Here is a 56,531-nt window from a genome sequence, read left to right as displayed (position 1 = left end):
CCGGTTTCCGGTCTGCCGGTGTGGGTTTCGGGATCGGCACATAGGGTTTCCACCGCCGGTGGATCCAGAACCATTGCCCCATATGTTGCCGCACCAGTTCCTCCAGCCGTTTGCAGACGGTGGTGGTCATGGTGACAGGATCCGATGGGGCGATTTCTTCCTGCACGATGATCTCGAAATCCAGCCCGTTGGGCTGGCGAATGGCGTAGACCGGGATCATCGCAGCCTTGTATTTCAGCGCCAGTTCGGCTGGCACGATGGAGGTCACGGCGGGTTCGCCGAAGAAGTCGATATTGACCCCGCCATGGGCGTGCAGATCCGCCACGATGGCAATGATGCCGCCCTGTTTCAGGTGGCGGACCATCTCCATCATGCCGCGTTTTCCCTGTTCGAACATGGGCTTACCGGTCTTTTCAATGGCGCGCACATAGTGGTCGTTGAAATAGGGATTGGCCATCCGACGATAGAGCGCCCCCATGGCAAAGCCGCGCTTGATCAGATTGGCGCGCGCGGCGTCGTAATTGCCGAAATGGCCGGTGACCAGAATGACCGGACGCCCTTCGGCGCGGGCGCGTTCCAGCGCCGCCAGACCGGGGCCGGAGACCGGCGCCGCCCAGGCGCGCTCCAGAAAGGGTTGCCCGGCGTAGAGTTCCGCCACCACGCGCCCGACATTGTCGCTGACCTCATCGCAGAGACGCGCCACCTCCGCCTCCGGCAATTCGGGGCAGGTCAGCGCGAGATTGTCGCGCACCCGTTTGTGAAACCCCGCCAGCGGTGCAGCCTTGCGCATCACCCAGCCCATCGCCGGAATGCGTTTGTCATAGGGGATCAGACCCAGCGCGCCGATGATCGCGCGCAGCGCCAGATTGCTGGCGTAGTAGCTGGCGCGGCGGCCTGGGGACAGAGTGGAGGGATCAACGGGCATGTCCGGTCGGCCTGCAATTGAGGAAAGCAAAATCAGCTGCGACCATAAACGGCGGCGCCAACAGGCACAAGCAACCGACCCCGTGATCGGCAACGCAGCTCTTGGCCATACGTCCGCTCAGATCCGGTGGACGCGGCCCTGGGCCGCGCCGCCGTTGCGGGCGCTGAGATCAGTCCTCTTCGTCCTCGTCAGTGGTGCGCAGCTCGATCTCGCCGGAATTCACCAGCTCTCGCAATGCGTTGACGATCGTGCCCATGGCACCTTCTCCAACGCTGCGCTTGACCTTGCCCCGTTCGGCCACTTCCTCGCGGATGTTGTTGGCCATCCGGCTGGACATATTGGCCAGCATGAATTCGCTGGATTCCACATCGTCCTCGTCGGTGGCAAAGGCGATGGCGGTGACCAGATCCTGCTGCGCCAGAACGCGCGCGATCTTGGGCACATCGACTGGGCTGACGCGCTGTGAGATCAGCGCATAGGTGAAGATCGATTTGCGGACGTCACCGGCGAATTCCTCGTCTTCCTCATCCAGCGCGGTCAGCACCTCGTCACGTTTGCCCGCTGCCGCCTGGGTCAGGATGGCCCCCATGCGCTGGCCCGGCGTCTCTTCAAAGGCGACCTCGGGCCGCGCCTCGATCTGCGCGGCAAGCGACAGGCCGATCCGGTCGACCGTATCCGGGGTCACGGCGGCGGTCTGACTGACAGCATAGGTGATGCGGCGGGCCACGGGACCGGGCAGGTGGATCAGCATCTGCGCCGCCTTGGTGGTGTCGAGTTTGGACAGAAGGACAGCGGCGACCTCGGTGCTTTCGGCCTGAGCCAGCTCAGCCAGCTCCTCTGGCGGCAGGGCGCGCAGACGCTCCCACGGGTCGCCAAACTGGCGCACGCCGGCCTCCTTGCGCAGGCGGCTGGCCGTCTGGCGGCTGATCTTGCCCTCCATCGCGGAGAGCGCACCAGCCAGACCATTGGGAAAGGAAAGGCCGACGTTGTCGAGCATTTCGGCAAATTCCCCGGCCACCTCATGCAGGGTGGTACGGTCGATCAGCCCCATGCGGCCCATCTGCTGGGTCAATTCGATCTGCAAATCGTCCGGCAGCGATTCCAGCGGGATATCGGCCCCTTCGTTCAGCAGCAGGCGGACCACAATGGCGGCTTTGGCCTTGCCGCTCAGTTTGGATTTGGCGGCGGGCATACCACCGCCCATTGCGGGCATATCCAGCGCACCGCCACCCATGCCGCCCATCCCCATATCGCCGCCGCCGAAATCGCCGCCGAAATCCATCCCGCCAAGCGGAGCCGGGGCGGAGAAATCGCCAAAGTCATCTGAGGAGGCCGCCATGGGAAGCGCCAAAGCATTTTCATTCTGCATTTATGAGCCCTAGCCAAAAAGATTCTCTTTCTGTTGTCTCCAATCTAGGGCGCAAGCCGTAAAGAAATGCTGAAAATCAATAGCTTTGCGTCTGTCCCGACAAAAGCGCCTCGCGCAGCGAGACCTCGGCCCAACTGCCACTGCCGCCATCGGCGCGGATCAGTTTCCACTGCTCCAGCGCAAGACCGTATTTTCCTTCAGCTACAAACCCTTGCCCCATGTAAGACCGCGCCAGATGGTTCTGTGGATCCAGCGCAATGGCACGAGTGTAATAGGACATGGCCTGGTCCCGATAGCCCTGCTTACGATAGGTAAAGCCCCAATAGGTCAGCACCCGGCTATCCATCTGGTCAGGCATCGCCGCCAGCACCGCCTGCGCGTCGCCATAGCGCCCGGCATAGGCGAGTTCGCGCACGGCGTCATACATTTCATCCGGGTCGAGCGAGGAGTGTTTGGGCGCGACGCAGCGCTGTTTCTGATCGTCCCAGATCTTGGCGCCCTTGCAGGTCTTGGTGGTATTGGTGGGCTTTGGCGCAGCGCTGTCATCGCTCCCCGCCGCCAATGACTGGCCTGCAAAGCCGGTGGCAAAAGCAGCCGAGAGCGCCAGCGCAGGCAGCGCGGCACAGCTGGCCCGCAGCACCGATGCGGGCAGAGAGCGGGCGAGGAGGGCGGTTCGTGTCGGGATGGCAGGCATGGGATTGTCCTTTTGTCGCGCGCGCCGCGGATCTGCGGCCTGAGGTGTCTTCACCTTAGAGGGTGGACCACAGGGGCGGGATAACAAGACAGTGAGCGCAGCGGCACGAAAAAGGCCGCCCTGCGTGTGGCAGAGCGGCCTGTGCAATCACAGAGATCACAGGTTGGCTTAGTCGCCAAACACCCGGGCAAAAATCGTGTCGACGTGTTTGGTGTGATAGCCCATGTCGAATTTCTCGTTGATCGCCTCTTCGCCAAGGGCGGCAACCACATCAGCATCCGCCAGCAGCAGCTCGCGGAAATCAACACGATCTTCCCAGACCTTCAGGGCGTTGCGCTGCACCATGGAATAGGCGTCCTCGCGGCTGACACCCGCCTGCGTCAGCGCCAGCAGCACCCGCTGCGACATAACGAGGCCGGGGAATTTGTTCATGTTGTCCAGCATGTTCTCAGGGAAGACCAGCATCTTGTCGATGACGCCGGCCAGACGGTTGAGCGCAAAATCCAGGGTCACGGTCGCATCCGGGCCGATGCCGCGCTCCACCGAGGAGTGCGAGATATCGCGCTCATGCCACAGCGCCACGTTTTCCATCGCCGGGATCACCGCCATCCGCACCAGGCGCGCAAGGCCGGTGAGGTTTTCGGTCAGAACCGGGTTCTTCTTGTGCGGCATTGCCGAGGAGCCTTTCTGGCCCATCGAGAAGAATTCGGCGCCTTCCAGCACCTCGGTGCGCTGCATGTGGCGGATTTCCACTGCGATATTCTCGATCGACGACGCGATGACGCCCAGCGTGGCAAAGAACATTGCGTGACGGTCGCGCGGGATCACCTGGGTCGAAATCGGTTCAGGGCTGAGGCCGAGCTGTTCGCAGACATGTTCTTCAACACGGGGGTCGATATTGGCAAAGGTGCCAACCGCGCCGGAAATTGCACCGGTGGCAACTTCGGCGCGGGCATTTTGCAGACGCTGCTTGTTGCGGTCCATTTCGGCATAGAAACGGGCAAAAGTCAGACCCATGGTGGTCGGCTCGGCGTGGATGCCATGGGAGCGGCCGACGCGCACGGTGTCCTTGTGCTCCAGCGCGCGTTTCTTCAGCGCGGCGAGCACCTTGTCGACGCCCTCGAGCAGGATGTCGGCGGCACGCACCAGCTGCACATTGAGGCAGGTGTCCAGCACGTCCGACGATGTCATGCCCTGATGCACAAAGCGCGCTTCCTCGGAGCCGACATGTTCGGCCAGATGGGTCAGAAAGGCGATGACGTCATGTTTGGTCACGGCCTCGATCTCGTCGATGCGGGCGACGTCGAATTCCACGTCCTTGGCTTTCCATACCGCGTCGGCGTTCTCGCGCGGGATCACGCCGAGGTTCGCCATGGCTTCGCAGGCATGTGCCTCGATTTCGTACCAGATCTTGAATTTGGTTTCCGGCGACCAGATGGCAACCATTTCAGGACGGGAATAGCGGGGGATCATGGGCAGCAGCACCTTATTGTAGCAGGGCAGAAGGGAAGCGGATGATGCCGCGCGTCTTAGAGCAGCGCGCCTCACAGGGCAAGGGCGCGGAGCCAGCCCGCGACAGAAAGCGCCCGATTTCAGCTGTCTTATGTCCCGCATCCGGCGCATCGGTGCGTTTTGCGCCACTGATAGGGAGGCAGACGGCATCCGTTACGGGGCCGGCAGCCAGCGGCGACATCCGCCCGCCCAACAAATGCCGCCGTCAGCGCAGGGTCAGAACGGCAGATGTGCCGGATCCACCTCAATCTCCGCCTCATCCAGCCGCGTTGTCACCTTGGCGCCATGTTCCAGCGTGCGATGCACCGGACAGCGGTCGGCGATATCCATCAGCTTGGCGCGTTGATCTGCGCTTAGGGGGCCGGTCAGATAGATCACGCGGGTAAACTGGTCGATTTGCGCCGGACCCGAGGGCAGGGCATCCTGCGCATGGACCTTGTCATGGCAGACATCGACGCTGACGCCTTCCAGCGGCCAGCCCTTGCGCCGGGCATACATGCGGATGGTCATGGAGGTACAGGCGCCGAGACCGGCGGCGATAAACCCATAGGGTGTCATGCCACGATTGCTGCCGCCATAGGCCAACGGTTCATCGGCGTAAGTGTGATGACGGGGGCCGGACTGGATATCCTGCAAAAAGCCGTTCGGATCCGCTTCGGTGACGCGCAGCACGCCTTCGGGGGCACCGGGGGGCGGAGCAGGCGGTGACAGGTCGATATAGCGCCCGGCCCAGGCGGCGATGAGGTCAGCGGCATATTCGGCATCACGGGGACGCGAAATCAGGTGGTCGGCATCGTCCAGCGTGACAAAGCTCTTGGGGTGTCTGGCCGCCATGAACAGCTCTGCTGCATTGTCGATGCTGACGGTGGCATCCAGCGGCCCATGCATCACCAGAAGCGCGGCATCCAGATCGGCAACGGCGCTGGTCAGCGCCTCGCTGCGGATGTCGTCGACGAATTGCTTGCGGATCAGGAACGGGCGGTCGGCCAGACAGACCTCGGCCGCACCTTCGGTCTCGATCTGCTCCAGCGCTTCGCCAAACTGATGCGCCACATGGGCCGGATCGGAGGGCGCGCCAAGCGTCACCACGCCGCGCACCGACGGCAGGCCTGCACGGGCGCGCAGCACCGCAGCGCCGCCCAGCGAATGACCGATCAGCAGCGCAGGCGCCAGCCCGCGCCCCGCCAGATATTGTCCCGCCGCCACCAGATCGGCGACATTTGAGCTGAAGTTGGTATTGGAAAACTCGCCATCGGAATGACCCAGACCGGTGAAATCAAACCGCAGGACGGCAATTCCCATCGCCGCCAGACGGGCCGAGATGCGCCGCGCCGCCGGGATGTCCTTGGAACAGGTGAAACAATGCGCAAACAGCGCCGTTGACAGGATCGGCCCTTCGGGTAGATCCAGTCGCGCAGCCAGCTGGTCACCGGAGTGACCGGAAAAGGAAATGCGTTCGGTGGGCATAGGAATGGCCTTTATCTGGGGGTCGCCCTAAGGTGCGGCGACAGCCGGGCAGGTACAAGCCATCAGGCCCCGACGTCACGGGAAGGTGAGGGATATTGACAACAAATACGACCCTGGATCACTGCGCGGGGATCGGCGCATTCACCCCGCTGGATGCGCGTGACCGGCAGATGTGGCAGCGCCTGACCACGTTTTGCGCGCGCGAGCCAAGGGCGTTTGAACGGGATCCGGCAATCGGCCATGTGACCGGATCCGCCTTTGTGCTGTCGCAGGATCTCTCTGCGGTGCTGCTCACCCATCATGCCAAACTGGACCGGTGGTTACAGTTGGGCGGACATTGCGACGGCATCGCCGATGCAGGGTTCACCGCCTGGAAAGAGGCCTATGAGGAAAGCGGGCTCAGCCGGATCAGCCGTATCGGAGAGCAGGTGTTCGACATCGACATTCACGAGATCCCGGCCAATGGCCGCGAGGCGGCGCATCTGCACTACGATGTGCGCTACCTGTTTCGCGCCGAGGCAGGCGAAATCCGGGCCACTGCGGAATCAAAGGCGCTGGCCTGGGTGCCGCTGGCAGAGCTGTCGCAATATAGTTCCGCGCCCAGTGTGCTGATCCTGAGGGATAAACTCGCCCGGTGGCAAAGCGGAGGCACCTGACGGCGCCACAGGTTCAGCGGTCTCTCCCCCAGCGGGGAAGCGCCCGCCAGTGGGCGCTCCGCCCAGGCTGTTTGCGCGACGCCCTGCGGGTCACTTCCCGCCCGCCGTGCCCATCAACGCCGGATCGAATGGGTAGGTGGTGAGGTTCTCATAGCCAGTTTCGGTAATCAGCACCTGATCCTCCAGCTTGATCGAGAAATCGCCGCCTTCGGGGCTGACCAGTGCCTCGACACAGAGCACCATGCCCGGCTCCAGCTCATAGTCGAAAGCGCCCTCGACCATTTGATCGGGATAGGCGACCAGCGGCCATTCATCACAGAGCCCGACACCGTGCATCATGCAGCCGTATTTCTGTTTCTGGAACTGAGCATCCAGCAGATGGCAGCTGCGCGACAGCTCCTGCAGATTCACGCCCGGTTTCAGCATCTCCATATTGCTGCGGATGTGCTCAACCCCGTGCTGCATCGCATAGATCATATCGGCAGGCGGCGCGCGGTCGCCGATCCACCAGCTGCGCGAGATGTCGATACAGATCCCGTAGGAGCCGACCAGATCGGTGTCAAAGCTGATGATTTCGTTGTTCTGGATGACGCGTCCGCCGCATTCCTGAAACCACGGGTTGGTGCGCGGGCCAGAGGTCAGCAACCGGGTTTCGATCCATTCGCCACCCCGGCGGATGTTTTCGGCGTGCAGCACTGCCCAGACGTCATCTTCGCTGATCTGACCGCCGGGGATGGCGCTGCGGGCATAGCGCTCCATCGCGGCGACAGCTGTTTCACAGGCGTGATTGGCGCAGCGCATGGCGCGGATTTCATCGGGGCCTTTCACTGCGCGGCATTTCTCGGTCAGCTCCTCGCCGGGGAAGACCTCCAGCCCCTGTGCTTCGAGCGCGCGCAGCCCGTGCAGCATGATCTTGTCCACCGCGATCCGCCTGTTGCCGCCGCTGTGGGCGCGCAACAGCTCACGCACCTCATTGGCAAAGACATCCGCCGCCACATCCACCTTGTCGCCGCGATCAAAGTAGAACAGATCCGCCCCGGCGCGCTGTTCGCGCACCAGCGGGTTGAATTCGCTGAGGAAAGGCGCCTGTTTGTAGTCCCACATCACCATGTAGCCGTCAGCGCAGATCAAGAGTGCGCGAAACGGGTTATGGGTGTTCCACAGCTGCATATTGGTGGAGTCGGTGGCGTAGCGGATGTTCATCGGGTCAAACACCAGGAGGCAGCCGTAGTCGCGATCGTTGATGAACCGGGTCAGCCGCTCCCAGCGGTAGCGGCGCATCGCCTGAAGATCAGGCAGCTGCAACCCTGCGGCGGCCCATTCGCGATAGGCCAGTTGGGTGGGGCCGATCTCGACCCGGTCCTGATCGTTGGGCGTATTGTCGCCAAGGGTGGCGCCGCGCGTGGGATCAATCTTGCGGGTGTCGCGGTAGTGCTCGTTCATCTCCGGCTCCATCTCTGGACAGATCTGTCCAAAGTGGCGCGGGGCTTGCGCCGGTGTCGCTGCCAAATACGACCGTTCGGACGGTCGTTTTCAGGCTGACGCGCAAGCTTGCGGATGAAATGACAGGCTTTGCTTGCTACAAGGTGGCATGGATGAGATTCTGCAAACCCGCCTGCCGTATAATCCCCTGGAAGAGCGCAAGCTGCCCGGCATTCAGCCGCTGGCGCCAGAAGACTGGCTCTATTTCGATGCCGCCTTCGCCTCGCAGATGACGGAGCGGGAGCGGCTGCTGACAACTCAGCGGGCGGAGGTTCTGCAATGCGGGCCGGGGGCGATGCCCGCTGCCTGCGAGTTGCTGGAGGCGGTTCTGGCGCAGCTCTACCCGGAGGCTGCGCCGTCTCGGCCAGGCCATGTGCTCCGGCCTGACGGGGTGCAGGTGCAGCTGGACTGGGAGGATCCCCTCGGCACGCTGGGGCGGATCGCGCAGCAGGATTTCTGCATTCTGGAAAAACCGCAGGGGGCGGATGAGCATGTGCTGACCGGGGCGGTGCTGTGCTTCCCGGCGAACTGGACCCTGGCGGAGAAATACCTGCGTCCGCTGATCGCCATCCATGCGCCTGTCGACAGCTATGATGCGGGCATTGCGGCGCGGGTGCAGCGGCTTTTTGACGGGGTCCAGCAGGGCCGCCCGATGTGGCGGTTCAATGCGCTGTGGTACGCCGATCCCACATTGCATCAGCCGCGCCGGGTCAGCGGGGATCGTCCACGTCCGGCGGCGGATGACGCCGGGTATCTGCGCAGCGAACGGCAGACGATTCTGCGGCTGCCGCGCAGTCGCGCGGTTGTTTTCAGCATCCACACGAGCGTGCTGGCCCGTGCGGATGTCTTGGCCCAATGGGGGGCACCGGCTGCATCGGCCTAGAGCGGGTGCGGCTCTAGAAGGCGATGGCAGCCGAGCTTTGCAGGGCCAGCAGCGCAGTTGCGCCACAGATGATATGCAGATGGCCGCGCAGCTGCGGGCTGTGCAGAATATGGGCCACCGCCGAGAGCATACGCGGCGGCACAGCCGCCAGCAGACCACCGATCCGGGCCATGTCGTAATGGGCAGCCCGCGGATGTTGCAGGATGGCCTTGGTGCGTGCCCGCGCCCTGTTACGCGCCTCGATGGCGTGGCGACCGGTGGCGCGGAGTTCCGAGGAGTCGAGCATGGCCGCGCAATGTTCGGCAAGCTGTGCAGCGGTGACATCGACCGGCTCGAAACAGGCCCGGCCGCGCAGCCGTCCCTGGGATCGTTGTTTGGGATCGGCTGCGGATTGCGACGCGTCCGGCGCAGCGATCTGCGGCGCAATAACGGCAGAGGTGTCAGCCGCAGCGTCTGTCGGCGCGGTCACTGGTGATACGGTCAGCAACACCTCCGGCGGTACGGTTGCAGTCCCGTCTGCTGACCCGTCTAGCGGGGTGGGCATAGCCGCCTCGGAGGGTGTTTCTACCTCTGCAGCGTCCGAAAACGCACCAAGAAAGGCCGCCCGGGTCAGCGTGACGGGGGTGTCCAGCCAATCCACCGTCGCCACCTCAAGCTCTTCTGTCAGGCGGCGCAGGACCACCGCCAGCAGCAGCTCGCTCAGCTCGGCGTCGCAATGGTCAGGATGGTTCGGGGTAAGCGTCACATTCAGCGCGCTGCGCAGCCGCGTCTCGGTGCAGTCCGCATCGGCGCTGTTGGCCCGCGTCGGCTTGATCGGATGGCGCAGATAGCGCAGTTCAATGCGATAATGATCGCACTCAAGCAGGATCAGATTGGGGCTGCGGGATCGGAACTGCCGCACGGCGTGACCATATTCCTCCAGCGTATCGACCACCGAGGCCGAGCTGCTGGACAAGGCCTCCGGGTGTCGGGCCTCAAAGCCGAGCTTGCCTTTGTACTGAACTGACTGTGTCACCGTCGGGATCCTCCGCTCAGATGTTTCAACAATTAAGTTAAAATTTGAAATGGTGGAAAGTGAGGCGGCGACAGGCGATTGGTAAAATAATCCTTAGGTTATTTGAATGCGTCGATGACTCTAGCTATCATTTTGAAAATGTTGATATTTATTGCCAGTCGACCTGCTGTCACGCGACGAATGGGGCGAAACATGGGCGGGGAATGGTCACATTGATGCCGCAGCGATTGCCAATCGCCGCCAATCACTCGCAGTGTTTCCGATCAGTTGACGTAAGGGGAGCGTGTCAGAGGCGGGGGTGGCCGGAATCCGGTATGACGCGGGCCGCCGCTAGGCAAGGCCAAGTATGAAACGGGCAACATACCACCCGGTCAGCGCGAGCAAAGCCCAGCCCGTCGCCGCCAGCAGCGCGCGTGAGATGCGATTTGGCCGGTAGGCCGCAAAAAGGCAGATGAGCGCCACGATCGGCATGGCGATGGGCAGTAGAACAGCAAGGATCATGCGGCGATGGAGACCGAGCGGCGGGGGGATGTCAAATCAAAAGTCGCCCCGTTGGGCCTGCACGCAATATCGCGTCAGCGGAGCGCCATGATCATATGTCGCAGCCACCCACATCTGACGAGGACGACGGCGAGCTGAGCTGCTGCGGCGCATATGAAAAAGGCGCCCCCCGAAGGGAGCGCCCAGTCAGCCTGCGTGATCGGGGATCAGCAGCTGTAGTACATGCCGTATTCCACCGGATGCGGGGTGTGTTCGTAGGTTTCCACCTCTTCCATCTTGAGGGCGATATAGCCTTCGATCTGGTCCTTGGTGAACACGTCGCCCTGCAACAGGAAGTCATGGTCGGCCGCCAGCGATTCCAGCGCTTCGCGCAGGCTGCCGCAGACGGTGGGGATGCCGGCCAGCTCTTCTGCGGGCAGGTCGTAGAGGTTCTTGTCCATGGCTTCGCCCGGATCAATCTTGTTCTTGATCCCGTCAAGGCCGGCCATCAGCAGGGCGGAGAAGGCCAGGTAGGGGTTTGCGGCCGGATCGGGGAAACGGGCTTCGACGCGCTTGGCCTTCGGGCTCTCGGTCCATGGGATCCGCACGCAGCCGGAGCGGTTGCGGGCGGAATAGGCGCGCAGAACCGGGGCCTCAAAGCCGGGGATCAGGCGCTTGTAGGAGTTGGTCGAGGGGTTGGTGAAGGCGTTCAGGGTCTTGGCGTGCTTCAGGATGCCACCAATGAAATACAGCGCTTCCTGGCTGAGATCGGCATATTTGTCGCCCGCAAACAGCGGCTTGCCGTCCTTCCAGATCGACATGTTCACATGCATGCCGGTGCCGTTGTCGCCATAGATCGGCTTCGGCATGAAGGTTGCGGATTTGCCGTAGGCATGTGCCACGTTGTGGATCACATATTTGTATTTCTGCAGCTCGTCGGCCTGTTTGGTCAGGCTGTCAAAGATCAGGCCCAGCTCGTGCTGGCACGAGGCCACCTCGTGATGGTGCTTGTCCACCTTCATGCCAAGACGCTTCATGGTCGAGAGCATTTCGGAGCGCAGGTCCTGGGCTTCGTCGATCGGGTTCACCGGGAAATAGCCGCCCTTCAGACCCGGACGGTGGCCCATGTTGCCCATTTCATATTCGGTATCGGTGTTCCAGGAGGCGTCGGTGGCGTCGACCTCGAAGGAGACTTTGTTGATGGTGTTGGAGAAGCGCACATCATCAAACAGGAAGAATTCTGCCTCGGGGCCCATATAGGCCACATCGCCGATGCCGGAGGATTTCAGATAGGCCTCTGCCTTCTGCGCGGTGCCGCGCGGATCGCGGGGGTAGGCTTCGCCGGTATCGGGCTCAACCACGGAACAATGGATGCAGATGGTCTTTTCGGCATAGAACGGATCGACATAGGCCGAGCTGGTGTCGAGGATCAGTTTCATGTCGGAGTTTTCGATCGACTTCCAGCCGGCGATGGAGGAGCCATCGAACATGAAGCCCTCTTCGAGGAAATCTTCATCCACCAGGTCGACGTCCACGGTCACGTGCTGGAGCTTGCCCCGCACATCGGTGAAACGGATGTCGACATAGGCGGCATCTTCGTCTTTGATCATCTTCAGAACTGCGTCTGCGCTCATTTCCAATGGTCCTTCTGATCTTTTTGTCTTGAGAGTGTCCGGGCTGGCCTGCCGCGCGGCGACAGGGACAGCCGAGTATTATGTGGTCAGGCTCAGAGCGCGTCCGAACCGGTTTCCCCGGTGCGGATGCGGATTGCCTGCTCAACGGGCGAGACAAAGATTTTGCCGTCGCCGATCTTGTCGGTCTTGGCTGCTGCCACAATCGCCTCGATGGCGGCATCAACCTGATCATCGTCCAGAACCACCTCGATTTTCACCTTCGGCAGGAAATCGACGACATATTCGGCGCCACGGTAGAGCTCGGTATGACCTTTCTGACGGCCAAACCCCTTGACCTCGATCACCGAAAGACCCTGTACGCCCACGTCCTGCAAGGCTTCTTTCACCTCGTCGAGTTTGAACGGCTTGATGATGGCTTCGATCTTTTTCATCGGGGTGACTCCTCGCAACCTTGTCGAGAGAGGTCAGATCACTTCTACTGAGCCGCGACAACAAGAGCCGCAAGCGCTGCGGCGAAACTGCGCAGGATTTCATCGGATGTGCCTAAAAATTAGGCAGTGCGCCCGTTTTATGCGCAGTTCTGAATCCGCGTCGCCGTTTGCTGCCCCAATCGAGAGGTCAAAGGAATGAGCGAATTGCTGACCGCTGCCCAGATGCGCGCCATTGAACAGGCCGCCATCGGCTCTGGCGAGGTCACCGGTCTGGAGCTGATGGAGCGGGCAGGGCGGGGCGTGGTCGAGGCCATTTTCGAGGAATGGCCGGAGCTGGCGGGGCCTGCGGCTAGCCAAATGGGGGGCGCTGCCCCCCGGCCTGCGGCCTCCCCCCGGGATATTTCTGGCCAGAAGAACGGTGCCGAAGGACCCTACCGTGCCGTGGTACTCTGCGGGCCGGGCAACAATGGCGGCGACGGTTTTGTTGTGGCGCGACTGTTGAAGCAGCGCGGCTGGGAGGTGGAGGTGTTCCTTTATGGAGACCCGGACAAGCTGCCGACGGATGCGAAGGTGAATTATGAGCGGTGGCGGGAGCTGGGAGCAGTCGTTCCATATGTCGACACTGGGAGTGGCGCATTTGCACTGGATCCTGCAAAGCACCGGGAAAACACTCTTCTTGTTGATGCGCTGTTTGGAACTGGACTTACGCGGCCGGTCGAGACGTTCAATTCGTTTGGCTGGCTAACCGAGATAACCGAGTGGCGTCTGTCAGAAAGCTCCAGAACGGGTGCTTTCCCGGCGCCCCGCGTGGTCTCAATTGACCTACCCAGCGGGGCGTGCACGGACTCTGGAAAACTGCTGCGTAGTAAGGAACCGGCACGGGAATTTGAGGCAATCCGCGCTGATCTCACAGTGACCTTTCACAGCCGGAAGTTGGCGCATGTCCTGGCAGATGGACCCGAGCAGTCAGGCAGGGTTGTGGTCAAAAGCATCGGCCTGAAAACAGGGCAAGGTGCCGCACCTGGCGGCGTCGTGACCTTGGTTGCGCCACAGATAATGTCGAAGCGAAGCGGTCATCACAAATACACCCACGGCCACGCCCTCATCCTCTCCGGCGGACATGGCCGGACCGGTGCCGCGCGTCTTGCCGCCCGCGGAGCGCTTCGCATCGGGGCAGGGCTGGTGACCGTCGGCTCGCCGCGATCGGCGATGATGGAAAATGCCAGTCAGCTGACGGCGATCATGCTGCGGCAGATCGACGGCGCGCATGGGGTCAGCGAGCTTCTGGAGGACAAGCGGTTCAATGCGGTCTGCCTTGGCCCCGGATTGGGGCGCGGGGCCGACACCCAGGCTGTGGTCATGGCGGTGCTGAAGGAAAAACGCGCCACTGTTCTGGATGCTGATGCGCTGACCCGGTTCGAGTTGAAACCCGACGTCCTGTTTGAGGCCCTGCACGACACCTGCGTGATCACGCCCCATGGCGGCGAGTTTGCCCGGCTGTTCCCGGATATCGCAGAAAAACTGGCAGCACCCGCCACCTCCGGTCCCGCCTATTCCAAAGTCGACGCCACCCGTGAGGCGGCCAGACGCGCGGGCTGCGTGGTGCTGTTCAAGGGCCCCGATACGGTGATCGCCGCGCCGGACGGGCGCTGCTCGGTGAATTCCGGCCATTACGAGCGCTCCGCGCCCTGGCTGGCCACCGCCGGGTCAGGCGATGTGCTGGCAGGCTTCATCACCGGGCTGCTGGCGCGCGGGTTTTCCCCGATGCAGGCGTCCGAGACCGCCGCCTATATTCACGTCGAATGCGGGCTGGAATTCGGCCCCGGGCTGATTGCCGAGGATCTGCCCGAGCAGATCCCTCGCGTGTTGCGCAGGCTTGAGGGGCGAACCGGATAGCCGGGGCAGGGCGCGGGTGAAAAAGTTGCGCCCGAACCGCGCTTTCCCTTTTGCATCCGTCAAAAAGCTTTGCTATTGAGCGCTTCACGGTGGCTGTGACCACCGACAGGATGCGGGTGTGGCGAAATTGGTAGACGCACCAGATTTAGGTTCTGGCGCCGCAAGGCGTGGGGGTTCAAGTCCCTCCACCCGCACCATTTTTCACAGATCCCCTGAGGTGACCCGGCCTATTGGGGCCGGTCTCCCCCTTTGGCACCAGCTTTGACTTTTATCCTTCGCGGCATCTGTACCGAGGACAATGTCGCCATCGGCGGGGCGGTGGATGCCATGCGTGGGGCTCTGGCTGATCTGCGTCGTCTTGATCAGCTCAGGCCCGTCTTTGATCGGCACCTGCGCCGCTGCCTGACTGGCGCGGATCGACCCATTGGAGGATATCTTTGGCGGATATGATGAAACGCCCGGGTTGGCGGGCGTTTCAGGGGGCAGGTCAGGGGGCACCAGGTCAGGGGGCGGAACTGGGCTCATCAGACTGCGACACCGGTCGTTGACGCCTTGGCCAGCCGCAGGTCCGACCGCAGCGCCAGCTGAGGCAGTGCGGTCAGACCGTCTGATCAGGCGGATTGGGCGTAGGCCATATCCTCATCGTCATAGGCCGGTTGCGCCCAGCTGTCGGCGATGGGTTCAGCATCGCGGTGTCCGGTGCCGGAAGGGCTGATGGTAAAGCCGGAGATCGCCCGGACCAATGTCTGCGCCTCCTCGCGCAGCATCTGGCCGGCGGCGGCGGTCTGCTCCAGCATGGCGGAGTTCTTCTGCGCATTCTGGTCCAGGGAGACGACGGCGGTGTTGACCTCTGACAGACCATTGGACTGCTCGACCGTGGTGGCGGCGATCTGCTCAACCTTGCCGACCACCGCTTCGACCGAGCTTTGGATCGAGGCCAGCGCGGTGCCGGTCTGATCGACCAGTTTCACGCCCTGGGCAACCTCGCGGGTGCTGACCTCAATCAGCGCGTTGATCTCCTGCACGGCGTCCGCAGAACGCTGCGCGAGGCCGCGCACCTCGGAGGCGACGACGGCAAAGCCGCGGCCTGCTTCTCCCGCGCGGGCGGCCTCGACCCCGGCGTTCAACGCCAAGAGATTGGTCTGAAAGGCAAGATCTTCGATCAGGTCGGTGATCTTGGCGATGGCGCCAGACGAATCCTCGATCCGCTGCATGGCGCTGATGGTCTGGCTGGCCAGTTCGCTGGTGGAGCGCGCCTGGGCAAAGGCGTCGCGCACGATATCCTTGGCCTGATCCGACCCTTCGGCGGTGCCGCGCACGGTGTCGTCCAATGTCTGCAGCGCAGCGGCGGTTTCTTCCAGGGAGGCGGCGGAGGTTTCCCCGCGGCGCGAGGCGTCCTCGGCGGCGGCCGCGATTTCTGCGGCGGTGGAATTCAGCACCTCGCTGCTGTGCGAGAGTTGCCGCACCATGTTGGTGAGGCTGTCGCTGAGGTTGTCGACCGCATCGGCGATTTCCTTGAAAATCCCCTTCTGACCGTCGGGCATGCGCTGCGTGAGGTCACCTGCCGCCAGCGTGTCGAGCACCTGCCGGATATCGCCGAGGCCACCCTCTGCCGCGTCGCCGATGGCATTCACACCGCGGCCCAGATCCGCAAAGGAGCCGCTGGCGTCCCCGATCTGCAACCGTTTGGAAAAGTCTCCGGCAGCGCAGGCGCTGATGACCTCGGCAATTTCGCGGGTCAGCTTGTCCTTCATCTCATTGTCGGCGCGCAGGTCCTCCACGGCGGCGGCAATGGTCGAGACCTCTTTGATGCGCGACTGCGGCGCCGGAGTGGAGAAATCGCCCGCCATGATCTTTTGCAGCACCAGATTGACCCGCGACAGCGGACGCGAGATCCCGATGGCAAGGGCAAATGCCACCACGACAAAGACCCCGAGCCCGCCAAAGCCTGCCTTCATAGCATTGGCATTGGCGGTGGCGATGGCCTCGGCGGCACTGGCATGGATCCTGTCCAGCCGGGCCGAGGTGAGGTCGTTCATCTTGGCCAGGATCGGCGCGCTAGCGGTTTCGATTTCATTCAGGGCCTGATAGTGGCCGTCGATCACCTTGGTCTCCTCGGCATAGGCGTTGAAGGAGTTCTGATAGGCGGTCAACAGGCTGCCGATCCGGGCCCGCTGCGAGATGTTCTTGTAATAGCTGCCGGGGAACGCACGAAATTCATCCACGCGGGCGTTCAGCCGGTCGATGTATTTTGTGTCGTGGCGCATGATGAAATCTTTCTCATGGCGCCGCATCATCAGCATCTTCACCTTCATCTCGGGCTCTGCGGTGTCTTCCAATGCCTTTTCGATGCTCCGCACAGAGCTGCGCAGCGCCCCCTGAAGCCCGTCGGTCTCGTCAAAGCCCAACCGCTCCTGGCTGGCGACCACATCGGCAAACCCGGCTTCATAGGCGGCGATTTCACTGGCCAGCAGGCTCAGCGTCTGTGCAGCCTCACTCATGTTATCCAACTCGGTGATCTGCATCCTTGCAGTCTCCAGCCGGTTGCGCAGATGCGCCATGGTCTCAGCCTGGGTGGCGATCACCTCCTGGCTCGGCTTCAGGCGAAACCCCATCTCAACAATGCGGGCGTTCTGAAAATCGCTGCTGGCCTCGGCGAGGGTCTTTGCAAACCCCTCCACGGCGACCACTTCAGTCTCGATCCCCGTGCGCAGCTGATCGGTGTATCGCGACAGGGCGATGAGCGCGAACATGACCGCGCTGGCCAGAAAGACGATCAGAAAGATGGCCGTCTTGATGGAAGTTTTGAATCTCATAGTCTGGGTACCTGCTTTGTCGATCTGCCACAGCTAACGAGTGCCCCTTAATAAACTGTGGAAATCTGCCGTTAGACGGCGTGTTTCACTGAATATTCCACCGAAATGTCGACGTTTTCTGGGGGGAGCGATGTTCCGGCCCGATTGGTCAGCCTGAGACAGCTGGGCGGCGCAGAAATTCCGGACCGATCGGCGCGGTGCCGCGCAGCGGGTGATCACAATCGAGCGAGAATTCCGCCCACAGCTGGCAACGGAACCGGCGCGGCTTATTTCAAGAGTGCAGCACCAGAAAATCGCGTGATAGCACCTGTGACAGGTCGGCCTCTCAGGGATGGAGAGGGAGCCGCCCTGAACAATATTGGAGCATCTCCTCATGAACACCAAAATTGCCTCTCACCTTGGGGTGACAGCCCTGATGTCCGGTCTTGTTGCCGGGCTGGCGGTTCCCGCTTTTGCCGGGCCCACCTACGAGAACAGCTCCGGCGGCAGCTTCCGCTACTATGGTCAGTTCAACCCCTCGTTCCAGTCGTTCGACGATGGCAGTGACGATTTCAGCACGCTGGTGGACAACGCCAATTCCAACTCGCGCATCGGCTTCTGGCTTGAACAGCCCTTTGGCGAGAACACCCTGCGGTTCAATTTCGAAACCGCTCTTGGGCTGCGCTCCTCCGATGGGGTGAACCAGAACGGCCGTCCGCAGAACATCAGCTGGGACCGTACCCGGATCCGCAAGGTCGATATTCAATACGCAACACCGCGCTACGGCACCTTCTCCTTTGGTCAGGGTTCGATGGCCTCTGACGGGCTGGCGGAATCCGATTTCTCCGGCACCAGTGTCATTCAGACGTCTGCCATCGGGGATTCCGCTGGCGGCTTCCTGTTCCGCACCTCCACCGGTACGCTGTCAGGCGTCAACATCGGCTCGGCCTTCCGCAGCTTCGATGGCGGGCGGCTTGGCCGGGTGCGCTATGATACGCCGGAATTCAGCGGCTTTACCGTCTCGGCCTCTTACGGCGAAGAGATCCTGCGCTCAAATTCCGACCGCGAAGCCTATGATATCGCTGTGCGGTACAATAACGACGATCTTGGTGATTTCGCCATTCAGGGCGCGCTGGGGGCGGTCTGGAACGAAAACGGGCCGGGCACCAAAACCCGCGATATCGTGGCCTCCTTTGCCACGCTGCACGAACCAAGCGGAGTCTCGCTTGCGGTTGCGGCAGGGGATCGCGACACCGGCGGCGATTATGCCTTTGCCAAGCTGGGCTATACCGCGAATTTCCTGGCCGTGGGCGCGACCTCCTTTGCCATCGATTATTATGACGGCTCGGATATGGTCACCAGTGGCGACAGCGCTGAATCCTGGGGCGTTGCAGCGGTGCAGAATTTCGACGGTCTGAACCTGGAAACCTATGTGGCCTACCGCGACTATTCCTATGCGGACACCTCTGGGACCAGCTATCAGGACAGTTCCTCCATCATGGCAGGCGCCCGCTGGAAGTTCTGATCGCCAGCGCCAGGGCAGCGCGATCCGCTGCGCCCTGAACGGCATCCGCGCAATCGGATTATGGAAAACACGTCCTTTGGGGCGTGTTTTCTGTTTTCGGGGCCAAAAAACGCCGCAACCGGCGCTGACCGGGCGGCTGCGGGGGCAATCCCTCTTGCGCCGCCGCGCTTGTGCAAATAGAAGGCCACAAATTGTCTGGGGGAGCGCCCGCGCGCGCGCCCCGAATCTCTATGGGGAATATGATGCAGGTCACCGAGACGCTGAACGAAGGTCTGAAACGCGGCTACGCGATCACCGTTACCGCCGCCGAGCTGGATGCGAAGGTCAATGAAAAACTCGTCGAGGCACAGCCCGAAGTCGAGATGAAGGGCTTCCGCAAGGGCAAGGTCCCCATGGCGCTGCTGAAGAAGCAGTTCGGCCAGCGTCTGATCGGCGAAGCCATGCAGGAAACCATCGACGGTGCGATGAACAAGCACTTCGAGGAAAGCGGTGACCGTCCGGCGATGCAGCCCGACGTCAAGATGACCAACGAAGACTGGAAAGAGGGCGACGACGTCAACGTCGAGATGTCCTATGAGGCACTGCCTGAAATCCCCGAAGTTGATCTCTCCGGCGTTGAGCTGGAAAAGCTGGTGGTCAAAGCAGACGACGCCGCAGTTGACGAGGCGCTGGCCAACCTGGCCGAGACCGCCAAGGAATTCGAAGCCCGCGAAGAGGGTGCTGCCGCTGAAGATGGCGATCAGGTTGTGATCGACTTCGTCGGCAAGGTAGACGGCGAAGCCTTCGACGGCGGCGCAGGCGAAGACTACCCGCTGGTGCTGGGCTCCAACTCCTTCATCCCCGGTTTCGAAGACCAGCTGGTCGGCACCAAGGCAGGCGACGAAAAAGACGTCACCGTCACTTTCCCCGAGCAGTACCAGGCCGAGCATCTGGCCGGTAAGGAAGCCGTATTCACCTGCACCGTGAAAGAGGTCAAAGCCGCCAAGGCAGCAGAGATCAACGACGAGCTGGCGAAGAAATTCGGCGCCGAGGACCTCGCCGCGCTGAAAGGTCAGATCTCCGAGCGTCTGGAAGCAGAATACGCCGGTGCGGCCCGCGCGGTGATGAAGCGTGGCCTTCTGGACAAGCTGGACGATCTGGTCTCCTTCGACCTGCCGCCCTCGCTGGTCGAAGCCGAAGCCAAGCAGATCGCACATCAGCTGTGGCACGAGGAAAACCCCGAGGTTCACGATCACAACCACGGTGAAATCGAGCCGACTGACGAGCACAACAAACTGGCAGAGCGCCGCGTCCGTCTGGGCCTGTTGCTGGCCGAGCTGGGTCAGAAAGCCGAGGTCGAAGTGACCGATGCGGAAATGACCCAGGCCATCATGAGCCAGGCACGCCAGTACCCGGGCCAGGAACGCCAGTTCTTTGAGTTCATCCAGCAGAACGCTCAGATGCAGCAGCAGCTGCGCGCACCGATCTTCGAGGACAAGGTCATCGATCACATCGCCGAGCAGGCCAAAGTGAGCGAGAAAGAAGTGTCCAAGGACGACCTGCAGGCCGCAGTCGAAGCTCTGGAAGAAGAATAAGTCAGATCCCGGATCCCGCCCGGCGCGGATCCGAGGTTTGCCAACGCGCAAGGCCGTCCCTTAAGGGGGCGGCCTTTTTGTTTGGCGGTGAGCGCGGGGCGGAGTAGGAGCGGTCTAAGGCATAAGAAAACCGCCGTGGAGGCGAACTCCAGGGCGGTTGTCTGATCACTCGGTTGTTTGACCTCTCGGTTGTCAGATCACCCGATGGTCTTGCGGTGGTACCCGCTCAGAACAGAAAGTTATCGGAACTGGCGAGTTCCTCGACGGTGATATTTTCAACCGTGACCACAACATTGTCAAAGGACATCACGACGTGATCACCTCTGGTCGTAAAATCGATCTGATTGATGTTCTGTGCTCCGCTGAGGATGTCGATCTTGTCCGTGCCCAGTTCAAAATCGCGGATACGGGCGCGCCCGTGGTTGCTGCCGAAGGCAAATGTGTCGGCCCCATCGCCCCCGATCATCAGGTCGTTACCACCCTGACCAAACAGCAGGTCGTTGCCATTGCCGCCGATCAATGTGTCATTGCCCGCACCGGCGCGGATCGTGTCGGCCCCGTGCGAACCGTTGAGTTTGTCATCGCCGCCCTGGCCAATCAGCCGGTCGCGCCCGCCGCCACCGCGCAGATCATCATCACCCGCACGGCCTGCAAGCCGGTCGTTGCCGCCGCGCCCTGACAGCAGGTCATTTGCATCGGTTCCATCCAGAATGTCCCGGCTGACGGTGCCCAGCAGGGTTTCACCAACCAGGACGGGCTCGCTTGGCTGCGGCTCGCCCATGTCCAGCGGTGCGGTTCCGCCTGCCTTGCGATCCTGCCAGAAGGCAATCAGCGCGTCGGCTGTGGGGCTGTCGTAACCGCCGAAATCTTTCACGTATTTCAGGATCGAGGTGCCGTATTCATCGGTCGAGGCGGTATCGCTCAGCAAGAGCGTCGCCAGCCCCGAAGCACCGCGCAGATGCGCCGCAGCCATCAGCCCGGTCAGCGAGAGGGTAACATCCACCATGGCGCCATTGACATCGCGATAGGTCACGGTCTCGCCGACAAAATCGCTGATGCTGCGCCCCTGCCGACCGAGATAGTAGCTCAGCATCTCGAAGTTATAGCCAAACGCCTCATTGATGGCGGTGTCCTGTGCGGCGTGGGATTTGAAATCATCCAGGCTGTTGACGCCATTTTTCCCGGTCCAGGTGCCATCCCAGCGGTTGATGGTATCACCGCCCAGGTAGTAAACGTCGTCCTGATAATAACCGAGGTCAATCAGCAGCGCCTCGCCGAACTGATAGCCGACAAAGCCCAGCGAATTGGTGGAGTGATAGGCCATGTCCCGCCATTGGGTGTCGCTCAGCTGGCCCCAGCTGCTGAGGCCGGGATAGAAGCTGCTGACTGGCGCGCCGACCCATTGCGTCAGCTGCGCGTCGCTGATCTGCCCCGCATTGTAGCGGTCCCGGTCCCAGCCCGATTCAAACGCCAGAAGCGCATTTCGAAAATCGTTGAAACTGCCGTTTGGCATCGGAACTGCTCCTCTTGCTCATCAACCGTCTTGATGCGGGTCGCTGTTGTGCAGCGCTGATCGACACCTCGCATGTCGGAAAACTCTGCCGCAAGAAGGGGGCGGAAATTTGGCAAACAAATGCCTAAAAAGCAGTAAGGAGAGCGCAAATTTGCTCGAAATTTGTAAAAATTAACCTTTAGGGCGCCCCTCAATAACTTGTGTGCAAGCGGGGCGTGTGCGCCTAAATATGCCGCCCGACCAAGTTTGGCCGGGCGGCGAGAATCATTTCATTTTGCACAAATCGGAAACAGTTTGTTCACAGCGCAATTCTGTAGCGTGCAAAGCCATCCGGCCCTTCACCCGCAGGTTCAATTGCAATGCTTTCGACACTATCCACATAGGCTGCCGCCTTGGGGCCGGTGTCAAACAGCACCGAGGTGTCCGCCAGCGGGGCAAAGCGCCAGTTGGCATCGGCGCGCGGGCTGATGGTGCCCTTCTCGACGATATAGCGCACGATCACATCGCGGTTGGTGTCCGGCCCCTCGAACACGATGGTATCCCCCATGGCGCCGGGGAAGGCTCCGCCACCGCCAGCACGATAGTTGTTGGTGGCGATAATGAACTCCTGTGCGGGATCGATTGGCGCGCCGTTGAACTCGAGATTGACGATGCGGTTGGCGTCGGGATTCTCCAGCTCCCCCTTCGGCCCGAACTTCGAGGGCTGCGACAGGTCGATCTGATAGGTGACCCCGTCGATCACGTCAAAGTTGTAGCTCGGGAAGGCGGGATTGAGCAGCACCTGATCGGCCTCGCCGGGGGTAATCTGGTTGAACATGCCGGCAGAGCGTTCCAGCCAGTCCTTAACCTGCGCGCCGGTCACCCGCACTGCACGGGCGGTGTTGGGGTAGAGGTAGAGGTCGGCGACATTCTTGATCGCCACATCGCCTTTTGGAACGTCGGTGTAATACTCCGCACCACCGCGGCCGCCGGCCTTGAACGGGGCCGCAGCTGACAGGATCGGCAGGCCTTCATGCTCGGTGCCCTTCAGCATCTGTTCAATATACCAGGTCTGCGCAATCGACACGATCTGCACCGAGGGATCATCGGCGACCAGTGCAAAATAGCTGTGCAGCGGCGCGTCGGTTTTGCCCACGGCGCGGCGGACATATTGCAGTGTCTCATCATGTTCTTTCTGCGCAGCTGCCAGCACCGCAGGGGCACTTTCGACCAGGGCGGTGATCGACCGGTCCTCTTCGCGCCGCGAAATCGGGCGCGCCTCCGAGGCATGGCCCACCACGCGCCAGCCGCTTCCGTCCCGCTCCAGCATCAGGTCGATCAGACCCATATGGCTGCCCCAGAAACCGCCCATTGTGGCGGGGGTTCCGTGGATGGTGCCCTTGTCGACATCCACCCCGGCAAAATCCGCATAGGTGGAGGAGGGGAAGACCAGATGCGAATGGCCGGTCATGATGGCGTCGATGCCCTCGACGGCCGCCAGCGGCACCGAGGCATTCTCCATCCCGTCGGTCTCATCGGCGCTGCCGATCCCGGAATGTGACAGGGCGATAATGATGTCGGCGCCTTTTTCCTTCATCTCCGGCACATAGGCGCGGGCGGATTGCAGAATGTCGCGGGCCTGCACATTGCCTTCCAGATGGCGACGGTCCCAGTTCATCACCTGCGGCGGCACAAAGCCAATCAGCCCGATCTTGATCGGATGACGGTTGCCCGCGCCATCGGTCAGCTCGCGCTCCAGGATCACATAGGGCGGCAGCAGGGTCTTGTCGTCACGCGGGCCGGCACCGGTGGATGTGGCGACATTGGCGCAGACCACCGGGAACTCGGCCCCGGCGAGGGATTTCATCAGGAAATCCAGCCCGTAGTTGAACTCATGATTGCCCAGCGTCGAGCCGTCAAAGCCCACGGCGTTCATTGCTTGGATGACCGGATGGGTGTCGCCTTCCTTCATGCCGCGCTCATAGGCTATGTAATCGCCCATCGGATTGCCCTGCAGGAAGTCGCCATTGTCCAGCAGCAGCGAATTGGTCGCCTCTGCGCGAATATCGCCGATCAGCGAGGCTGTGCGCGCCAGCCCGACAGTGTCGCGCGGCTTGTCGGCGTAATAATCATAGGGAAACACATGCACATGCAGGTCGGTGGTCTCCATCAGGCGCAGATGCACCTGATTGGAGGCCGCCTGAACCGAAAACGGATGCAGCGCGATCAGACCGGCACTGCCGGCCAGAAAGGACCGGCGATCTAGTTGAATAGGCATTTTTCACTCCGACGTCTTTTTATTACAGACATCCATGCTAGCAGAAAAACGCCTTCGGTCACGTGACAGTTTTGCGCTAACAATCAGAGTGGCAAGCTGCCGCGTAAGATATCATAACTCTTTGTGATATCGTGGTTTTCAAGCGGTCTGATCAGGGGCGCAGCCCGGTTTCGCGCAACATGCCCCGCCGTTTTGCGGCATAGTAGTAGCCGCGCGAATAGTGTTTTACCGCCTGATCGTAGCTGCCATCGGAGAGGAGCCAGGCCCCGCGCAGATATTTCACCGCATATTTCAGGTTGGTATCGGCATCCAGCAGATCCTTCGGCTTGCCGCGAAACCCCATGGAGCGGGCAGTGGCCGGCAGGATCTGCAACAGCCCGTAGTAGGGCCGGTTGACCGCCCAGGGCCGATGGGTGCTCTCGCGGATGGCAAGGCGATGGACCAGCGGGCGCGGCACCTCATAGTGGTCGGCCCAGAAATTGATCTTGCGGCGAAGCTCCGGCGTCTCGTTGGGATAGAGCGGCGGCGTTGCGGCGCGCTCGGTTGCGGCGGGTGCCTCGCCACAGGCGGCAAGGGCCAGCGGGCTGAGAATAATGGCCAGAGCCGTTCTGCGATCAATCATGGATACTGCCTGTCTAAACCCCGAATACGCCGGATCGGCGGCAGATTAGGGCGCGCCTGCGGCTTGGGCAAATGGCGCGGGAACCCATCGGCGGATATCCCCCGACCGTGGCAGGCTGTCCGATGATCGCCCGCAATCCGGGGCCATCAGCCGGGATTGGACCCCCGGCGCGGCGATCCACATGACCGGTCAGGGGGCGCCGGCCAGGGCGGGCGCTGATGGATTAAATTTTAACGGCTAAGAATTTGTCGGCGCTGATCGACTGCCGCATGATCCACGCGCGCATGAACCGGGCCTTGCCCTGTCCCAACACGGCTCCCGTGCCTGCGGCCCGATTGGGACGCCCATGCAAAGGGGCTGCGGGGGCCGAGCCTTCGTGGCCCCGTCTGCAACGCCCGCATGGTTCAGGGTTGGATCACCCGGTCAGGGTTGTGCCGGGTCAGCTCGGCGGTGATCAGCTCCGGCGGCACCAGATTGCTGATCGGTTCGCCCCTGTATTTCGGGTTTTCAAAGCTGAAGTTGCGCAAGAGCCGCAGCAGCAGGCGTCGCCGCAGCGCCGTTTCTTCCCGGATCAGATCCTCTTCCATGCTTACCCCCAGACGCCAGACGCAGGCCTGGCACGACAGTCACAACCACACGTGCGCACAAACACGCGCTCCCGGAGCGATCGCTCAGGGCGGGATCTAGGCTTGCAGAAACCGGCAAAGACGAGGTTACCCGCGCCGCAGTTTCTGCGGAGAGTTTGAGGCGATTTTGATCTGTCAGCAGCGCAATCCAGCTGCGGCCGCCGCAGATATGAAAAAGGCCGCCCCGATCCGGGGCGGCCTCTCTCGATCTCGGATAGATCCAATGCCGATCAGGCGTTGGTCTCTTCGTCGTCTGCGGCCGGGGCTGCATCGTCGTCGTCGGATGCGGCAGAGCCGATATCGTCGAACAGTTCGGAGATTTCGAATTCAGCAGCGGCTTCTTCTTCAGCGGCCAGCTCTTGAATCGATTTGCCCGAGGCTTGCAGCTCAGCTTCTTCGACCGAACGCGCAACGTTCAGTTTGATCTGAACTTCGACTTCAGGGTGCAGCTTCACAACAACGCTGTGCAGACCCAGTTCCTTGATCGGCGAAAGCAGGGCAACCTGCTTCTTGTCGACCGAGAAACCTTCTGCGGTGGCGGCTTCTGCGGCGTCACGCGGGGTGACGGAGCCGTAGAGGGCGCCAGCGTCAGACGCGGAGCGAATCACGATGAACTGCTGACCGTCCAGCTTCTCTGCCAGAGCTTCCGCTTCTTTCTTGGTTTCCAGATTGCGCGCTTCGAACTGCGCTTTCTGTTCCTCAAAACGAGCGATGTTGTTCTGCGACGCGGTCAGCGCCTTGCCTTGCGGCAGCAGGAAGTTGCGAGCATAGCCGGGCTTTACGTCCACGACTTCGCCCATTTGGCCCAGTTTGGCCACACGTTCCAGAAGGATAACTTGCATGTGCTTATCTCCTTACTTCACGGCGTAGGGCAGCAGGGCGAGGAAGCGGGCGCGCTTGATAGCACGGGCCAGTTCACGCTGCTTCTTTGCCGAAACGGCGGTGATGCGCGACGGCACGATCTTACCACGTTCGGAAATGTAGCGCTGCAGAAGACGGGTGTCTTTGTAGTCGATTTTCGGCGCATTGTCGCCCGAGAACGGGCATACTTTACGACGACGGAAAAACGGTTTGGCTGCCATGGTTTAGCGTCCTTTTCTCAAGCGTTGATCAGCGGCGCTCACGACGCGTGTCGCGCTCATCGCGCTTCTGCATCTGAACCGAGGGGCCGTCTTCATGTGCGTCAACCTTGATGGTCAGAACGCGCATCACGTCATCATGCAGGCGCATCAGACGCTCCATTTCCTGGATCGCCGCTGCCGAAGCATCAGTCTTCAGGAAGGAGTAGTGGCCCTTACGATTTTTGTTGATCTTATAGGCCATCGTCTTGACGCCCCAGTACTCGCTGTCGACCAGCTTACCGCCGTTGTCGGACAGAACAGCACCGAAATGTTCGATGAGGCCTTCAGCTTGCGAGTTGGACAGGTCCTGACGCGCAATCATGACATGCTCGTAGAGTGGCATGTGAACTCCAGTTTTTGTCTAGGCGCATTTCATAGACGGGGCGGTTGTCCCTTCCGCTGCCCTGTCACGAGAGTCTGCGCGGATCGAAAATGTCGCGGAAGGAAGCCCCCATATACAGGCTCAGACCAAAAGGGCAAGGCCCGTTTCCCGCCGCGTGCCCCTGTGCTCCTCCAGATGTCCCTCTGCACCCACGTTGCCAGTGGTCGCTGGGGTTTGATCCATAGCCTGTGAACCAAATTTTAGCAAAATTATGCAAAGCTTTGCATGCAAAGCTGAGAATGGGCCACGGATCCGACAGGGCGAACCTCTTTCGCCAGCGGCCCGATCAGACCCCGCGCGCTAGCCCGGAGGGGTCAAGACGGAACCGGCGGCAGGGCGGCTGCATCTGCATATGCCCTGTTGAGGCCCGTAGACGAAAGGGCTGCCCATCACGGCGGAGCACGGCCCGTATTTACCGCAACTCCGCCCCATTTCAGCCCCAATGCTGGCGTCAATCTTGGTTAATCAAGTGTTAACCACCCCGCCAGTCACAGACCAACAGGCGCAGCAGGCGTCACAGGCAAGGCAAGGCAGGACAGACAGACCGCGTTAAGAGTGAAAGGGACCAGAGATGAGCCTCCTCGAACCATCCGAGATCGGTTTTCAGCCCATGCAGCCGGGTCGATTTGGCAAGGTCATGCGGCGCGCGTCCTCTCAGTCTCCTGCCGCCAGACGGCTGGCCCATCTGGCCCGGTCGGCACCAATGAACCTTCAGATGCAGGCCAACTGGCCGGTCCGCTCGCTGCTGCTGCGCATTCTTGGGGGCGGTATGGTGATGGGTGCCACCGGCCTCTGGCTGCTGCCTGACGCAGGCTTCGATCCGCAGATGTCGCTGATCCGGATCGGGATTTCCGTGGCCTTTCTGTTTGTCGGCCTGATCCTGCTGACCTCGCACCACCCAGACAGCCAGCCGGAGGCCTGTTTCGACCCGATCCGGCGCGAGCTGAGGATCCTGCGCAAGACACGGCGCGGCGCACCGCGGATTGTCCTGCGGCGCAGCTATAGCAGCCTTGGCGGCGTGCGCCTCTCCGCCCATGCCATCTCGGTTCTGGATATCGACGGTGCAGTGCTGATGGAGCTGCCGATCGACAGCACCGAAACCCGCCTGCGGCTGCGCGATCAGCTGAGCGGCGCCCTGCCGATCTTCAGCTAGGCGCTCCAGATCTCTGGCCGAACGCCTTGGCCCGCCGCCACCGCCTGCCGACATCACAACTGCGCGAGAACCGGCCTCTGTGCGTCAATGCGGCTTGGGTTGTTCATCTGAACACAGATAGTGTTGGCTTTTGCGGGCTTTCCTTTCTGATGACAAAGTCTTCAACTGGGAAACGAAGTCACACGGTCCAACGGAGCCAAGATTATGAACACCACTCTCTTTGCCGCCGCCCTGATGGGGGCCGCCGCCACCACCGCCTTTGCCGCCCCTGAAGCCTACAAGCTGGATTCGAGCCACAGCCAGGTGGTGTTCAGCTACAATCACCTTGGTTTCTCGACCACCTACGGCATGTTCTCGGGGTTTGAGGGTGAAATCGCCTTTGATCAAGAAAATCCCGAAGCCTCCAGCGTCTCGGTGTCGATGCCTGCGCAATCCATGCTGACTGGCTGGGAAGCGCGCTTTGACCATTTCATGTCAAAGGATTTCTTTGGCGCCGATGATGCGGAGATGATCAGCTTCAAATCCACCGGCATCAAGGTCACCGGCGAGAATACCGCAGAAATCACCGGCGACCTGACCCTGAACGGCGTCACCAAATCCGTGGTTCTGGATGCCAAGCTGAACCAGGTCGGCGAACACCCGATGGCGGGCAAGCCTTGGGCCGGTTTCGACGCGACCACAACCCTGCTGCGCTCGGACTACGAGCTGGGCAAATTCGCCCCCTTCGTCAGCGACGAGGTCGAGGTGAAGATCTCGGTCGAGGCGATGAAGGCCGAATAACCAGACCGCACGGCGGAGGGGTCACCCCCGCCACCCACCGATCCAGAACCGCCGCCCCTTGCCGGGTGGCGGTTTTTTTGTCCCTGTAAGTGCGTCCCTGTACGAGTGAGCGCGCACCCGTCAGCTATTCGGCGATTGCCGCCAGCCGTCTGACCAACACCAAGATCAGCATCATCGCAATCACCAGAAACACCGCACCGACGATCCAGGCGACCGGTGTCGAGTAGATATCGGCGACAGCTCCGGCCAGAATCAGGCCCGATGCGGCCCCCAACTGTTGGATCAGCGACCGCAAAGACAGCATGGTCGAGCGTTGACCGTCGCCAACGCAGCGATGCAGGATGCTGCTGGCCGGGGTTTCGCAGACCCCCAGAAACACGGAATAGAGGACAAACACCGTCACAAAGCCGACGATGCTGCCTTGCAGCGCCAATGCGATCTGAACCCCTGCCAGACAGGCAAAACCCGCCGCCAGCGTCATGGCGTGCCGCCGTTTGAAAATCCGGCTGATGGGCACGGACAGGGACGCGCCGAAAGCGATGGCGAAGAAATAGCTGGCAGTGACGATACCGATGACGGTGTTTGCATAGCGCTCGTCCAGCATCGGCTTTGCATGGGTCGGCCAGATCACCTCAACAGGGTTGGTCGCCATCAAAAAGAACGCCAGCGCTGCCAGAAGGATCGACAGAGCGGGATGTCTGAGGGCCAGACGGCTCGCGTCCCCTATCACCATCGGCACATTCGCAAAGCCGTGCTTGAGAGCCGTGGCGCTCATCGGGCGCGGTGTTTCGACAATGGCCAGTACCGTGAAAACAAACACGCCCGACATCACGACGACGCTCGCAAGGTAGGACACATCATAAATGCTGAACCCAAGGCGTTTTGCGACCTCGCCGCAGAGATCGGGCAGAAGACCTCCCAGAATGGCGCCAATCGCCAAACCTATGGCATTGGCCCATTGCGCTTTGGCCAGTGCGGGCTGGACATCGACATTGGGGGCGGCGGCTTTGAAGGTTTCAACAAACCAGGCATCCAGCGTGCCCGACCGAAGCGCGCGGCCAAAGCCGATGAATGCAAACGACAGCGCCAGAACATAAAAATCGCTCGTAGAGAGAAAAAGCACAAGCGAGATCAGGCTGGCGACAACCGCCGTCAAGAAGACCGGCCTGCGCCCGATGCTGTCGGCAAGGCCACCAAACGGCAGCTCCATCGCCATCGTCGTGAGCGCGTAGATTCCGAAGAGAAACGAGATCTGCAACAGGTCCATGCCCCGGTCGGTCAAGGCCAGAGCAACCACGGCAACCGTCAGCCCCATCGCAAAACGGTCAAGGAACTGGTGTATTTGAAACACGCGAATGTGCCGTCGTACCGACGGGTTCAGTGCCGCAAAAGAGAACTCGATTTCGGTGGCCATCTTCGCAGCATCACCGGTGCTGCCGCGCGGCACAATACCTTAAGTGGGCCAGAACCTGCGGGACTATATGTCCCCATGGGGGGCACGCGGCGGCCATCCCCCCTGATCTGTGCCCACATCCGTCAGGGGGCGGCGCGGCTGGCGGTCAGGTCGACAGCGATGGTTACGGCATAGGCAAGCGAGCTTTCGTCCTGCACGCCCTGGCCGATGTTGAAATCCAGCCGGTTCACTTCGGCACTGCCGGAGATTGTGGCGGTGTCACCGTTCAGATCCAGCGTGAAGGGCAGGCGCAGCGGCACCTCCTGATCGCGGATCCGCAGGGTGCCCTCAGCGATATATCCATCTGCCAGCTTCTCGATCTCGGCGCGGAACTCTGCGGTGGGATAGGTGGAACTGTCAAAGTAATCCGGCCCCATCGCCTGATCGGTGACAGATCCGAGCTTCAGCGAGGGGATCGCCACGGTGACGGTGACCGCGCCGGCGGGGCCGGGGGCGGCAGGGTCCTCGAAATCAATCACTGCCTGCCAGCGGTCGAACTGGCCGCGCACCTCGCTGCCCATCTGCACGATGGTGAGCGCCAATGTGCCATCCTCGACCCGCCAGTTGCCGGCCGTGTCAGACGCCATCGTTGCGGCAGGATCGCCGCCATCCGTGGCCTCGGATCCAGCCTCATGTGTGGTGGTGCCCGGCGCGCCATGGCTGTGCGGCGCATAAAGGCCGAAGGCGCCGCCGCCGGCCAGCACCAGTAGCCAGATCGCCAGCGCCACCAGCACCGGCGCCGCCCCATGGGGGATCTGCTCTGGCACCGTCACCTGGGGCGCGCGTCCTGGCAGCATCCGGCGCAGCGTGGCGTCGCGGTCGACCACCTCATGTTTCAGCGCCCCGGCAATATGCAGCCCCAAAGCCACCGCAAGGGTCCAGACAAACAGCCAGTGCAGCCCGCCAAACAGCGCCGCCACCGCCTCCGATTTCGCCACAAACGGCAGGTTCTGACCAAAGGGCCACCAGATCGGCGCAAATCCAGTGGTTGCGGCGTGATGGATCCAGCCGGTCAGGGGGGCCGCCACCAGCGCCCCGTAAAGCAGCCAGTGCACCACCTCCGCCAGCAGCGTCTCGGCCCGCCGCTCCGGGTGCAGCGGCACCGGCTTGGGCTGGCTCAGCGCCCAGAGAATACGCAGCAGCGCGGTCAGGAACAACGCCAGCCCCAGGGTCTTGTGCAGTGAAAACAGCAGCGCCGCGCGGGTCAGCGTGGCTTGTGCGCCGTCAAACTCCGGGCTTTGAATATGGTGCGCCAGATCATTGGCAAAATAACCAAGCGGGAACACCGCCAGCATCAATAGGGCTGTCAGCCAGTGAAAACCTTTGGCAACGCTGCCATAGTGGCGGGCGGTATTCTGGCGAAGCGCGGGGGCGCGGGCAGGGGAGGACACGGGCGATGAGACCTTCTCATAGGGGGCGACAGGAATACCCTATCCCTTCAGCGGTTTGACACAACACGCATCTCTGTCAGCTGATGCACAGCACCGGTGCGCCCGCGCGAAGGCTATGCTTGTACGCAGCGTCACCTGCGTCTAAACCCGATGCAACGCAGATATGCAGACAAGATGAGGTCTCAGATGACAATTGCATTCGTGTTTCCAGGGCAGGGCGCGCAGACGATCGGTATGGGCAAAGCCCTGGCCGAGGCCTATCCGGCAGCCAAAGCGGTCTTTGACGAGGTGGACGCCGCACTGGGAGAGGCGCTGAGCCAGCTGATCTGGGAGGGCGATATCGAAACCCTGACCCTCACGCAGAACGCCCAGCCGGCGCTGATGGCGACCTCGCTCGCCGCCATGCGCGCGCTGGAGGCTGAGGGTGTCAGCATCGACAAGGCGGCGTTTGTCGCCGGTCACAGCCTTGGCGAATATTCCGCATTGGCCGCAGCCGGGGCGATTTCCGTCGCCGACACCGCGCGCCTGCTGCGCATTCGCGGCAAGGCGATGCAAAGCGCCGTGCCGGTCGGCGAGGGCGCGATGGCCGCCATTCTGGGGCTCGACCTCGAGGCTGTGCGCGCCGTTGCAGACGCCGCCGCACAAGGCGAGGTCTGTCAGGCCGCCAATGACAACGACCCCACTCAGGTCGTGGTCTCCGGCGCCAAGGCCGCCGTTGAACGCGCCGCTGAAATCGCCAAGGAAAAAGGCGCCAAACGCGCCGTGATGCTGCCGGTCAGCGCGCCCTTCCACTGCGCCCTGATGCAGCCTGCCGCCGATGTCATGGCCGAGGCGCTGGCCGGGGTCGAGATCACCTCTCCTGCGGTTCCGCTGATCGCCAACGTCCGCGCCGATGCGGTCACCGATCCGGCTGAAATCCGCCAGCTTCTGGTCGAGCAGGTGACCGGCTCTGTGCGCTGGCGCGAAAGCGTGCAGACCATGGCCGCCAAAGGCGTGACCGAATTCTGGGAAATCGGCGCGGGCAAGGCGCTCTCCGGCATGATCCGCAAAATCGACCGCAACCTAGCCTGCCGTCAGTTCGGCACCGCCGAGGACGTGGCAGCCATCACCGCGGGCTGAACGCGGAAATTTCATTAATATTCCGGCCCGTTGTCTTCCAAAGAAAACGGCGGACCGCGGGCCGGGGATGAGACAAAGGAAATCATATGTTTGATCTGACTGGAAAAACCGCCCTCATCACCGGGGCATCTGGTGGCATTGGCGGCGATATCGCCCGCGCCCTGCACGCCGCTGGCGCCACCGTGGGTCTCTCCGGCACCCGCGAGGCCCCGCTGCAGGAACTGGCGGCGGAACTTGGCGAGCGCGCCCATGTGCTGCCCTGCAACCTCTCCGATGCAGAGGCGGTCGAGGCGCTGCCGAAACAGGCGATCGCGGCGATGGGCTCGGTGGATATTCTGGTCAACAACGCCGGCATCACCCGCGACAATCTGTTCATGCGGATGAAGGATGAGGAATGGGCCAGCGTGCTGGAGGTGAACCTCACCTCGACCATGCGCCTGTGCCGGGGTGTTCTGCGCGGCATGATGAAGGCGCGCTGGGGCCGGATCATCAATATCTCGTCCATCGTGGGGGCCACCGGCAACCCCGGTCAGGGCAATTACGCCGCCGCCAAGGCCGGTATGGTCGGCATGTCCAAATCGCTGGCCTATGAGGTCGCCAACCGGGGCATTACGGTCAATGCCGTGGCTCCCGGCTTTATCGCCACCGCCATGACAGACAAGCTGAACGACGCCCAGAAAGACGCGATCCTGACTCAGATCCCCAGCGGTCGGATGGGCACCCCGGAGGAAATCGCCTCCGCCGTTTTGTATCTGGCCAGCGCCGAGGCAGGCTATGTCACCGGCACCACCCTGCATGTGAACGGCGGCATGGCCATGCTGTGATCCCGGGACGCGATCCGGGCTGCAACCGGGGCCGCCGAGACCCCGGTTAAGCTTTGTGGTGACGCCGAGTCACCTGGTCCCGCCGCCGGTCCTCCGGTGGCGGGTTTTGCGTTCCGGCCGCCGCGTCAGATGTGGCCTCTATGCCTCAGGCGGGGGGGGATTTTCGGTGCCGCCAGCGCGGCATCGCACAAGATTGGTCGCGGGGTTTTGCGATCCCGCCCCGCAGCTGGCCCGGTTATCCAGGGCGAAATACGGCCATCCTCAGGATGGATGACCAGCTGAAAGCCGCTGCAAAATAACGGAAAATGACCTGCGGCGGTGAGGGGTTGCGTAAAAATATGCACCACAAGCCTTGCATGTGGCTGCGGCTGTGGCCAAATGCTCACCCTGTTGCCTGAGCCTCAGGCGACAGGCCCCGGGCAGGCGGGTGCAGTGATGCTGCGAAACCGTTTGCCTCTGCGTCGGTCTGTGTTATAGGCGGCGCATATTCGCCATCTGCGGGTCCATGCCGGACCGGCAGGGGCGGTTCCGCTATGCGGGACACGACCGCCCGCATCGGGCACAACCACGCCGCCCCGAGCGGGCAAGGGCAGAACCGGGCGAATGCCTGACAACCGGGCGAATGCCTGAAAAGATGAGGAATTGACATGAGCGACGTCGCAGACCGCGTAAAAAAGATCGTTGTGGAACACCTGGGTGTTGAAGAAGACAAAGTGACCGAGAACGCGTCGTTCATCGATGATCTGGGCGCAGACAGCCTGGACACCGTTGAGCTGGTTATGGCCTTCGAAGAAGAGTTCGGCATCGAGATCCCCGATGACGCGGCCGAGACCATCCAGACCTTTGGCGATGCGGTGAAGTTCATCAGCGAAGCTTCCTGATCCCACCCAATCGGTGACGATCACAGACGGCGCTTTCCGGGCAGGAAGGCGCCGTTTTTCGTTTCTGGACGTTTCCGACCTCCGCGAGGTCGGGTTTTCTCCTTAGGGGTGATCGGTCTCCGTGCTAGCCTTGGCGAAACTGCCGACGACAGGAGGGCATTGCGATGATGATCTACCCCACGATGGAACTGAAGGACGGCCGCTGCGTGACGCTGGACAAGGGGCGGCTCGACACCGCCATGATCTGGCACGTGGACCCGGTTGCCACCGCCTGCGGCTTTGCCGCCGATGGTGCCGAATGGATGCATCTGACCGATTTTGATGCCATCGAAGGCGACAACCGCAATGCCGAGCTGGTGGAGGAAATCATCCGCACCGCCGGTATCCCGGTTCAGCTGGGCGGCGGTATGCGCTCGCGCGAGCATATAGAGCATTGGATCGACAAGGGGGCGGGCCGTGTGGTGGTCGGCACGCTTGCCGCCCGCGACCCCGAACTGGTGCGCACGCTGACCCGTCTTCACCCCGATCAGATCGTGCTGGCGGTGGATGTCTGGCAGGGGCAGGTGATGACCGACGGCTGGCGTCAGGCCGGCTCGTTCACGCCCGAAGCCTTTATCGACGCCTTTGCCGATTGTCCCTTTGCGGGCATCATCATCACCGATATCGAAAGCGATATGACCGATGTCGAGGCGCAGCTGGGGCTGATCGCAGGGCTGGCGGAGAAAGCGCGCACGCCGGTGATCGCCAGCGGTGTGGTCCGCACCGCCGATGACGTGGCGCGGCTGAAATACATCGGTTCGATCTCTGGCGCACTGGTCGGGCGGGCGCTGTTCCGCAAGACCCTGACCGTGGCGGAGGCGCTGGAGGCGGCCCGCCCCACGCGTGAGCCGGTTGCCGAATTCCGCTAGGTCGGCGGCACGTCTCGGGCGGCACTGCTGCCGCATCGACCAATGGGCTGCGGTGTCGTCAGGACTGCGCAGCCCTTTTGATTTCAGCGCAGCCTGCGTGTCTTGGCTGCCTTGGGGAGCGGGCAGGCCGGCGTGGGTTTGCAGCACAGGGCGCATGACCGGCGCGGCTGAGCTGGTGCGGCGCTGTCTACACAGGGTCCGGTCGAAACCGCTGCCAATGGACCGGAATTGTCGAACCGACCTCTCGACGCCGCCGAGGCACCGCTGATCGCGACATAAGCGGGCCGGAGCTGTGGTCTCTGCCTGAAATTGACCAAACCGGCGCGCGCGCTTCCTGCATGGTCTATACCGGCGGAAGATCTGACTGCTTCGCCGACTGATTGCGGAGCAAAGCACGTCCTGCCCCAATGGTCCGCATCTGCCACCATCCGGCACCAACCGCCACCATCCCACTACCACAGGGCTGCCACCGGTTCGCGAGGTCGGCTCCGCAAGGCATCGCACGTGGGATCTGTCTGCATATTCGCGATCATGGCCGCGATCATGGCCAGCCAGACGCCAGCCAGACGCCCGTCCGCCGCCCGCCCGCGCGATCTTTGCCGCGCGCTTCTTGCCGGTCCGCCGCGACCGGGGACCCGTGATAGCAGCTGAGCCCAAGACAGGCCGACCCCCTTGTGACATCATCACGACGAAGGACCACGCCGCAGAGTGTCGCTCCGGCCATGCCGATCCGTCAGCCAGACACCGCGCCATGTGGTTCAAGCTCGGCAGGCGTCCCGTCGCGCCCGAACTCCCGTTTGGATTTTCTGGGCGCCCTGCGAAAACCCGCCAGAGCCTTCACCATATCGCGTGTGAGACGCTCCTTGAACTGCAGGCCAAAATAGTTGGCATTGCACCATTGCACCCGACCGTGAAGATTTATCTGCGGCGCATCGCCGGGCAGGTCCAGCACGATGATATCCCCGGCGCCGAGGCGCGCTGCGGATTTGACCTTCGCCCCCTCCTGACTGATGTCCAGCAGGGTCGCCGCAACCCCGTTATCATTGTTGTGCACAAGGGTGCAGTCCAGGTTGCAGGTATGGCGCTTGCGGCGCCGCCTCAGCGTGGTCATGCGCCGTTCAAACAGCACAAAACACAGCGCTCCAAGCGCCACCAGACCCAGTGAACCGGCCGCCGCGGTGGTGCTGGAAATCTGTCCCAGCGCGGGCAAGGCGCCAAGGCCGCCGCCATCCTGCCCGCTACTGCCTGCACGAGAGCAGGGCATACGCGCCAGCTCCCGGCGATAGGCCGCCAGGGTTTCACTGGCAAAGAGTTTGACAGAGGCCCGTTCCGCATGGCGCCGGTCCTTCAGCGCCAGGACCCGCAGCAGGCTGCGGTGCTGGGCAATCAGGTTATGGGTCGCCTTCAGCAGATCGTCCATCTTTTCTCTCTGCATCGCGAGATGCAGCTCGGTCTTCGATGTCTTTGCCAGCAACCGTTCCATCTCCTGCACGGCGGGCGAATTGCTGCCGGTGCGCAGGTAGTCGAGAAAATCTTCACCGGCGAGCGTCAGCGTCATCAGTTTGTTGAAGACACGGCATTCGCGGGCGGCCAGCGGTTCAGCGCCAAGCAGCAGGCTGACCAGCAACAGCAGCGCAAAGACGCCCAGCCCCCACATGCGCGAAGGGCGGCGGTGTGCCATCCGCCGAACCCTTCGTAGATCAGGATCAGGTGACGCAGGGCGTCCAAACAAGAACTCTATGTGCACCATTCACATCTTGCCCCACAGCCGCTGACCTTGGATCCTGCGCCCCGTCTGTTGGGCGCCGCATAGTGGTTCGCAGGCGCGCCATATCGGTACTGTCGCGACTACGAAACCAAAGAACAACCAAAAGGTACATTATCCAAGTTAACCGCAATCTAAGGCTGTCATTAAATTATCGCAAAACAACCGGAGACCACCGGCTCTTGCACCTCTGCGCCAATCCAAGCTATTTGGAGTCAAATTGCCGAGGCAGAGGAGTGCAAGAAATGCGTCGAGTAGTAGTTACCGGACTGGGCCTGGTCACACCGCTGGCAAGCGGCGTCGAAGAGACCTGGTCGCGGTTGCTGGACGGTCAGTCCGGGGCGGGTCCGATCACGCATTTTGATGCGGTAGAAAGCGGTGTCGCCACCACCTACGCCTGCGAAGTTCCGCGTGGCGACGGCAGCGATGGGACCTTCAACCCCGATGATTGGGTTGTCAAAAAAGACCAGAAGAAGATTGATGATTTCATCCTCTATGGCATTGCCGCGGCTGATATGGCCGTGCGTGACGCCGGCTGGACACCCGAGGACGAGCAGAGCCGCCTGCGCACCGGCGTGATGATCGGCTCCGGCATCGGCGGCCTCAGCTCGATCGCCGACACCGCGGTGATGATCAAGGAGAAAGGCCCCCGCCGGGTGTCGCCGTTCTTCATCCCCGGCGCGCTGATCAACCTGATCTCCGGCCAGGTCTCGATCCGTTTTGGCTTCAAGGGGCCGAACCACTCTGTTGTGACCGCCTGTTCGACCGGTGCCCATGCCATTGGCGACGCGGCCCGTCTGATCAAATCCGGCGACGCCGACGTGATGATCGCAGGCGGCGCCGAGGCGGCGATCTGCGAAATCGGCATTGCCGGCTTCAACGCCTGCAAGGCGCTGTCCACCAAACGCGCCGATGACCCAAAGGCCGCCTCGCGCCCCTATGACGCCGACCGCGACGGTTTCGTGATGGGTGAGGGCGCCGGCATCGTGGTGCTGGAAGATTACGACCACGCCAAGGCCCGTGGCGCCAAGATCTATGCCGAGGTGCTGGGGTATGGTCTCTCCGGCGATGCCTACCACATCACCGCTCCCTCCGAGGACGGCGAAGGTGGCGAGCGCTCGATGCGCGCGGCGCTGGCCAATGCGGGGCTTGAGCCGAAGGACATCGACTATATCAATGCCCATGGCACCTCGACCATGGCCGATACCATCGAACTGGGCGCGGTTGAGCGGATGATGGGGGATGCGGCGGGCAAGGTCACCATGTCCTCGACCAAATCCGCCACCGGCCACCTCCTGGGTGCGGCTGGCGCGATTGAGGCGATCTTCTCGATCCTGGCGATCCGCGATCAGGTGGCACCGCCCACCATCAACCTGGACAACCCGGCCGTTGAAACCGCTGTCGATCTGGCCCCGAACCAGAAACGCGAGCGCGAGATCAAGGTGGCGCTGTCCAATTCCTTTGGCTTTGGCGGCACCAATGCGTCGGTCCTGTTCGGAAAGCCTGAGTGATGTGGCGCAACCTCGCCTCAAACATGCTGACGGTCCTGGTGGTGATGCTGTTCCTTCTGGGCGGCGTCATCCTCTGGGGGCAGTCGCAATATACCTCCGAAGGTCCGCTGGACAGCGCGATCTGCCTGCGGGTGCCGTCCGGCAGCACGATGTCTCGGGTCAGCCGTGATCTGGAGAGCCAGGGCGCGATCAACTCCGGCCCGCTGTTCCGGGTTGGTGTGCGCTACGCCGAGAAAACCGATGCGCTGAAGGCCGGCAGCTATCTGGTGCCCGCAGGGGCCTCGATGGCCGAGATCGTCAATCAGATCACCCGCGGCGGCGCCAGCAGCTGTGGCACCGAAATCGTCTACCGCGTGGGCGTGACCCGCGTGCTGGCCGAGGTGCGCGAGCTGGACCCGGCCACCAACCGCTTTGTCGAGCGTGCGGAATTTGTGCCCGGCGTCGATGAGGTGCCCGCTGTCTACGAAGAGAAGAAAGCCGATGCCGACACCCGTTACCGCATCGCGCTGGCCGAAGGCGTGACCAGCTGGCAGGTGGTCGAATCGCTGAAAGCCATGGATATCCTCGACGGCGATCCGGGCACGCGCCCGGCGGAGGGGATGCTGGCACCCGACAGCTATGAGGTCTCCCCCGGTGATGACCGCGCCGAGATCCTGGCCGAGATGCAGGAGCGCCAGGAGCTGCGCATCAACGCCGCCTGGGAGGGCCGCTCGGACCGCGCAGCGGTTACCAGCCCCGAAGAGATGCTGATCCTCGCGTCGATCATCGAAAAAGAGACCGGCGTGGCAGAGGAGCGTGGGCAGGTCGCCTCGGTCTTCACCAACCGGCTGAACCGCGGGATGCGGCTGCAAACGGACCCGACGGTGATCTATGGTGTTACTCGGGGCGAGGGTGTCCTCGGGCGTGGCCTGCGCCAGAGCGAACTGCGCCGGGCAACCCCCTGGAACACCTATGTGATCGAAGGGCTGCCACCGACGCCAATCGCCAACCCCGGCATGGCCAGCCTTGAGGCGGCGGTGAACCCCGATCAGGGCGACTACCTGTTCTTCGTCGCTGATGGCACCGGTGGCCACGCCTTTGCCGTCACGCTTGAGGAGCACAATCGCAATGTCGCCAAATGGCGCGAGATTGAAGCGCAGGGCAACAGCAACTAGGCGCAATCCAATCATGGATCAGATCTGAAAGGGGACGCTTCGGCGTCCTCTTTTTTGTGCGGCACCGTTAACCTTATGGTAGGTTAATCTGAAATTTACTTAACAAATCCGGCAGCTTGCGTCCGATACTTCAGGTTGCCAACTTTGACTTTTGCGCTGGTTTGTGGCAGGGTTCACAGGCAGCTGGGAAATTGGCAGATCCGCCCGCAGGACGCCCGATCATGGATCGCGCTTGTGGGGCGGCCTTGCGATTTTCCGAACGGAGGTCCCATGACTATGAGGCCCCAACCATGAGCACCTATACCCCGGAAAATCGGCTGGCAAAGACCGCCGATCTTCTTTTCTCCCTCCATAATTCCATCGAACGGCTCCGGCAGGAGGCCGAGCAGATGCTCGAACGGCTTGCCTGCGATGCAGACGACGCCGGCAGCGCGCCGCGTATCGCCAAATTGGAAAGCCTGATCCGTGACAGCCAGAAAGTGGAGAAAACCCTTGTCGAACAAAGTGAACAGCATCAGGCCGCAGCCGGGCTCGACATCGACGCCGCTCGCAGTGAAATCGAAGAGCGGCTGGCTCGCCTGCGCGCCAGTTTCGACGCAGAAGATGTTTCTGGACCGGCTCAGCGACCATGACCTCTGTGCGATGCCCTATGTCTTTGATCTCTGGGCGCTGCCGCACCAGCTGCCACCGGCGGGGGACTGGCGCAGCTGGGTCATCCTCGGCGGACGCGGGGCAGGCAAGACCCGCGCCGGCGCCGAATGGGTGCGTACGCTGGCCGAAGGGTCAACACCGCTGTCCGCTGGTCGTGCCCGCCGCATCGCCCTCCTCGGGGAAACCTACGATCAGGTGCGCGACGTCATGGTCCAGGGCGACAGCGGCATCCTCGCCTGCACACCCCGCGACCGCCGCCCGACGTGGAAAGCCACCGAACGGCGGCTGATCTGGCCCAATGGCGCCACCGCCCAGGCGTTTTCGGCCCATGACCCTGAGGCGCTGCGTGGCCCGCAGTTCGATGCCGCCTGGGCTGATGAGCTGGCCAAATGGAAACGCGGGCAAGACAGCTGGGACATGCTGCAATTTGCGCTCCGGCTGGGGCAGGATCCGCGCGTCTGCGTCACCACCACACCGCGCAATACCGGCGTGCTGCGCGACCTTCTGGCCAGCCCCTCCACCGTGCAGACCCATGCCGCGACCGAGGCCAACCGTGCCAATCTCGCCGCCTCCTTCATCGCGGAGGTGCGCAGCCGCTATGCCGGGTCACGGCTAGGCCGACAAGAGCTGGACGGCATCCTGTTGCAGGATGTCGATGGCGCGCTCTGGACCAACGCCGGTCTTGTTGCGGCGCAGATCGCAAAGGCCCCGGCACTGGACCGGGTGGTGGTGGCGGTGGACCCGGCGGTGAGCGCCGGCAAAAACTCCGACGCCTGCGGCATCCTCGTGGTGGGTGCCACGCTCACAGGCCCGCCGCAGGACTGGTGCGCCTATGTGCTCGCGGATTGCACGGTGCAGGGCGTCGGACCGCTGACCTGGGCGCAGGCCGCCATTGATGCGCGCGACCGCTACAGCGCCGACCGGGTGGTGGCGGAGGTCAATCAGGGCGGCGCCCTGGTCGAAAGCCTGCTGCGCCAGATCGACCCGCTGGTGCCCTTTACCGCGCTGCACGCCAGCCGGGGCAAGGGGGCACGGGCCGAACCGGTCGCCGCCCTTTACGAACAGGGCCGGGTGCGCCACCTGCCGGGGCTTGGCGCGCTGGAGGATCAGCTCTGCCAGATGACCCCGCGTGGCTATCTGGGGCAGGGCTCACCGGACCGGCTGGATGCGCTGGTCTGGGCGGTGCAGGAGCTGATCCTGACCCCGGCGACCCGCCACAGGCTGCCCCGCGCGCGCATGTTATAGGCGGGCCACCGGCCATCAAATCAGACGCAAAACGCCCGCAGTCCTGCGGGCGTTTTTTAGTTGTATCAAAGGTTTAGCGCAGGTGTTGCGTGCCCTGCGCGCGCCTTGCTCAAATCTTCTTCAACCCCCGCCGTCATAAAGGATCGCAGCAAACAGGGGCATGGTTCGCCCCCTTCAAGCAAAGGAGTGGCCCCATGGTCTTTGACCTTCTGCGGCGCAAGCAACAGCCCGTCGAAACCAAGGCAAGCGCCGCAGCCCGTGTGGTGGCCTGGCACGGTGGCACTGGCAGCACCGGCTGGAGCCCGCGCGACAGCAGTTCACTGACCCGCAGCGGCTTTGTCGGCAATCCCGTGGGCTACCGTGCCGTCAAGATGATCACCGAGGCCGCCGCCGCGCTGCCGCTGGTGTTGCAGGACGGCGCACAGCGCTACGACAGCCACCCGCTGCTGACGCTGCTGGCCCGGCCCAATGCCGCCCAAGGCCGCGCCGAGCTGCTGGAAGCGCTGTTCGGCCACCTGCTGCTGTCGGGCAACGCTTATATTGAGGCGGTCTGCGATCCCGATGGTCGCGACGTATTGCCGGTCGAGCTGCATGTGCTGCGCCCTGACCGCATGACCGTGGTGCCCGGCAGCGATGGCTGGCCGGTGGCCTATGACTACAGCGTGTCGGGTCGCAAACACCGCTTTGATGTGACCATGCCCTGCGCCCCGATCTGCCATCTGCGCAGCTTTCATCCGCAGGACGATCATTACGGTTTGTCGCCGATGCAGGCCGCAGCCATGGCGGTGGATGTGCATACCTCGGCCTCGCGCTGGTCCAAGGCGCTTCTGGACAATGCAGCCCGCCCCTCCGGCGCTTTGGTCTGGACCGGAGGCGATGGTCAGGGGCTGATGGCTGAGGATCAGTTTCGCCGTCTAAGTGAAGAGATCGAAATGAATTTTCAGGGCGCGCGCAACGCCGGCCGTCCAATGGTGCTGGAAGGCGGGTTGGATTGGAAACCAATGGGCTTCTCTCCATCGGATATGGAATTTCACCAGACCAAGGACGCCGCCGCGCGCGAAATTGCCCTCGCGCTTGGGGTGCCGCCAATGCTGCTGGGCCTTCCAGGCGATGCAACTTATGCCAATTATCAGGAGGCCAACCGCGCCTTTTACCGGCTCACCGTGCTGCCGCTTGTGACCCGTGTCACCGCGACGCTGTCGGACTGGCTGTCGCGCTATCAGGGGGCTGCGGTCACCCTGAAACCGGACCTTGATCAGGTGCCTGCGCTGGCCTCCGAACGCGAGGCGCAGTGGCGCCGCGTGGCCGCCGCGGAGTTTCTCAGCGTGGCCGAAAAACGCAGCCTTCTGGGCCTGCCCCCGCAAGAGGAGGCGATGGCGGATGACTGAAATCCCGATACCGCCGTTTGAATGCTCACCGGGTCTGCGGCTCACCGCCCATGAGCGCATCGCCGAGATCCAGCAGGAGGCGATGAACCGGCGTCTCGACCGGCTGGAGATGATGATGGAGCGGATGGAAAAACGCCTCTGGCTCACCGTTTACGGTGTTGCCGCCGTGATCCTGGCGCAGGCCTTCCAATCCTTTCTTGTGGTTCAGTAATTGAAAGAAATTCAAAGAGATAGAAGGAGAAGCTGATGCCATCTCATGCGCATCTGGAGCATAAGTTCGCGCGCTTCGGCGAGGATCTGACCATTGGCGACGAGGCCGACGATATGGTCATGATCAGCGGATATGCCAGCCTGTTTGGCTGCGTCGACGCTGGCGGTGACATGGTGCAGCCGGGGGCCTATCAGGCGTCGCTCGACCGTCTGGCGCAGGCCGGGATCGCGGTCAAGATGCTGTGGCAGCACGATCCCGCACAGCCCATCGGCGTCTGGGATGAGGTCCGCGAGGATGCCCGCGGCCTGCATGTCCGGGGCCGTATCCTGACCCGCACCCAAAAGGGCGCCGAGGCTGCGGCGCTGATCGCTGTCGGCGCATTGGATGGGCTGTCGATCGGCTACCGGACCCGCCGCGCCACGGCGCGCAAAGGCGGCGGGCGCTCCCTGTGTGAGCTGGACCTCTGGGAGGTCTCGCTGGTGACCTTCCCGATGTTGTCCACAGCCCGCGTCAGCCCAGCCGGGGCCGCCGCCAAATCGCAGACCGCAGAGCGCCGTGCCATCGCCCCGGACGATACCCCGCAGATCTGGCGGGAGGTGATCGACCTGCTGCGCAGCGGTGCCAGCCTGACGCCGCTCGGCTGAATGCAGGCCCCGGCCGCCGCTGCGGTCGCGCCCCGCTTTTGCCTTCCTCAATCGACCCAAAAGGACAGACAGATGAGCCATCCCCAATCGCACCCGGAACCAACGGCCCACTCCCATGCAGCCCCGCAGGAGGTCAAACAGGCCGTTGCCGACTTCGTGCATGATTTCAACGGGTTCAAAGACGACATTGCCCTGAAACTGAAACAGACAGAAGAGCGTATGACCATGCTGGATCGTAAATCCCACTTTGCCAATCGCCCCCCTCTGGCCGCTGCCGAGGCAGGCGGCGCGCCTCATCAGAAAGCCTTTGATGCCTATCTGCGGTCCGGCGATGACGCCGCGCTGCGTGGCCTTGATCTTGATGCCAAGGCGATGGCCACCACCGTCAATGGCGATGGCGGCTACCTGGTGGATCCGCAGACCTCCGATACGGTCAAATCCGTGTTGAACAGCACCGCTTCGATCCGCGCCGTCGCCTCGGTGGTGACGGTGGAGGCAACCTCCTACGATGTGCTGATCGACCATGGCGATGTCGGTCACGGCTGGGCGAATGAGACGGCGGCGGTAACCGAAACCGCAACCCCGGTGATCGACCGCATCACCATCCCGCTGCATGAGCTGAGCGCCTTGCCCAAGGCCTCGCAGCGGCTGCTGGACGACAGCGCCTTTGACATCGAGGGCTGGCTGGCCGGCCGGATCGCCGACAAGTTTTCCCGCGCCGAGGCGGCTTCCTTCATCAATGGCGATGGCAACGACAAACCGACCGGCATCCTCTACCACCCGGTGGTTGCCAATGACAGCTGGAGCTGGGGCAATCTTGGCTATGTCACCACCGGCGTGGAGGGCGATATCGGCGATGGCGATGCAATCATTGATCTGGTCTATGCGCTTGGCGCGCAGTACCGGGCCAACGCCAGCTTTGTGATGAACTCCAAAACCGCAGGCCTCCTGCGCAAGCTGAAGGATGCCGATGGCCGCTTCCTGTGGTCCGACGGGCTGGCAGCGGCCGAACCGGCGCGGCTGATGGGCTATCCGGTGGTCATTGCCGAGGACATGCCCGACGCCGGTGTGAACGGCTATGCCGTGGCCTTTGGCGATTTTGCGGCCGGCTACACCATCGCCGAACGCCCCGACCTGCGGGTGCTGCGCGATCCCTTCAGCGCCAAGCCGCATGTGCTGTTCTATGCCACCAAACGTGTCGGCGGCGATGTCAGCGATTTTGCCGCCATCAAACTGCTGAAATTCGGCCTGAGCTGACGCTTGGACCGATGGCGGACCCGGCAGCCCGGTTCCGTCTGCGGATGCGCGCCTTCAGGCCGCTGTCGTCCAGCTGCTCCCCTTCCGTCCAGCGGCAGCAGCCCGGCGCGCATCCGCCCCGACCCATCCGGCAACAGCCAGCCCGAGCAGCCCCCGAACGAACAGCCGTTGGAGTGAAGAGATGATGTTGAATGAAGTGACACCGGTGCCAGAGGCGGTTCTGCCGCAAGAGGCGTTCAAGGCGCATCTGCGTCTGGGCACCGGCTTTGACGAGGCGGGGGTGCAGGAGGCCGTGCTGATCAGCTTCCTGCGCGCTGCCATCGCGGCGATCGAGGCACGCACCGGCCGGGTGCTTCTGGCGCGGGATTTCCTGCTGACGCTCGCCGCCTGGCGGGATCCCCAGCTACAGGCGCTGCCGCTTGCACCGGTGCAGCAGATCCATTCGGTCACGCTGAGCGATGCCGCCGGGGTCGAGACCGTGCTGCCACCCGGTCGTTACCGGCTGGAACCCGACAGCCAGCAGCCCCGGCTGCGTCCGGTTGGCGGGGTGCTGCCCACAATTGCCAGCGGTGGTGCGGCGCGGATCCTGATGCGGGCGGGCATGGCCAACAGCTGGTCGGCATTGCCCGGCGATCTGGCGCAGGCGGTGCTGATGCTGGCGGCGCATTACTATGAGTTTCGCGATGACACGAGGTTGCAGGGCGGCTGTATGCCCTTTGGCGTCACCAGCCTGATCGAACGCTATCGTGCACTACGGGTGAGCCTGGGCGTCGGCGGCGGGCATGGGATCGGGTTCGGCCGCAGCTTTGGGCCGGGGGCAGGCGCATGAGCCGCCGCACCACATCCCGCCCCGCTGCCCGCTCCACACCACGTCTCAACCGCTGTCTGGCGCTGGAGGATCCGCGCCGCACCTCGGATGGGGCTGGCGGGTTTCTTGAGGCATGGCAGCTGCTTGGCCACCATTGGTGCGAGATGCGTGCCCTCAGTGGCCGCAGCACCGATCACTCCGGCACCAGCCTGTCACTGCAACGCTACCGCATCACCCTGCGCGCCCATCCCACCGGCAGCCCGGCGCGGCCCCGGCCGGATCAGCGGCTGCGCGATGGTGCCCGGATCTTTCGCATTGATGCGGTGGCCGAAGGCGACCCTGACGGCCGCTACCTGACCTGTTTTGCCACCGAGGAGACCACCGCATGACCTATGCCCTGGCCCTGCCGCTGCAGGAGGCGCTGTTTCAGCACCTGACCAATGACCCGGCGCTGACCACCGCGCTGAGCGGCGCCATCTATGACGCGCTGCCAGCAGGCAGCCTGCCGCAGACCTATGTGACCCTTGGCCCCGAGGAGGTGCAGGACCGCTCCGACCGCAGTGGCGCCGGCGCGCGCCACCGGGTGGAGATCACCGTCCATACCGATATTGCGGGCTTTGCCGGTGCGAAGGCCATTGCGGCCAGCATCTGCGACAGCCTCGCCAGCGCCTCGCTCAGCCTGACGCGCGGGCGACTGGTGGGCCTGTGGTTCGACCGCGCCAGCGCCAGCCGCAAACCCTCCGGCGGCCGCGAGATCCGCCTGCGCTTCACCGCGCGGCTGGAGGACAGCTGACACCCGGTCGGCTTGGTGAAAATCCAACATTAATTACAATGCGTTGCGCGGCAAGGCTGATCTGAATTGGCGCGACGTCCCATCACTCAGCAACAGGAGATCACCGCTATGAGTGTTCAAAACGGCAAGGATCTATTGGTCAAGATCGACATGACCGGCGACGGTCAGTTCGAAACCATCGCGGGGCTGCGCGCCACGCGCATCAGCTTCAACGCCGAAAGCGTCGATGTCACCAGTCTGGAAAGCCAGGGCGGCTGGCGCGAGCTGCTGTCCGGCGCGGGGGTGCGCTCGGCCAATATCTCCGGCTCCGGTATCTTTCGCGATGCCGGGACGGATGAGCGGGCGCGCCAGCTGTTCTTTGAGGGGCTGACCCCCGCGTTTCAGGTGATCATCCCCGATTTTGGCATCGTCGAAGGCCCGTTTCAGGTCACCGCCCTGGAATATGCCGGCAGCCACAATGGCGAGGCCACCTATGAGCTTGCGCTCGCCAGCGCCGGCGCGCTGGTCTTCACCGCCGTCTGAGGGGGGTGACCATGACCCCCTCGGAACAGCCAGCCCCGGCAGTTAACGCCTGTGCGGCCAATCCCTATGCCGGCGAGGTGCTGCTGGCGGTAAACGGCGATGTGCTGGCGTTAAAGCTCACCCTCGGGGCGCTGGCGGCGCTGGAAACGCGGCTCGGGACGGGATCGCTGATTGATCTGGTGACCCGGTTCGAAAGCGGCGGGTTCTCGGCGGCGGATGTGCTGGCGCTGCTGGCGGCGGGGGTGCAGGGCGGCGGCCACCGGCTCAGCGAGGCGGATCTGGCTGTTGCCGATATCGACGGTGGTCCGATGCAGGCCGCACGGGTCGCCGCACAGCTCCTGGCGCGCAGTTTTGCGCTGCCGGGAGAGGCGGGCGCGCAGCCGACCGGATCGGTGGCCCCATGACGCCCCGGCAGCACTCCACAGACAGACAGAGCACCGGCCTTGACTGGCCGGCGCTGATGCGGGCGGGGCTGGCGGGGCTGCGGCTCACGCCGGATCAGTTCTGGCGCCTCACCCCGGCGGAGCTGCGGCTGATGCTGGGGCAGGACAGCGGCGTTGCGCCGCTGGGACGGGCCGGGCTGGACCAGCTGATGCGCGCATTTCCCGATCCCGCCGCGCCGAGATCCCCAGAAACAGGAGCCGTAAGCGATGAGTGACACAGGACTGAACCAGCTGGAACAGCAGGGCGAGGCGCTGAGCGACAGCCTTGGCGATGCGGCGGGCATGGCGGCCACATTCGATGCCGAACTGCGCCGGGTGCGCGCCGCCTTTGCCGCCACCGGCAAGGATGCCGAGACCCTGGAACGCGGTATGTCCAAGGGGCTGCGCCGCGCCTTTGACGGTGTTGTCTTTGACGGCATGAAGCTCTCGGATGCGCTGGATACCATGGCGCAGTCGATGATCCAGACCACCTATTCTGCGGCCATGAAACCGGTCACTTCCCATATTGGCGGGCTGCTGTCGGATGGGGTGGGCAAGCTGATGAGCGGCATTCTCCCCTTTGCCGATGGGGCGGCGTTTTCACAAGGCAGGGTGATGCCCTTTGCCAAGGGGGGGATCGTCAGCGGCCCGGTGAGCTTTCCCATGCGCGGCGGCACCGGGCTGATGGGCGAGGCAGGCCCAGAGGCGATCCTGCCGCTGACCCGTGGCGCCGATGGTGCGCTTGGTGTGCGCAGCCAGGGCGGGCGGGCCACCTCGGTGGTGATGAATATCCAGACCCCCGATGTGCAGGGGTTCCAACGCAGTCAGGGCCAGATCGCCGCCCAGCTGAGCCGCGCCCTGTCGCGTGGCAATCGCAACCGCTGAGCCGGAGGACAGCAGATGAATTTTCACGAGGTCAGATTTCCCGCATCGCTGAGCTTCGGCTCAATCGGCGGACCGGAGCGGCGCACCGATGTGGTGACGCTTGCCAACGGGCATGAGGAACGCAACACCCCCTGGGCGCATTCGCGTCGCCGCTATGATGCGGGGCTGGGCCTCAGGGGGCTTGAGGATATCGAGGCGCTGATTGCCTTTTTCGAGGCGCGGCAGGGCCAGATGTACGGTTTCCGCTGGAAGGATTGGTCCGACTACAAATCCGCCCGCGCCACGCAGGAGGTGGCGTTTGGGGATCAGGTGATCGGTATCGGCGACGGGGTGCAGCAGGTGTTCCAGCTGAGCAAGACCTATCGTTCCGGCAGCTTTGCCTATCAGCGTCCGATAACGAAACCGGTGGCGGGCAGCGTGCGCATCGGGATTGAGCAGGACGCTTTGCAGGAGACGGTAGACTACACGCTCGACAGCACCCTTGGCACCATCACGCTGGCGCATCCGCCAGAGGCGGGACTGTCGGTGAAGGCGGGGTTTGAGTTCGATGTGCCGGTGCGCTTTGACACCGATCGCATTCAGACCAGCGTGGCGTCCTTTCAGGCGGGCGACGTGCCCAATGTCCCAGTGGTGGAGGTGCGGGTCTGATGGCTGGGGTAAGCGAGGCGTTTCAATCCCATGTGGCCAGCGGTCTGACCACGCTGTGCCGCTGCTGGCTGGTGACCCGCAGCGATGGCGTGCGGTTCGGCTTTACCGATCATGACCGCGACCTGCGGTTCGAAAGTGCTGCCGAGGGCGAGGCCGGTCTGCTGTTTCGCGCAGGCACCGGGCTGACCGCGCGCAGCCTGCAACAGGCCACCGGGCTGGCGGTCGACAATACCGAGGCGCTGGGTGCGCTGAGCGATGCCGCCATCCGCGAAGACGAGATCGAGGCCGGGCGCTTTGACGGCGCCGAGGTGCGCTGCTGGCTGGTGAACTGGGCCGATGTCTCGGTTCGCTGGTTGCAGTTTCGCGGCAGCTTTGGCCAGATCCGCCGTGCCGGTGGTGCCTTTGAGGCGGAGCTGCGCGGCCTGACGGAGGCGCTCAATCAGCCGATGGGGCGGATCTACCAGAAACCGTGCACGGCGGTGCTGGGCGATGGCGCCTGCCGCTTTGACATGACCACGCCGGGTTACACGCTGGAGCTGGCCGCGGAAGAGATCCGCGAAGGGCAGTATTTCGGGTTTGCCGCCCTGCCGGGGTTTGAGCCGAACTGGTTCACGTCGGGTCGTCTCACCGTGATGAGCGGCGCGGCAGCGGGACTGTGGGGCTGGATCAAGCAGGACCGTCAGCAGGTCGGACGGTTGGGACAGGACGCAAGCGCGCCGGATCCGAACGCAGAGCACCGCCAGCTGACCCTCTGGGAGCCGCTGCGGGCCCAGATCAGACCCGGTGATCTGCTGCATCTGGCAGCGGGCTGCGACAAGCGGCTGAAGACCTGTCGGCTGAAGTTCAACAATGGCGTCAATTTTCAGGGCTTTCCGGATATCCCCGGTGAAGACTGGGTGATGAGTGTACCGCGCCAGAGCGGCAATAACACCGGCGGTAGCCGCAGATGAGCGGCGCCACGGGGATATCGCGCGCCCAGCTGGTTACAGCGGCGCGGGGTTGGCTGGGCACGCCCTATGTGCATCAGGCCGCCCGGCGCGGGGCTGGCTGCGATTGCCTCGGCCTGATCCGGGGTCTCTGGCGCGAGGTCTACGGGCAGGAGCCGGAGGCGGTGCCGGGCTATACGATGGACTGGTCTGAACCGCAGGGCGAGGAGGCGCTGTGGCAGGCGGCTCTGCGCCATCTCAGCCCCCGACCGCTAGAAGATGCGTGCGCCGGAGACGTCCTCCTGTTTCGGATGCGCCGGGGGGCGGTGGCCAAACATATCGCGCTGCAAACTGAAGCCGGCACCATGCCGCGGTTCATCCATGCCTATAGCGGCCACGGTGTGGTCGAGAGCGCATTGAGCCAGCCGTGGCAACGGCGGATCGTGGCGCGGTTTTCCTTTCCTGATGTTGATGCTGATGAGGTGACGTGATGGCGACCATTCTTCTTTCTGCGGCGGGGGCGGCCCTTGGCGGCTCGGTTGGGGGGGCTGTGGCGGGTCTGTCCTCGGTAGCGATTGGCCGCGCGCTTGGCGCCACCGTCGGACGCGCCATTGACAGCCGCCTGCTGGGGGCGGGTAGTGAGCCGGTGGAGACCGGCCGGGTGGAACGCTTCCGCCTGACCCATGCCAGCGATGGCCAGCCAATTGCGCAGGTCTATGGCCGGATGCGGGTGGGCGGGCAGGTGATCTGGGCGTCCGAGTTCCGCGAGACCTCCACCACCAGTGGTGGCGGCGGCAAGGGCGGCGGCCCGCGCCAGCCCAAGGTCACCAGCTACAGCTATGATGTCTCGCTGGCGGTGGCGGTCTGCGCCGGAGAGGTCGCCTCCATCGGGCGGGTCTGGGCTGATGGGGAGGAGGTCGCGCCCAAGGATCTGAACATGACCGTCTATCGCGGCACCATGGACCAGCTCCCCGATCCGGTGATTGAGGCGGTGGAGGGTGCGGGCGAGGTGCCCGCCTATCGTGGCACCGCCTATGTGGTGATGGAGAACCTGGCACTGGAGCGTTTTGGCAACCGGGTGCCGCAATTCTCGTTTGAGGTGCTGCGTGCAGAGCAACCGGCCTCCAGCACCTATGATCTGGATCTGCCGCAGCTGGTGCAGGGGGTTGCCCTGATGCCGGGGACCGGGGAATACGCGCTGGCCAGCACGCCGGTGCATTACGACCACGGACCGGGACAGGCCAAACCCGCCAATTCGCACAGCCCCTCGGGAGAGACCGATCTGGTCACTTCGCTGACGACCCTTGGCGAGGAGCTGCCCGCCTGTGGCGCGGCCTCGCTGATTGTGTCGTGGTTCGGCAATGATCTGCGCTGTGGGGCCTGTACCGTCAAACCGAAGGTGGAGCGCCAGCATATTGAGGGGGCGAATATGCCCTGGTCAGTGGCCGGGCTGACCCGGACAGAGGCAGAGCTGATCGCGCGGCAGGATGACAGACCCATATACGGCGGCACCCCCACCGATGCCTCGGTGATCGAGGCCATTCGCGCAATGCAGGGGCAGGGCAAGCGGGTGATGTTCTACCCGTTTATCCTGATGGATCAGATGGCGGGCAATGATCTGCCCGATCCCTGGAGCGGTGAGCCGGGTCAGGCGCATCTGCCCTGGCGGGGACGGATTACCCTGTCACTGGCACCGGGCCAGCCCGGCAGCCCCGATGGCACGGCTACGGCGCGTATGGAGGTGCAGCAGTTCTTTGGCACGGCAACGGCGGCGGATTTTACCGTGGCTGACGGGAGCGTCACCTATAGCGGCCCGTCTGAGGACTGGGGGCTGCGGCGGTTCATCCTGCATAATGCCGCGCTTTGTGCCGCGGCGGGCGGGGTTGAGGCGTTCTGCATCAGCTCGGAGATGCGTGGGCTTACCCAGATCCGCGATGAGGCAGGCTTTCCTGCGGTGGCGGAGCTGCGGGCGCTGACGCAGGAGGTGCGCCAGATCCTTGGGCCGGATACCAAGATCGGCTATGCCGCCGACTGGTCGGAGTATTGGGGCTACCAGAGCCCGGAGGGGAACCGCTATTTCCACCTCGATCCGCTCTGGGCGGATGAGCAGATCGATTTCATCGGCATCGACAATTACATGCCGCTGTCCGACTGGCGCGAGGGGGAGGATCATCTGGACGCCCGGGCCGGGGCGCCGGGCATCCATGATCTGGCGTATCTGCGCGCCAATATCGAGGGCGGCGAGGGCTATGACTGGTATTACCACTCGCCCGAGGCCGAGGCGGCCCAGATCCGTACGCCGATCACCGATGGCGCCTATGATGAGCCGTGGATCTGGCGCTACAAGGATCTGCGCAGCTGGTGGTCCAAACCGCATCATGACCGGATCAACGGGCAACGTGCCGCGCTGCCCACCGCATGGGAGCCGCAGAGCAAACCGATCTGGTTCACCGAACTGGGCTGCGCCGCCATCGACAAGGGCACCAACCAGCCGAACAAGTTTCTGGATCCCAAAAGCTCGGAATCCAAACTGCCGAAATTTTCCAACGGGCAGCGCGATGACATGATGCAGCTGGCCTATCTGCGCGCGTTGCTGGGTTATTGGCAGGAGGAGGGGAAAAACCCCGTCTCCGAGGTCTATGGTGGCCCGATGCTGGATATGTCGAACGCCTATGTCTGGGCCTGGGACGCGCGCCCCTTTCCGGTGTTTCCCAATGCGGTGGAGGTCTGGAGCGACGGGGAGAACTATCTGCGCGGCCATTGGTTGAACGGACGGGTGGGGCAGCGCACGCTGGCCTCGGTGCTGGAGGAGATCTGTGCCGCCTCGGGTGTTGCGGCGATTGATGTCAGTGACCTGCCTGCGCTGGTGCGCGGCTATGCGATCAGCGATGTCGGTGAGGCCCGCGCCGCGCTGCAACCGCTGTTGCTGCGCCACGGGGTGGATGCCATCGAACGCGATGGTCTGCTGCGGTTTCGCCTGCGCAATGGGCGACAGGACGCAGCGCTGGATCTGGCGCAACTGGTTGAGGGGCAGGAGCTGGACGGGGTGCTGGAACAGACCCGCGCGCCGGAGGCCGAGCTGGCCGGACGGATCCGTCTGCGCTTTGTCGAATGGGGCGGGCGCCATGATCTGCGCGGCGAGGAGGCGGTGCTGCCCGATGAGGCGACCCATGCGGTCAGCGACAATGAGCTGCCGATGGCGCTGACCCGCGCCGAGGGGCGGCAGGTGGTGGAGCGCTGGCTGAGCGAGGCCCGCATGGCCCGCGATACCCTGCGGCTGGAGCTGCCGCCCTCCGCCATGGCGCTGGGCGCGGGCGATGTGATCCGCCTGCCGCTTGCCGGAGCAGAGGCAGGCCCGGAGGTAGGCTCAGAGACGGGTGCGGGGGTCGGCAGCGGTGCGCAGGCCCGGTACCGGATCGACCGGGTCGAACAGGGCGCGGCGCAGCTGATCGAGGCGGTGCGGATCGAGCCGGAGAACTACCACCCGGCACCAGTGCCGGAGGAATTGCCCGGTGTCACCGCCTTTGCGGCACCGGTTCCGGTGCTGCCGCTGTTCATGGACCTGCCGCTGATTGGCGGCGATGAGGTGCCCCATGCGCCGCATCTGGCAGTGACGGCGCAGCCCTGGCCGGGGAGCGTTGCCCTATACGGCGCACAGAGTGATGCGGATTATGCACTGGAGGAGGTGCTGGCCGCCGCTTCAACCATTGCCATCACCAATACGGTGCTGCCTGCGGGCGCGCCGGGGCGCTGGGAGCGGGGCGACGATCTGGAAGTTGATATGATCTCTGGCCAATTGCAGAGCCGGGACTGGCTGGCGGTGCTGAATGGCGCCAATCTGGTGGCCATCGGCGATGGCAGCCCCGGCAATTGGGAGCTGATGCAATTTGGCGAGGCCGAGCTGATCGCACCGGGGCGCTATCTGCTGCGCGACCGGCTGCGTGGGCAGCAGGGCAGCGATGCGCGGATGCCGGTGGCCTGGCCGAAGGGCTCTTATGTGGTGGCGCTGGATGGCACGCCGCAGCAGATCACACTGGCTGCCAATCAGCGTGGCCTCAGCCGTCACTACCGTATCGGCACGGCCCGGCGCGCCTATGATGATCCGAGCTATGTGCATCTGGAGGCGGCCTTTGCCGGTGAAGGGCTGCGCCCCTATGCGCCGGTGCATCTGCGCCAGAAAGGTGTGTTGGGCAGCGGCGCGGTCGGGCTGGACTGGATCCGCCGCAGCCGCATCGACGGCGACCGCTGGGATCTGGCGGAGATCCCGCTGGGCGAGGATCTGGAGCGCTACCGCCTGCGGATCCTGCGCGGCGGCGAGATCCTGCGCGAAGAATTGCTGGACGCTCCCGGCTGGAGCTATCCGCTGGCGGCCCAGACAGCGGATGCGGTGGTGCCGGGAGATCGCATCGAGGTGGCGCAGGTCTCGGCCCGCTACGGGGCTGGTGCGGTGACCGCCCTGCGGCTGGTCTGAGGCGGGGCGGGGATGCGACGGCCTATCCTGCCCGGTGATATCACCAGCACCGCCCGCGCCCTGCTGGCGGTTGCCCCGGCGCAGCGGCGCGCGCTCTGCCAGCGGATCTTTGCCGGGGCGGCGCAGGCGGTGCGCCATCTGCGCCGCCACCGGCGGCTCTGCCCGCGCTGGGGCGATGGCTCCCTGAGTGCTGCGGCGCGGAAATTCCCGCTGGCGGATGAGCCGTTTTATGACGCGCCGGACTATCTGGCCTGTACCCGGCTGGTGCTGGCTGAGCTGGCGCGTCATATCAGGCATAATCCGGGCTAGCGGCTGCCGGATGCCTTGTGATGAGGCTGTTGCGGCGCCTCAACGACGCTGGCAGCGTCTGTGCCGGGCGGCCATTTGTCAGCCTGTGGCACCGTCAATATCGGGTCTGCACAGCCCCTGTGCATCGGGGCACGGGAGCTGGTGCGACGGGTGATCACCAATAAAAACAACGGGCTGTCGGTGCATGACTGCGCAGCCGGGGCAAAAGATCAGCAGATCCGATGGCTGTCATCACGGATTTGCGGTTGGCCTTTTTGCGCTGGGGGAGGTACTCTGGTTGCAACACAGGAGGCAGAGCCATGCTTGAGACGCGCCAGGCCGTCAGTTCCGTTGATCCCGTCTGGGATCAGATCACCACCGAGGCGCAGGACGCCGTGCGCCGCCAGCCGCTGATGGGCGGGCTGATCCATGCCTGCATCCTGCATCATACCTCGCTTGAGAAGGCGCTGTCCTATCGCATCGCGGCGAAGCTCTGCTCCAATGAGATGTCGATGGTGATCCTGCGCGAGATCGTCGACCGGGCCTATGACGAAAACCCGGATCTGATTGCTGCCGGGCGCGCCGATCTGATGGCGGTCTATGAACGCGATCCCGCCTGCCACCGGCTGTTGCAGCCGATCCTCTATTTCAAGGGGTATCAGGCGGTTCAGGCCTATCGGGTGGCGCATTGGCTGTGGCAGCAGGGCGATTACGATCTGTCCTATTTCTTCCAGATGCGGATTTCGGAGATCTTTGGCGTTGATATCCATCCGGCGGCCAGAATTGGCCGGGGCATCATGATCGACCACGCGCATTCCATCGTCATCGGCGAGACGGCGGTGGTTGGCGACAACGTCTCCATGCTGCATTCGGTGACCCTGGGCGGCACCGGCAAGGAAGAGGAAGACCGGCACCCGAAGATCGGCAATGGCGTGCTGATCGGTGCTGGCGCCAAGGTGCTGGGCAATATCAAGGTGGGCCATTGCAGCCGTATCGCGGCAGGATCGGTGGTGCTGGCCGAGGTGCCGCCCTGCAAGACCGTTGCGGGCGTGCCGGCCAAGATTGTCGGTGAGGCCGGCTGCGACCAGCCGTCGGTCAGCATGAACCAGGTGCTGGGCGGCGACAAGCCGCAGTAGGCCGCGCCGCTTTGCAGGTCTGGGCATGGCGGGCGGCGCGCGTGCCGCCATCGGTGCATTTGTGAGTATTTTTGGAAAAATGACGATGGAGAGGGGCAGCGCTGGCGGCCCCTTTTTTGGTGGGGTGTGGGAGGTGCGAATGGTTGCCAGTCGGGTAAGTCGCTGTCCCAGCCCGGAGCGGTCATTGGCGGGGGCGTCATGTAAAAGATGCTGCCGCTGCAAAATATCCTGGCCGGCTTCCGAAAAGCGGCCGTTGAACCGACTTGGCGCGCTGCCTTCAGTGCTGCAGTCAGCACCAGGGGTAGAGGTGCGCAGGAAAGCGGGCTTTGCAAAGTCGGAGCTTCTTTCTTGCCCGGTCGCCACTTTGCTGCATTGCAGCGAAGCAAAGCTGACCTTTCCGCACTATTACCCTCTAACGCAGAATACTTCGAAGTCTTT

At 63.3% G+C, this 56,531-nt stretch carries 53 protein-coding genes and 1 tRNA gene (1 of these 54 running past the window's edge); 34 read left to right on the top strand and 20 right to left on the bottom strand.

The window, feature by feature from the left end:
* The 5 genes from VWZ87_RS02475 to VWZ87_RS02455 form a co-directional block, all read right to left on the bottom strand.
* Nucleotides 1-925, bottom strand: the 5' portion of a protein-coding gene (locus tag VWZ87_RS02475; protein ID WP_416534177.1) for a lysophospholipid acyltransferase family protein. It extends 11 nt beyond the left edge of the window; the window shows 925 of its 936 coding nt (coding positions 1-925); it begins with the start codon at nt 923-925; its stop codon lies off the left edge, out of view.
* 169 nt (nt 926-1,094) lie between these two features.
* Nucleotides 1,095-2,294 carry a flagellar motor switch protein FliG gene (locus tag VWZ87_RS02470; protein WP_416534176.1) on the bottom strand — a complete coding sequence of 400 codons (1,200 nt, stop codon included), beginning with the start codon at nt 2,292-2,294 and terminating at the stop codon, nt 1,095-1,097.
* A gap of 76 nt (nt 2,295-2,370) precedes the next feature.
* On the bottom strand, nt 2,371-2,988 hold the full coding sequence (locus VWZ87_RS02465; protein WP_416534175.1) for a tetratricopeptide repeat protein: 618 nt from the start codon (nt 2,986-2,988) through the stop codon (nt 2,371-2,373).
* A 168-nt stretch (nt 2,989-3,156) separates the two neighbouring features.
* Nucleotides 3,157-4,461 (bottom strand): adenylosuccinate lyase, encoded by a 1,305-nt coding sequence (gene purB / locus VWZ87_RS02460; RefSeq protein WP_340545820.1) that lies wholly within the window; start codon nt 4,459-4,461, stop codon nt 3,157-3,159.
* Between the two features lie 255 nt (nt 4,462-4,716).
* Nucleotides 4,717-5,967, bottom strand: coding sequence for an alpha/beta fold hydrolase (locus VWZ87_RS02455; protein WP_416534174.1), 1,251 nt, complete (start codon nt 5,965-5,967; stop codon nt 4,717-4,719).
* A 170-nt stretch (nt 5,968-6,137) separates the two neighbouring features.
* Between VWZ87_RS02455 and VWZ87_RS02450 the strand changes: the two genes are divergently transcribed.
* The gene (locus VWZ87_RS02450; RefSeq protein ID WP_416534242.1) at nt 6,138-6,623 is read left to right on the top strand and encodes an NUDIX hydrolase; all 486 of its coding nucleotides are present in this window, start codon (nt 6,138-6,140) and stop codon (nt 6,621-6,623) included.
* 90 nt (nt 6,624-6,713) lie between these two features.
* Here the strand turns inward: VWZ87_RS02450 and dddP are convergent, their stop codons facing one another.
* Nucleotides 6,714-8,066, bottom strand: a complete 1,353-nt coding sequence (gene dddP / locus VWZ87_RS02445) for a dimethylsulfonioproprionate lyase DddP (RefSeq protein WP_416534173.1) — start codon at nt 8,064-8,066, stop codon at nt 6,714-6,716.
* Between the two features lie 148 nt (nt 8,067-8,214).
* Here dddP and VWZ87_RS02440 point away from each other — a divergent pair, with 148 nt between their 5' ends.
* The gene (locus VWZ87_RS02440; RefSeq protein WP_416534172.1) at nt 8,215-8,988 is read left to right on the top strand and encodes a heme-dependent oxidative N-demethylase family protein; all 774 of its coding nucleotides are present in this window, start codon (nt 8,215-8,217) and stop codon (nt 8,986-8,988) included.
* Between the two features lie 13 nt (nt 8,989-9,001).
* On the opposite strand, the gene VWZ87_RS02435 is transcribed toward VWZ87_RS02440, so the two are convergent.
* The 3 genes from VWZ87_RS02435 to VWZ87_RS02425 all read right to left on the bottom strand — a co-directional run bounded on the left by VWZ87_RS02435 (nt 9,002) and on the right by VWZ87_RS02425 (nt 12,548).
* On the bottom strand, nt 9,002-10,003 hold the full coding sequence (locus VWZ87_RS02435) for a hypothetical protein (RefSeq protein ID WP_416534171.1): 1,002 nt from the start codon (nt 10,001-10,003) through the stop codon (nt 9,002-9,004).
* 707 nt (nt 10,004-10,710) lie between these two features.
* On the bottom strand, nt 10,711-12,117 hold the full coding sequence (gene glnA, locus VWZ87_RS02430) for a type I glutamate--ammonia ligase (protein WP_340545814.1): 1,407 nt from the start codon (nt 12,115-12,117) through the stop codon (nt 10,711-10,713).
* Between the two features lie 92 nt (nt 12,118-12,209).
* Nucleotides 12,210-12,548 carry a P-II family nitrogen regulator gene (locus tag VWZ87_RS02425; protein ID WP_014874894.1) on the bottom strand — a complete coding sequence of 113 codons (339 nt, stop codon included), beginning with the start codon at nt 12,546-12,548 and terminating at the stop codon, nt 12,210-12,212.
* A gap of 195 nt (nt 12,549-12,743) precedes the next feature.
* Between VWZ87_RS02425 and VWZ87_RS02420 the strand changes: the two genes are divergently transcribed.
* Nucleotides 12,744-14,444 (top strand): NAD(P)H-hydrate dehydratase, encoded by a 1,701-nt coding sequence (locus VWZ87_RS02420; RefSeq protein WP_416536862.1) that lies wholly within the window; start codon nt 12,744-12,746, stop codon nt 14,442-14,444.
* A gap of 112 nt (nt 14,445-14,556) precedes the next feature.
* Nucleotides 14,557-14,641 (top strand) — tRNA-Leu (locus tag VWZ87_RS02415).
* A gap of 414 nt (nt 14,642-15,055) precedes the next feature.
* Here VWZ87_RS02415 and VWZ87_RS02410 read toward each other — a convergent pair.
* Nucleotides 15,056-17,260, bottom strand: a complete 2,205-nt coding sequence (locus VWZ87_RS02410) for a methyl-accepting chemotaxis protein (protein ID WP_416534169.1) — start codon at nt 17,258-17,260, stop codon at nt 15,056-15,058.
* Nucleotides 17,261-17,633: 373 nt separating this feature from the next.
* Here VWZ87_RS02410 and VWZ87_RS02405 point away from each other — a divergent pair, with 373 nt between their 5' ends.
* The gene (locus tag VWZ87_RS02405) at nt 17,634-18,764 is read left to right on the top strand and encodes a porin (RefSeq protein WP_416534168.1); all 1,131 of its coding nucleotides are present in this window, start codon (nt 17,634-17,636) and stop codon (nt 18,762-18,764) included.
* Nucleotides 18,765-19,006: 242 nt separating this feature from the next.
* Nucleotides 19,007-20,338: a trigger factor gene (gene tig / locus VWZ87_RS02400; protein ID WP_416534167.1), complete on the top strand. Its 1,332-nt coding sequence runs from the start codon at nt 19,007-19,009 to the stop codon at nt 20,336-20,338.
* A 226-nt stretch (nt 20,339-20,564) separates the two neighbouring features.
* Here tig and VWZ87_RS02395 read toward each other — a convergent pair whose 3' ends face one another.
* The 7 genes from VWZ87_RS02395 to rpsF form a co-directional block, all read right to left on the bottom strand.
* Nucleotides 20,565-21,851, bottom strand: a complete 1,287-nt coding sequence (locus tag VWZ87_RS02395; protein WP_416534166.1) for a calcium-binding protein — start codon at nt 21,849-21,851, stop codon at nt 20,565-20,567.
* 298 nt (nt 21,852-22,149) lie between these two features.
* A complete protein-coding gene (locus VWZ87_RS02390; protein ID WP_340545808.1) occupies nt 22,150-24,108 on the bottom strand; it encodes a bifunctional 2',3'-cyclic-nucleotide 2'-phosphodiesterase/3'-nucleotidase in 1,959 nt (652 codons plus the stop codon).
* A 151-nt stretch (nt 24,109-24,259) separates the two neighbouring features.
* Nucleotides 24,260-24,730 (bottom strand): lytic transglycosylase domain-containing protein, encoded by a 471-nt coding sequence (locus VWZ87_RS02385; protein WP_340545807.1) that lies wholly within the window; start codon nt 24,728-24,730, stop codon nt 24,260-24,262.
* Nucleotides 24,731-25,134: 404 nt separating this feature from the next.
* Nucleotides 25,135-25,317, bottom strand: coding sequence for a peptidyl-tRNA hydrolase (locus tag VWZ87_RS02380; protein WP_340545806.1), 183 nt, complete (start codon nt 25,315-25,317; stop codon nt 25,135-25,137).
* Between the two features lie 269 nt (nt 25,318-25,586).
* Complete coding sequence (rplI, locus tag VWZ87_RS02375; protein WP_340545805.1) at nt 25,587-26,198, bottom strand: 50S ribosomal protein L9; 612 nt, start codon at nt 26,196-26,198, stop codon at nt 25,587-25,589.
* A gap of 12 nt (nt 26,199-26,210) precedes the next feature.
* A complete protein-coding gene (rpsR, locus tag VWZ87_RS02370; RefSeq protein ID WP_005982441.1) occupies nt 26,211-26,438 on the bottom strand; it encodes a 30S ribosomal protein S18 in 228 nt (75 codons plus the stop codon).
* Between the two features lie 28 nt (nt 26,439-26,466).
* The gene (gene rpsF / locus VWZ87_RS02365) at nt 26,467-26,820 is read right to left on the bottom strand and encodes a 30S ribosomal protein S6 (protein WP_340545804.1); all 354 of its coding nucleotides are present in this window, start codon (nt 26,818-26,820) and stop codon (nt 26,467-26,469) included.
* Nucleotides 26,821-27,430: 610 nt separating this feature from the next.
* On the opposite strand from rpsF, the gene VWZ87_RS02360 reads away from it, so the two are divergent.
* A complete protein-coding gene (locus tag VWZ87_RS02360) occupies nt 27,431-28,012 on the top strand; it encodes a hypothetical protein (RefSeq protein ID WP_416534165.1) in 582 nt (193 codons plus the stop codon).
* 204 nt (nt 28,013-28,216) lie between these two features.
* On the top strand, nt 28,217-28,792 hold the full coding sequence (locus VWZ87_RS02355) for a YceI family protein (protein ID WP_416534164.1): 576 nt from the start codon (nt 28,217-28,219) through the stop codon (nt 28,790-28,792).
* Between the two features lie 124 nt (nt 28,793-28,916).
* On the opposite strand, the gene VWZ87_RS02350 is transcribed toward VWZ87_RS02355, so the two are convergent.
* The gene (locus VWZ87_RS02350; RefSeq protein WP_416534163.1) at nt 28,917-30,206 is read right to left on the bottom strand and encodes an MFS transporter; all 1,290 of its coding nucleotides are present in this window, start codon (nt 30,204-30,206) and stop codon (nt 28,917-28,919) included.
* 122 nt (nt 30,207-30,328) lie between these two features.
* Nucleotides 30,329-31,636, bottom strand: coding sequence for a cytochrome b/b6 domain-containing protein (locus VWZ87_RS02345; protein WP_416534162.1), 1,308 nt, complete (start codon nt 31,634-31,636; stop codon nt 30,329-30,331).
* A 186-nt stretch (nt 31,637-31,822) separates the two neighbouring features.
* On the opposite strand from VWZ87_RS02345, the gene fabD reads away from it, so the two are divergent.
* From fabD to VWZ87_RS02325, 4 genes are all read left to right on the top strand, one after another.
* Nucleotides 31,823-32,755 carry an ACP S-malonyltransferase gene (fabD, locus tag VWZ87_RS02340; RefSeq protein ID WP_416534161.1) on the top strand — a complete coding sequence of 311 codons (933 nt, stop codon included), beginning with the start codon at nt 31,823-31,825 and terminating at the stop codon, nt 32,753-32,755.
* An 86-nt stretch (nt 32,756-32,841) separates the two neighbouring features.
* Nucleotides 32,842-33,579, top strand: coding sequence for a 3-oxoacyl-ACP reductase FabG (gene fabG, locus VWZ87_RS02335; protein WP_340545798.1), 738 nt, complete (start codon nt 32,842-32,844; stop codon nt 33,577-33,579).
* 647 nt (nt 33,580-34,226) lie between these two features.
* Nucleotides 34,227-34,460, top strand: coding sequence for an acyl carrier protein (locus tag VWZ87_RS02330; RefSeq protein WP_005982462.1), 234 nt, complete (start codon nt 34,227-34,229; stop codon nt 34,458-34,460).
* A gap of 164 nt (nt 34,461-34,624) precedes the next feature.
* Nucleotides 34,625-35,368, top strand: a complete 744-nt coding sequence (locus tag VWZ87_RS02325) for a 1-(5-phosphoribosyl)-5-[(5-phosphoribosylamino)methylideneamino] imidazole-4-carboxamide isomerase (RefSeq protein WP_340545797.1) — start codon at nt 34,625-34,627, stop codon at nt 35,366-35,368.
* A gap of 733 nt (nt 35,369-36,101) precedes the next feature.
* Here VWZ87_RS02325 and VWZ87_RS02320 read toward each other — a convergent pair.
* Entirely contained in the window at nt 36,102-37,049 is a 948-nt protein-coding gene (locus tag VWZ87_RS02320; protein ID WP_416534160.1) for a PilZ domain-containing protein, read from the bottom strand.
* A 329-nt stretch (nt 37,050-37,378) separates the two neighbouring features.
* Between VWZ87_RS02320 and fabF the strand changes: the two genes are divergently transcribed.
* The 22 genes from fabF to VWZ87_RS02210 form a co-directional block, all read left to right on the top strand.
* Complete coding sequence (gene fabF, locus VWZ87_RS02315; RefSeq protein WP_340545795.1) at nt 37,379-38,644, top strand: beta-ketoacyl-ACP synthase II; 1,266 nt, start codon at nt 37,379-37,381, stop codon at nt 38,642-38,644.
* On the top strand, nt 38,644-39,798 hold the full coding sequence (mltG, locus tag VWZ87_RS02310) for an endolytic transglycosylase MltG (protein WP_416534241.1): 1,155 nt from the start codon (nt 38,644-38,646) through the stop codon (nt 39,796-39,798). The genes fabF and mltG overlap by 1 nt, the downstream gene beginning before the upstream one ends.
* A 290-nt stretch (nt 39,799-40,088) precedes the next feature.
* Nucleotides 40,089-40,430: a recombinase gene (locus VWZ87_RS02305; protein ID WP_340545794.1), complete on the top strand. Its 342-nt coding sequence runs from the start codon at nt 40,089-40,091 to the stop codon at nt 40,428-40,430.
* Entirely contained in the window at nt 40,402-41,694 is a 1,293-nt protein-coding gene (locus VWZ87_RS02300; protein WP_416534159.1) for a DNA-packaging protein, read from the top strand. The genes VWZ87_RS02305 and VWZ87_RS02300 overlap by 29 nt, the downstream gene beginning before the upstream one ends.
* Nucleotides 41,695-41,888: 194 nt before the next feature.
* Nucleotides 41,889-43,082 carry a phage portal protein gene (locus tag VWZ87_RS02295; protein ID WP_416534158.1) on the top strand — a complete coding sequence of 398 codons (1,194 nt, stop codon included), beginning with the start codon at nt 41,889-41,891 and terminating at the stop codon, nt 43,080-43,082.
* The gene (locus tag VWZ87_RS02290; protein ID WP_014874871.1) at nt 43,075-43,293 is read left to right on the top strand and encodes a GTA head formation protein, RCAP_rcc01685 family; all 219 of its coding nucleotides are present in this window, start codon (nt 43,075-43,077) and stop codon (nt 43,291-43,293) included. The genes VWZ87_RS02295 and VWZ87_RS02290 overlap by 8 nt, the downstream gene beginning before the upstream one ends.
* A gap of 35 nt (nt 43,294-43,328) precedes the next feature.
* Entirely contained in the window at nt 43,329-43,937 is a 609-nt protein-coding gene (locus VWZ87_RS02285; RefSeq protein ID WP_416534157.1) for an HK97 family phage prohead protease, read from the top strand.
* Nucleotides 43,938-44,009: 72 nt separating this feature from the next.
* Nucleotides 44,010-45,194, top strand: coding sequence for a phage major capsid protein (locus VWZ87_RS02280; protein WP_416534156.1), 1,185 nt, complete (start codon nt 44,010-44,012; stop codon nt 45,192-45,194).
* Nucleotides 45,195-45,375: 181 nt separating this feature from the next.
* The gene (locus VWZ87_RS02275; protein ID WP_340545789.1) at nt 45,376-46,023 is read left to right on the top strand and encodes a head-tail connector protein; all 648 of its coding nucleotides are present in this window, start codon (nt 45,376-45,378) and stop codon (nt 46,021-46,023) included.
* On the top strand, nt 46,020-46,391 hold the full coding sequence (locus VWZ87_RS02270) for a head-tail adaptor protein (RefSeq protein ID WP_340545788.1): 372 nt from the start codon (nt 46,020-46,022) through the stop codon (nt 46,389-46,391). Before VWZ87_RS02275 ends, VWZ87_RS02270 begins: the two co-directional genes overlap by 4 nt.
* Nucleotides 46,388-46,795, top strand: coding sequence for a DUF3168 domain-containing protein (locus VWZ87_RS02265; protein WP_416534155.1), 408 nt, complete (start codon nt 46,388-46,390; stop codon nt 46,793-46,795). The genes VWZ87_RS02270 and VWZ87_RS02265 overlap by 4 nt, the downstream gene beginning before the upstream one ends.
* 108 nt (nt 46,796-46,903) lie before the next feature.
* Nucleotides 46,904-47,317, top strand: a complete 414-nt coding sequence (locus VWZ87_RS02260) for a phage major tail protein, TP901-1 family (RefSeq protein WP_061048939.1) — start codon at nt 46,904-46,906, stop codon at nt 47,315-47,317.
* 11 nt (nt 47,318-47,328) lie between these two features.
* Nucleotides 47,329-47,721 (top strand): gene transfer agent family protein, encoded by a 393-nt coding sequence (locus tag VWZ87_RS02255; RefSeq protein WP_340545786.1) that lies wholly within the window; start codon nt 47,329-47,331, stop codon nt 47,719-47,721.
* The gene (locus VWZ87_RS02250) at nt 47,718-47,975 is read left to right on the top strand and encodes a rcc01693 family protein (protein WP_260079403.1); all 258 of its coding nucleotides are present in this window, start codon (nt 47,718-47,720) and stop codon (nt 47,973-47,975) included. Before VWZ87_RS02255 ends, VWZ87_RS02250 begins: the two co-directional genes overlap by 4 nt.
* The gene (locus tag VWZ87_RS02245; RefSeq protein WP_260079402.1) at nt 47,968-48,624 is read left to right on the top strand and encodes a phage tail tape measure protein; all 657 of its coding nucleotides are present in this window, start codon (nt 47,968-47,970) and stop codon (nt 48,622-48,624) included. The genes VWZ87_RS02250 and VWZ87_RS02245 overlap by 8 nt, the downstream gene beginning before the upstream one ends.
* 15 nt (nt 48,625-48,639) lie before the next feature.
* A complete protein-coding gene (locus tag VWZ87_RS02240; RefSeq protein WP_260079401.1) occupies nt 48,640-49,272 on the top strand; it encodes a DUF2460 domain-containing protein in 633 nt (210 codons plus the stop codon).
* Nucleotides 49,272-50,222, top strand: coding sequence for a DUF2163 domain-containing protein (locus VWZ87_RS02235; RefSeq protein WP_061048944.1), 951 nt, complete (start codon nt 49,272-49,274; stop codon nt 50,220-50,222). Before VWZ87_RS02240 ends, VWZ87_RS02235 begins: the two co-directional genes overlap by 1 nt.
* Nucleotides 50,219-50,689 carry an NlpC/P60 family protein gene (locus VWZ87_RS02230; protein ID WP_416534154.1) on the top strand — a complete coding sequence of 157 codons (471 nt, stop codon included), beginning with the start codon at nt 50,219-50,221 and terminating at the stop codon, nt 50,687-50,689. The genes VWZ87_RS02235 and VWZ87_RS02230 overlap by 4 nt, the downstream gene beginning before the upstream one ends.
* A complete protein-coding gene (locus VWZ87_RS02225) occupies nt 50,689-54,669 on the top strand; it encodes a baseplate multidomain protein megatron (RefSeq protein ID WP_416534153.1) in 3,981 nt (1,326 codons plus the stop codon). The genes VWZ87_RS02230 and VWZ87_RS02225 overlap by 1 nt, the downstream gene beginning before the upstream one ends.
* 12 nt (nt 54,670-54,681) lie before the next feature.
* Nucleotides 54,682-54,978, top strand: a complete 297-nt coding sequence (locus VWZ87_RS02220) for a hypothetical protein (RefSeq protein ID WP_340545781.1) — start codon at nt 54,682-54,684, stop codon at nt 54,976-54,978.
* A 299-nt stretch (nt 54,979-55,277) separates the two neighbouring features.
* Nucleotides 55,278-56,093, top strand: coding sequence for a serine O-acetyltransferase (gene cysE, locus VWZ87_RS02215; RefSeq protein WP_340545780.1), 816 nt, complete (start codon nt 55,278-55,280; stop codon nt 56,091-56,093).
* Nucleotides 56,094-56,300: 207 nt separating this feature from the next.
* The coding region (locus tag VWZ87_RS02210) for a hypothetical protein (protein ID WP_416534152.1) at nt 56,301-56,531 on the top strand (231 nt) is incomplete at its 3' end.

The organism is Phaeobacter sp. JH20_37 (genome assembly GCF_048056015.1).
Taxonomy (GTDB): domain Bacteria; phylum Pseudomonadota; class Alphaproteobacteria; order Rhodobacterales; family Rhodobacteraceae; genus Phaeobacter; species Phaeobacter bryozoorum.
Note: the sequence above shows the minus strand (reverse complement) of the source record. Positions and strands in the feature narration are given on the sequence as shown.

Bases quoted from the DNA above. Each gene is read 5' to 3' on its own strand.
- VWZ87_RS02470 (WP_416534176.1), bottom strand. From the start codon at position 2,294: ATGCAGAATGAAAATGCTTTGGCGCTTCCCATGGCGGCCTCCTCAGAT.
- VWZ87_RS02465 (WP_416534175.1), bottom strand. From the start codon at position 2,988: ATGCCTGCCATCCCGACACGAACCGCCCTCCTCGCCCGCTCTCTGCCC.
- purB (WP_340545820.1), bottom strand. From the start codon at position 4,461: ATGATCCCCCGCTATTCCCGTCCTGAAATGGTTGCCATCTGGTCGCCG.
- VWZ87_RS02455 (WP_416534174.1), bottom strand. From the start codon at position 5,967: ATGCCCACCGAACGCATTTCCTTTTCCGGTCACTCCGGTGACCAGCTG.
- VWZ87_RS02450 (WP_416534242.1), top strand. From the start codon at position 6,138: ATGTGGCAGCGCCTGACCACGTTTTGCGCGCGCGAGCCAAGGGCGTTT.
- dddP (WP_416534173.1), bottom strand. From the start codon at position 8,066: ATGAACGAGCACTACCGCGACACCCGCAAGATTGATCCCACGCGCGGC.
- VWZ87_RS02440 (WP_416534172.1), top strand. From the start codon at position 8,215: ATGGATGAGATTCTGCAAACCCGCCTGCCGTATAATCCCCTGGAAGAG.
- glnA (WP_340545814.1), bottom strand. From the start codon at position 12,117: ATGAGCGCAGACGCAGTTCTGAAGATGATCAAAGACGAAGATGCCGCC.
- VWZ87_RS02425 (WP_014874894.1), bottom strand. From the start codon at position 12,548: ATGAAAAAGATCGAAGCCATCATCAAGCCGTTCAAACTCGACGAGGTG.
- VWZ87_RS02420 (WP_416536862.1), top strand. From the start codon at position 12,744: ATGAGCGAATTGCTGACCGCTGCCCAGATGCGCGCCATTGAACAGGCC.
- VWZ87_RS02410 (WP_416534169.1), bottom strand. From the start codon at position 17,260: ATGAGATTCAAAACTTCCATCAAGACGGCCATCTTTCTGATCGTCTTT.
- VWZ87_RS02405 (WP_416534168.1), top strand. From the start codon at position 17,634: ATGAACACCAAAATTGCCTCTCACCTTGGGGTGACAGCCCTGATGTCC.
- tig (WP_416534167.1), top strand. From the start codon at position 19,007: ATGCAGGTCACCGAGACGCTGAACGAAGGTCTGAAACGCGGCTACGCG.
- VWZ87_RS02395 (WP_416534166.1), bottom strand. From the start codon at position 21,851: ATGCCAAACGGCAGTTTCAACGATTTTCGAAATGCGCTTCTGGCGTTT.
- VWZ87_RS02390 (WP_340545808.1), bottom strand. From the start codon at position 24,108: ATGCCTATTCAACTAGATCGCCGGTCCTTTCTGGCCGGCAGTGCCGGT.
- VWZ87_RS02385 (WP_340545807.1), bottom strand. From the start codon at position 24,730: ATGATTGATCGCAGAACGGCTCTGGCCATTATTCTCAGCCCGCTGGCC.
- VWZ87_RS02380 (WP_340545806.1), bottom strand. From the start codon at position 25,317: ATGGAAGAGGATCTGATCCGGGAAGAAACGGCGCTGCGGCGACGCCTG.
- rplI (WP_340545805.1), bottom strand. From the start codon at position 26,198: ATGCAAGTTATCCTTCTGGAACGTGTGGCCAAACTGGGCCAAATGGGC.
- rpsR (WP_005982441.1), bottom strand. From the start codon at position 26,438: ATGGCAGCCAAACCGTTTTTCCGTCGTCGTAAAGTATGCCCGTTCTCG.
- rpsF (WP_340545804.1), bottom strand. From the start codon at position 26,820: ATGCCACTCTACGAGCATGTCATGATTGCGCGTCAGGACCTGTCCAAC.
- VWZ87_RS02360 (WP_416534165.1), top strand. From the start codon at position 27,431: ATGAGCCTCCTCGAACCATCCGAGATCGGTTTTCAGCCCATGCAGCCG.
- VWZ87_RS02355 (WP_416534164.1), top strand. From the start codon at position 28,217: ATGAACACCACTCTCTTTGCCGCCGCCCTGATGGGGGCCGCCGCCACC.
- VWZ87_RS02350 (WP_416534163.1), bottom strand. From the start codon at position 30,206: ATGGCCACCGAAATCGAGTTCTCTTTTGCGGCACTGAACCCGTCGGTA.
- fabD (WP_416534161.1), top strand. From the start codon at position 31,823: ATGACAATTGCATTCGTGTTTCCAGGGCAGGGCGCGCAGACGATCGGT.
- fabG (WP_340545798.1), top strand. From the start codon at position 32,842: ATGTTTGATCTGACTGGAAAAACCGCCCTCATCACCGGGGCATCTGGT.
- VWZ87_RS02330 (WP_005982462.1), top strand. From the start codon at position 34,227: ATGAGCGACGTCGCAGACCGCGTAAAAAAGATCGTTGTGGAACACCTG.
- VWZ87_RS02325 (WP_340545797.1), top strand. From the start codon at position 34,625: ATGATGATCTACCCCACGATGGAACTGAAGGACGGCCGCTGCGTGACG.
- VWZ87_RS02320 (WP_416534160.1), bottom strand. From the start codon at position 37,049: ATGGCACACCGCCGCCCTTCGCGCATGTGGGGGCTGGGCGTCTTTGCG.
- fabF (WP_340545795.1), top strand. From the start codon at position 37,379: ATGCGTCGAGTAGTAGTTACCGGACTGGGCCTGGTCACACCGCTGGCA.
- mltG (WP_416534241.1), top strand. From the start codon at position 38,644: ATGTGGCGCAACCTCGCCTCAAACATGCTGACGGTCCTGGTGGTGATG.
- VWZ87_RS02305 (WP_340545794.1), top strand. From the start codon at position 40,089: ATGAGCACCTATACCCCGGAAAATCGGCTGGCAAAGACCGCCGATCTT.
- VWZ87_RS02300 (WP_416534159.1), top strand. From the start codon at position 40,402: ATGTTTCTGGACCGGCTCAGCGACCATGACCTCTGTGCGATGCCCTAT.
- VWZ87_RS02295 (WP_416534158.1), top strand. From the start codon at position 41,889: ATGGTCTTTGACCTTCTGCGGCGCAAGCAACAGCCCGTCGAAACCAAG.
- VWZ87_RS02290 (WP_014874871.1), top strand. From the start codon at position 43,075: ATGACTGAAATCCCGATACCGCCGTTTGAATGCTCACCGGGTCTGCGG.
- VWZ87_RS02285 (WP_416534157.1), top strand. From the start codon at position 43,329: ATGCCATCTCATGCGCATCTGGAGCATAAGTTCGCGCGCTTCGGCGAG.
- VWZ87_RS02280 (WP_416534156.1), top strand. From the start codon at position 44,010: ATGAGCCATCCCCAATCGCACCCGGAACCAACGGCCCACTCCCATGCA.
- VWZ87_RS02275 (WP_340545789.1), top strand. From the start codon at position 45,376: ATGATGTTGAATGAAGTGACACCGGTGCCAGAGGCGGTTCTGCCGCAA.
- VWZ87_RS02270 (WP_340545788.1), top strand. From the start codon at position 46,020: ATGAGCCGCCGCACCACATCCCGCCCCGCTGCCCGCTCCACACCACGT.
- VWZ87_RS02265 (WP_416534155.1), top strand. From the start codon at position 46,388: ATGACCTATGCCCTGGCCCTGCCGCTGCAGGAGGCGCTGTTTCAGCAC.
- VWZ87_RS02260 (WP_061048939.1), top strand. From the start codon at position 46,904: ATGAGTGTTCAAAACGGCAAGGATCTATTGGTCAAGATCGACATGACC.
- VWZ87_RS02255 (WP_340545786.1), top strand. From the start codon at position 47,329: ATGACCCCCTCGGAACAGCCAGCCCCGGCAGTTAACGCCTGTGCGGCC.
- VWZ87_RS02250 (WP_260079403.1), top strand. From the start codon at position 47,718: ATGACGCCCCGGCAGCACTCCACAGACAGACAGAGCACCGGCCTTGAC.
- VWZ87_RS02245 (WP_260079402.1), top strand. From the start codon at position 47,968: ATGAGTGACACAGGACTGAACCAGCTGGAACAGCAGGGCGAGGCGCTG.
- VWZ87_RS02240 (WP_260079401.1), top strand. From the start codon at position 48,640: ATGAATTTTCACGAGGTCAGATTTCCCGCATCGCTGAGCTTCGGCTCA.
- VWZ87_RS02235 (WP_061048944.1), top strand. From the start codon at position 49,272: ATGGCTGGGGTAAGCGAGGCGTTTCAATCCCATGTGGCCAGCGGTCTG.
- VWZ87_RS02230 (WP_416534154.1), top strand. From the start codon at position 50,219: ATGAGCGGCGCCACGGGGATATCGCGCGCCCAGCTGGTTACAGCGGCG.
- VWZ87_RS02225 (WP_416534153.1), top strand. From the start codon at position 50,689: ATGGCGACCATTCTTCTTTCTGCGGCGGGGGCGGCCCTTGGCGGCTCG.
- VWZ87_RS02220 (WP_340545781.1), top strand. From the start codon at position 54,682: ATGCGACGGCCTATCCTGCCCGGTGATATCACCAGCACCGCCCGCGCC.
- cysE (WP_340545780.1), top strand. From the start codon at position 55,278: ATGCTTGAGACGCGCCAGGCCGTCAGTTCCGTTGATCCCGTCTGGGAT.